Below are 55,605 nucleotides of genomic sequence, written 5' to 3'. Positions count from 1 at the left end.
GAGGAACGCGAGCCCGAACCCCTCTGGGAAGTCACGGGACTGCGGTTCGCCGCGGTGTCGGGGATATTGCTGCTGGCCGCGCTGATCGCCGGCTGGGCCGGGGCCACGCGCCCGGTGGAGCTCACGCTGGAGGCGCTGGCCTTGGCGGTCGGCGCCTACACCTTCGTTCCCTGCACCCTCAAGCGCCTGGCCAAGGGCCAGATCGGCGTGGGCACGCTGATGACGATCGCCGCCGTGGGCGCGGTGATCCTCGGTGAGGTCGGCGATGCGGCGATGCTGGCCTTCCTGTTCTCCATCAGCGAGGGCCTCGAGGAGTACTCGCTGGCCCGCACCCGCCACGGCCTGCGCGCCCTGCTCTCACTGGTCCCCGATCAAGCCACCGTGCTGCGCGACGGCATCGAAACAGTCATCGCCCCAAGGGAATTGCGGGTCGGGGACCGGATGCTGGTGAAGCCCGGTGAGCGCATCGCCACCGACGGTCTGATCACCGACGGCCGCACCGCCCTGGATGTCTCGGCGATCACCGGCGAATCGGTGCCGGTCGAAGCCGGACCCCGTGACGAGGTGTTCGCCGGGTCGATCAACGGCGCCGGCGTGCTGACCGTGCAGGTCACCACCACCGCCGAGGACAACAGCCTGGCCCGCATCGTCAAGATCGTCGAGGCCGAACAGTCCCGCAAGGGCGCCAGCCAGCGCCTCGCCGACCGCATCGCCAAGCCCCTGGTGCCCGGCATCATGATCGCCGCCACCGCGATCGCGGTGATCGGCAGTTTGGTTGGCGACCCGCTGGTCTGGATCCAACGCGCCCTGGTGGTGTTGGTGGCGGCCTCCCCGTGCGCCCTGGCCATCGCCGTGCCGGTTACCGTGGTGGCCGCGGTCGGCGCGGCCAGCAAGCTCGGCGCGCTGGTCAAGGGCGGCGCCGCCCTGGAGGCCCTCGGCAAGGTGCGCGGGGTCGCTCTGGACAAGACCGGCACGCTGACGGCCAACCGGCCCGCCGTCATCGAGGTCGCCACCACCAACGGCGCCAGCCGCGAACAAGTGCTGGACGTAGCCGCCGCCCTGGAGGCGCGCAGCGAGCACCCGCTGGCCCGCGCAATCTTGGCCGCCGTCGACGGGGTAACGCCGGCCTCGGAGGTGCAGGCGGTGACCGGCGCCGGTCTGACCGGCCACCGCGACGGTCGCATTCTTCGGCTTGGGCGTCCCGGCTGGCTGCAGCCCGGGGCGCTGGCCACCGACGTCGACCGCATGCAGGCCGCCGGCGCCACCGCCGTGCTGGTCGAGGACGACGGGCGGATCACCGGGGCCATTGCGGTGCGCGACCAACTGCGCCCCGAGGCCGCCGAAGTGGTGGCCCTGCTGCGCCGCGACGGCTACCACGTGGCGATGCTCACCGGCGACAACCACGCCACCGCCGCCGCACTGGCCGCCGACGTCGGCATCGACGCAGTGCACGCCGAGCTGCGCCCCGAAGACAAGGCGCGACTGGTCGAGCAGCTGCGCGCACAGCGCCCGACCGCGATGGTCGGCGACGGGGTCAACGACGCCCCCGCCCTGGCCACCGCCGACCTCGGCATCGCCATGGGCGCGATGGGCACCGACGTCGCCATCGAAACCGCCGACGTTGCCCTGATGGGCGAAGACCTACGCCACCTACCTCAGACGTTCACCCACGCCCGCCACGCCCGCCGCATCATGGTGCAAAACGTCGGCCTCTCACTAGCCATCATCACCGTGCTCATGCCGCTCGCCCTGCTGGGCATTCTGGGCCTCGCGGCCGTCGTCTTCGTCCACGAGGTAGCCGAGATCGTCGTGATTGCCAACGGCGTCCGCGCCGGCCGCGCTAGAGGACTCGCCACCGCGTCGACACCAATCAGTGAGCGGAAGCCTGCAGCCATCGCTGCCCCCACATGAGACATGGCGGGCCAACCATCGGACACCACAGCACTGTGGGGTCGTGCTGCCCCCGCCCGACTGTGCTGGTATTCCACATCAACCGCGCAGGAGGGTTCGACATGAACAACCATGGCCGATCACATCCGATCCGACTACATCGCGGAAATGACCGCCGCGCGCGACGCGTCAGACGATAGCCAACGGTGGGCGCATCTCGAACGTGCGCACATCATTTCCCAGTCCTATCCGTGGCCGCACACCTGCAACCATGTGCGATGCTCAGATTGGCTCTGCGCGAACACGACCGCCGTGAAGCCTCAGGCAGATGGTTCGGATCATTGTCGCCGCACCCGGCTCGCTAACGGGTCGCTACCCCGAAGGCAACACCGGCCGCACCGGCGCCGGCCTGATGACCCCAATGCCGATTCCAACCGGCCTCGCCGCCCTCATCGGGCCCGGCCAAATCTGATCCGATGAACGACGAGGCAACCCAGCCCCAGACCCACGTGGGCAACAGTCCTACACCCCTGAACTCGTTACAGCTAAGGTCGGCGCCCCGATCCACCCGTATTCATAGTTATATTGCAATGTATCTATGCTATGGTGGGAGGTGGAACCGATGAAAGCTGTGCCCACCGCGGGCCAACAGGAGGAGGAGATCGATGTTTCCGCACGCACTAGCGGCAAAGGCAGGCGCCACGGTGTTCACCGGACTGGTGGGCGTGAGCGCCTATGAGCTTTTGCGGAAGGCGGCCGGCGCGGCGCCTGTCCATCGGGCCGCGGTCGCCGCCGCGGAATTAAGTTTGCGGGGAACGCGGCGTGCTGAGGTGGTAGCAGAGTCGGCCCGGCTGAAGATGGCCGACGTGGTCGCCGAGGCGCGTGAACGCATCGGCGAAGAGGCCGCCCCGCCGGCTGACGCCGCGGTCCATGACCACGACCACTGATGGCTCAACGATGACTGTTGTCGACGCGACCGCGGTAGAGATTGTTTCCGATGCGGCGGGGCGGATGCGGGTGTATGTGCCGTGGGTTCGTGCGGATTCCCGCCGCGCGGTGGCGGTCGAAGATGCGGTGGATAAGGCGACCGGGGTGCGGGCCGTACACGCTTATCCCCATACCGGATCGGTCGTGGTGTGGTATTCCCCGAAGCGCTGTGACCGCTCGGCGATCATGGCGGCCATCTCGGCAGCCAAACACGTCGCAGCTGAGCTGATTCCCGCGCGTACGCCGCGTTCGGCCGACGTGCGTAACACTGAGGTGCTGCGCATCGCGATCGGTGGGGCTGCGCTGGTGTTGCTCGGTGTGCGCCGCTATGGCTTTAGGCGCCCGCCGCTGCTGGGCACCAAAGGTCAGCTGGTGGCCACCGGTGCGACGGTGTTCATGGGGTATCCGTTCTTCCGCGGGGCGCTGCGTTCGCTTCGTTCTGGGCGCGCCGGCACCGACACGCTGGTGACGGTGGCCACGGTGGCCAGCATGGTGTTGCGGGAAAACGTGGTCGCGCTCACCGTGTTGTGGCTGCTCAACATCGGCGAGTATCTGCAGGACCTGACGCTGCGGCGGACCCGGCGCGCCATCGCCGACCTGTTGCGCGGCACCGCGGACACCGCCTGGATCCGGGCAGCCGACGGCAGCGAAGTCCAGGTGCCCATCGACACCCTGCAAATCGGTGACGAGGTTGTGGTCCACGACCACGTGGCGATCCCGGTGGACGGCGAGGTGCTCGACGGGGAAGGAGTCGTCGACCAGTCCGCGATCACCGGGGAAACGCTGCCCGTCAGCATGGTCGTCGGCTCGCCTGTGCACGCCGGATCGGTGGTGGTGCGCGGACGTTTGGTGGTGCGCGCCAGCGCGGTGGGCAGCGAAACCACGGTCGGGCGCATCATTTCCCGTGTCGAAGAGGCCCAGCACGATCGGGCGCCGATTCAAACGGTCGGTGAGAACTTTTCGCGCCGGTTCGTTCCGATCTCGTTCATCGTGTCCGCGGCCACGTTGGCTTTCACCGGGGATGTCCGGCGCGCGATGACCATGCTGTTGATCGCGTGCCCCTGCGCGGTGGGGTTGTCGACCCCGACCGCGATCAGCGCCGCGATCGGCAACGGGGCGCGCCGCGGCATTTTGATCAAGGGCGGATCGCACCTCGAACAAGCCGGCCGGGTGAACGCGGTCGTGTTCGACAAGACCGGGACGCTAACCGTTGGGCGCCCCGTTGTGACGAATATTGTCGCCTTCCATAAGGACTGGCAGCCCGAAGAGGTCCTGGCCTACGCGGCGAGCTCCGAAATCCACTCTCGTCATCCGCTGGCCGAAGCGGTGATCCGCTCCACCACCGAACGCCACATCACCATCCCGCCGCACGAGCAGTGCGAAGTGTTGGTAGGCCTGGGCATGCGAACCTGGGCTGACGGCCGCATTCTGCTGTTGGGCAGCCCGTCACTGCTGCGTGCCGAAAAGGTCCGCGTGTCCAAGAAGGCAACCGAGTGGGTGACCAAACTGCGCCGCCAGGCCGAGACCCCGCTGCTGCTGGCCGTGGATGGCACGCTGGTCGGGTTGATCAGCCTGCGCGACGAAATCCGTCCGGAGGCAGCCGACGTGCTGAACAAGTTGCGCAGCAACGGCATTCGGCGCATCGTGATGCTCACTGGTGATCATCCCGACACCGCCGAGGTCGTCGCCGGCGAACTCGATATCGACGAATGGCGCGCCGAGGTGCTACCCGAAGACAAGCTGCAGGCGATACGCCAACTCCAAGACGAAGGCCACGTCGTCGCGATGGTCGGTGACGGCGTCAACGACGCGCCCGCGCTGGCAACCGCCGACATCGGGATCGCCATGGGCCTGGCCGGCACCGACGTCGCCGTGGAAACCGCCGATATCGCGCTGGCCAACGACAATCTGCAGCGCCTGCTTGACGTACCCGATCTGGGGTCGCGAGCCGTCGAGGTGATCCGGCAGAACTATGGGATGTCGATCGCTGTCAACTCTGTTGGCCTGCTCATGGGCGCCGGGGGTGCGCTGTCGCCGGTGCTGGCCGCGATCCTGCACAACGCGTCCTCGGTCGCGGTAGTCACCAACAGCTCTCGACTGATCCGCTACCGCCTAATCAACGGTCAATCAGCGAGCGTCAACGGGCACTCGACCACAGCACCTGCCGACACCGCTGATCCTCAGGCCGCAGTAGCGCCCCCGCCCGGCCAGTGAGTGCCCATGCGCCGCCGCGTCTCACAGGCGAAGGGCTTCCATGATGGCGGTGACCGCGCTGGCGCTCTACCTGGTCTTCGCTGCGCTTGGGTTCGGCTGGCGCAGCTGGACCCAGCACCGGCGCACCGGGTCGACCGGATTTCGCGGCGTCAGTGGACGTCCCGGCTCGCTGCACTGGTGGGCCGGCGTCGGATTCGTCGGCGCCATCCTCGCTGGTGTGGCTGCCCCGCTGCTGCAACTGAGGGGAATCCTCACCCCGATCCCGGTCCTGCACACACCCGCCGTCCAAGTCATCGGGTTGGTAGCGGCGATCGCAGGAGTCGCGGGCACCGTTTACGCCCAACACGGCATGGGGGAATCCTGGCGGATCGGGGTCGACGCCGGCGAGACCACCGCCTTGGTGTGCACGGGTGTGTTCGGCTGGGTGCGCAACCCCATCTTCACTGCCATGCTCGTCTTCGCCGCCGGCATCGCTCTCATGACGCCCAACTCGCTGGCCCTGGCCGCATTCGTGGTCCTGCTGGCGGCCATCGAGTTGCAGGTCCGTGTCGTCGAAGAGCCCTACCTGGCCCGCATCCACGGCCACGCCTACACCCACTACCGCGCCGAGGTTGGCCGGTTTGTGCCCGGCATCGGACGCAACCAGACACCGACACCGAAGACGGGGGACTGTCATGACACCGACCGATGACCACACTGCCCGGTGGAACCGATACTGGGACAAGAAATCCCGCACATACGACCGGGAATTGGGGTTCTTTGACCGCCACCTGTTCGGCGACTCCCGGCGACTGGGCGTGCGGGCAGGCCACCGGCGCGGTGCTGGAGGTTGCCGTGGGAACCGGACTCAACCTCGTCGCTTATCCCGACGATATCGCCCTGACCGGGATCGACTGGAGTCAGGCAATGCGCGACATCGCCGGCCGCCGTGCTGACGAGCTCGGTCGTACCGTCACCCTGCGCCAGGCCGACGCGCACTACCTGCCGCCCTTCGACGACAACACCTTCGATACCGTCGTCTGCACCTTCGGGCTCTGCGCCATTCCCCAACCACACCCAAGCTCTCACCGAGATGACCCGAGTCCTGCGTCCCGGCGGGCGACTCATCCTTGTCGATCACATCGAAACCAGCTCCGCCCCAATACGACTCGTTCAGCGCCTCCTCGAGGTGTTCACTGTTCCGCTCGGCGGCGAACACTTCCTGCGCCGCCCGTTCAACCACATCCGCGGCACCGGCGATCTCACCATCGAACACACCGAACGCTTCAAACTCGGCCTCGTCGAACGCCTCACCGCCCGCAAACCAGACACCAATTAACCTCCAGCGGGGGATGCCAATCGCAAATTGCGTCAAGTCCAGCAACACAGCCTGAACCGCGCTGGGGTGGCCGAAGACTCCACTTACTGGGAAAGGTTGGCGTCATGTCAGGTGGTTCGTCGAGGAGGTACCCGCCGGAACTGCGTGAGCGGACGCGGTGCGGATGGTCGCCGAGATCAGCGATCAGCACGAGTCGGAATGGGCAGCGATCAGCGAGGTGGCCCGGCTGCTCAAAGTCGGCACCGCGGAGACGGTGCGCATGAAGATTCAGCTGAGCTGAAACGGCTCTCACCCCACACCGTTGTTTATTCACGGTGGTTGTCTCGCCGCCTAAGTGGGTTCGCCAGGCCCAGGTTGATGCCGGCGCACGGCCCGGTATCACGACTCGGTGTTGGGATGAACCTTTCTTGGATTTCTTCGCAGGTCACTGTGACGCGATAGACCTTTGGTGGCGCTGGTCACCACCACATCAGTACCCAACGACAGCGGTTGCTGGCTCAGCGGCGTGGCGGTCGTATTGTCCACAATCAGGCGTGTGCGGCCACCATGGCAGACGGTGGTCAGTGATGGCTGATTTCGAGCAGTTCTTCGACCCGGCAGCGGGTCAGATGAAGGATTTCGACGGCAGCCCAGGCCCAGAACGCATGGTCTTTATCGTGGCCGAGGTCGCGACGCTTGCCGGTCGCCAGGTCGTGGGCCCAGACCTTCTCGGCGGCGTTGCCGATCGAGCGGGTCAGCGTTTGACCTGCGGCGGTGACTGATTGGCCGGGACGGGCATCGCGGGCGGCCTTCAGGAGCGCCGAAGCGTTCTTGCGCCGATCGTCGACGGTGCGCACCAGGACCGGCAGTACCGGGAGTCGTTCCTGGGTCCGGGCGTCCATGCGCGCCTTGCGGTGGCGGTGGAATTTGCCCTGGCTGATCTCTTCCTGGCCGACCGGGCAGGGAGCCGCCCACTGTACCCAACGGCTGGGGTTGAGTTTGTCATTTGATCTGGGGCAAAACGTGTTTCGCGTTGTGGCTTAGCCCGGCGCGGTCAGTGGTCATCCGTCCAATGGTTTTGTGTCATCGCGTAGTAGTTCGGTGATCCTTGAACATGGTCGGGGTGTCTAGCGTCGGGCGGGTAAGGGTTTGATCCGTCCGGCGCGCACGCCGTTGGCGATGACGATGACCTCGGTGAGCTCGTGCACGAGCACGACTGCGGCCAGTCCGAGGGTTCCGAACACCGCCAGCGGCATCAGCACGGTGATGATGCTCAGGGAAAGTCCGACGTTTTGCAGCATGATCCGCCGCGAGCGGCGGGCGTGGTCTAGTGCTTGGGGCAGGTGACGCAGGTCTTGGCCCATCAGGGCGACGTCGGCGGTTTCGATGGCGACGTCGGTTCCCATGGCGCCCATGGCGATTCCCAGGTCGGCGGCGGCTAGGGCCGGGGCGTCGTTGACGCCGTCGCCGACCATCGCGGTGGGTCGCCGGGCACGTAGCCCTGCGACCAGGCGTGCCTTGTCCTCGGGGCGCAGTTCGGCATAGACGTGCTCGATTCCAGCGTGGGCGGCCAAGGCGGCGGCGGTGGCGTGGTTGTCGCCGGTGAGCATCGCCACCTGGAAGCCGCCGGCGCGCAGTTCGGCAACGACCTGCGCGGCTTCCGGCCGTAGTTCGTCGCGCGAGCACGGCCCCGGCCTGGACCTACGGGTCGGCGGCGGGCTATCGACCAACCCGATGCTGGCCCAGCGGGTCGGTGCCTGGGTTCCGCTGGAGCAGGTGCCCGACGTCTGGGCGGGGGTGACCTCGGTGTTCCGCGACTACGGCTATCGCCGACTGCGCTCAAAGGCGCGGATGAAGTTTCTGATCAAGGACTGGGGGCCTGAAAAATTCCGCCAGGTTCTGGAGACCGAATATCTCAAGCGGCCGATGATCGATGGTCCCCCGCCACCGCCGATGATTCACCCAGTCGACCATGTCGGCGTCCAACATCAAAAGAACGGGCTCAACGCTGTCGGGGTGGCACCAATCGCCGGCCGGCTCTCCGGCACGATCCTGTCTGCAGTCGCCGACCTGGTCGAACACGTTGGCTCGAACCGGATCCGCTTCACCCCATACCAAAAGTTGATCGTTCTCGACGTGCCAGATCAGTATCTGGACAGTCTGGTCGCCGATCTGGACGCGTTGGGGCTGCCGTCGCGGCCGTCACCGTGGCGGCGAAACCTCATGGCCTGCACCGGCATCGAGTTCAGCAAGCTGTCATTCGTCGAAACCCGCGGTCGTGCACAGGTTTTGGTGCCCGACCTAGAGCGTCGCCTCGAGGACATCAACGCCCAGCTGGATGTGCCGATCACAATCAACATCAACGGCTGCCCCAACTCGTGTGCGCGCATCCAGGTCGCCGACATGGGGTTCAAGGGCCAGATGATCGACGACGACCACGGTGGTTCGGTCGAGGGATTCCAGGTGCACCTGGGCGGCAGCCTCGGCGTCGACAGTGGGTTCGGCCGCAAGCTGCGCCAGCACAAGGTGGTCGGCACTGAGCTGGGCAATTACATCGAGCGGGTGGTCCACAACTTCATCAAGCACCGACATCACGGCGAACGCTTCGCGCAGTGGGCGATGCGAGCCGACGAGGACGACCTGCGATGAGCGATCAGGTGAACGGCTGGACTGAGGCGCAACTTCGGCAGCTGGCGGCGCACGGGGCAGCGGAACTGGACGGCGCCAGCGCCGGTGACGTGTTGCGTTGGGCCGACGAGCATCTCGACGGTGTCAACGGTCCCCGCGGGTGGGCGACCTGCGGCTGGGTGGTGGCCTCCAGCATGCGAGACGCGGTCCTGGTGGACCTGGCAGCGAAAGTACGCCCCGGCGTGCCGGTGCTGTTTTTGGACACCGGATATCACTTCGTGGAAACCATCAGCGCACGCGACGCGGTCGAAGCCGCCTACGACGTCCAGGTGCTCAACATCACCCCCGAGCACACGGTAACCCAGCAGAACGATCTGCTAGGCAAGGATCTGTTCGCCCGCAACCCCAACCAGTGCTGCTGGCTGCGGAAGGTCGCCCCGCTGGCCAAAGCGCTGCGCGGCTACGCCGCTTGGGTCACCGGCCTACGGCGGGTCGAGGCACCCACCCGCGCAAACGCGCCGCTGATCAGCTTCGACGAACAGTTCAAGCTGGTGAAAATCAACCCTTTAGCCGCCTGGTCGGATCAGGACATGGCCGACTACATCGCCGAGCATGATGTGCTAGTCAATCCACTTGTCTACGACGGTTATCCGTCGATCGGCTGCGCCCCCTGCACGGTTAAGCCCGCCAGCGACGGCGACCCCCGCAGCGGACGCTGGCAGGGCCTGGCCAAGTCCGAATGCGGGTTGCACGTCTGAGTGACCAAACTCGTGCTGACCGCGCACGGCAGCGCGGACCGGCGGCGTTGGCGTGCAATGGCGTAGCCGGGCGGTCGTGGCCCTCGACTCCATGCCCCATGCGCAGACAGTCTAACCAAGCCAGCTGACATGAAGGTGTTCATGTCTTCCGTTATGGTCGAGCATTACTGTGTTGTCGTCCGGAAGGTGAACTGTGGCCGCACCCCCACCGTGATACCGGCTCGCCCAACCCGGCATTTTGTGGTGGTGCCGGGGCGTCGTACCACGTTGTTCGCGTTGCCAGAAAGGCGTTGAGCCGCAGTGGCGTTGGGCTCGTTTTTGGCCGGACCGATCGCGCAGTTAGCCGGGAGGCCGCCCTGGTAGGCATCGCATCTGGGGTGCTATGTCGTCGGCTGGGAGCCGGGTCTTGCCGCGTTGCGGGCGCTGCGACACAAGAGCCTCGACGTGGATGCCGGCCGCCCCGACCGCCGCGGCGACCATCACGGATGGTGTGCTGTTGATCGTCGCCACCTCCTGGGATCACCGATGCTGACCTGATCGAGATGATCGAATGGGCTGCCGCCCTTGATGAGTCGAGCTACGACGACATGACCGCTCTGACGCGCGTGTTGCCATGGTGTAGACGGCCACACTGAAGTACTTGTGGAGCAACCACCGCGCAACCTTCCGACGGGTGTACCAGCGGTTTGCAGATCATGTTCGACAGGCACCGTTTTCTTTCGAGTATTGCGATCTACTCGCCGATTTCGCTCAGCGCACGGTGGTCGAGACCAAGGACGCGAGCATTCTGCGCATGATCGTCGCCGCACTGATCCGGCTCGGGTACTACCACAACCGCTGGCATGTGCGTGACGTGCTTGTGGAGATTCTGCAGGGAGTGAAATCCGAGGAGATGGCTCTGGCGGCCGTCGAGGCGCTAAGGGCTGCAGAGCCCGATGCCGTCGACTGGTCGATCAGCGACTTCGCCGTGCGGACGCTCTCGCCGGCCGTCCGGGCCGGGGTCGAGACCTTGCGGGCCGCCGAATGACTCTAGGCCACTAACGCGACACGAAAAACATTACAAGCCAATTACTTCCACAGACTGGAGCCCTTTCGTTGAAACCCGACCAGTACATTAATCTGAAGCCCCTTGTCAGCGACAACGAAAATCTGCGTGAACCCCAAATCGATGCGTTCGGCGCGCTCGCTGGGCACGACTTCAGCCGAACCGACAGTCGCGAGGTGTCCATCGTGTTGCCGGTCGGCTGCGGCAAGTCTGGCTTGCTGGCGCTTGCGTCGTTCGCAACACAGTCGCGTCGCGCCCTACTGGTAGCGCCAAGTCTCAAGATCGCCGAGCAGCTGCTGCGCGACCTAACGCCCGGTGATCCGAAGTACTTCTACGCCAAGCGCGGAGTGCTCAGCGAACCGCCGTTTCCAGAACCCGCCGAGATTCGCGGCACAAGCACGAACATCGGCGATCTTGAAGAGGCCGACATCGTCGTGACCAACATTCACCAGTTGCAGCGCGACGACAACACCTGGCTGGGCGCCCTTGCCGGCGATTTCTTCGACTTGATCATGTTCGACGAAGGGCACCACAACGTCGCCGAGAGCTGGGATACGCTGCGTCAACACTTCCCGGGCGCCCGGATCCTCAATGTCAGTGCGACACCGGCCCGTGCGGACGGGCGCGTCATGACCGGCGAGATCATCTACAGCTACCCGATCTCGCGGGCGGTCGCGAAGGGCTACGTCAAGCGCATCAACGATTATCGGCTCAACCCCAGCACGCCACACTACGTTCGCTCGGAGGTCGAGGTGACGCTTAACGAGGTACGCCGCCTCGGTGACGAAGACGCCGGTTTCCGGCGCAGCATCGTCAGCTCGGAGGCCAGCCTGACCACCATCGCCGAGGCCTCCCGACAGAAATTGTTCGAGCTGCGCGACAAGACGGGCGAGACCCGGCTGAAGATCATCGCCTCGGCGCTAAACATGGAGCACTGCAAGCAGGTCGTCGCCAAGTACCGCGAACTCGGTCTGCGGGCCGATTTTGTGCACAGCAAGGAAGACGGCCAGGCCAACGAGCGCGTCCATCAGAAGCTGGAAAACCACGAGCTGGACGTTATCGTGCAGGTGCGCAAGCTCGGTGAAGGGTTCGACCACCCCTATCTGAGCGTGGCTGCAGTGTTCAGCATCTTCGGCAATCTGGGGCCGTTCATACAGTTCGTCGGCCGCATCATGCGCGTCATTCCTGGGGTTGGTCCGTTCGACGCAGGCAACGAGGGTGTGGTCGTTTTCCACGTGGGCAGCAACATCACCGGGTCTGGAATGACTTCCAGGAGTTCGCTGAAGCTGATCAGGAGTTCTTCGCCCAACTCATCGACGAGAGCGTCATCGAACCCACACCGACCCGCGAGCCCAGCGGCCCGCGCGACACGACCACCGCGCAGCCTGTGATCACCGCCCAGGAGAACGTACAGCTGGAGACCCTCACGTTGATCAGCATGAGTGCCGACCCCGAGGTAGTGCAGGCCCTGGCGGTGCTGCGCGAGCGAGGGATTACCGGCGGCGCCCAGTTCGACCGCTGCAGCGTATCCAGCCCACGAAACAGGAGGCGCGCCAAGCCAAACGGAGCCTGCTCGATGAGTTGGTCAAAACCGAAGTCGGCAAGTTCCTGGCCAAACACGGCCTCAAACATGCCGGCCGAGACCTCGACCGCACCCGAGAGAAAATCAAGGCGGTGAAATCAGCGATCGACCGCCGGATCAAAGAGGTAGTGCCCAGCGGTGCCACATCCCGCAAGGACTACACCTCCGACGACTGCGACTACCTGATTGAGCAACTGCCGAATCTCGTTGAGACCGCTGAGGAGAGGCTGAAGAAATGAGTGGCCAACGATCACTATTGCGATCGATTTCGGCGGCCAGCCCCGGGAAGCGTCACGCCTGCCGTGCGAACTCGAAACACGTTCTGTTCAAGGATGATCCGATACTTGTCGTCAAGATCGACCGCGACAACTTCCACTACTGCACAGATTCCGCACGAAAGTTCATCGCCACCGCACGAGAGAAGCTAGATAGCCTGGAGGCCGATCTACTGCAGGCATCCCCCGCTGAAGCCCGGGGCCAGCAGATACCCAATTAGATGGAGGACGAGGCGATGGCTGAACTTGGGCCGACACATCATTTGACGTTGCATGTTGCTAGAAATGATGAGAAAGATCGCCAACGACGCTGGATTGGGTCATTCAGACGATTGCCGACCTGGACTACATGTACAACATCCTTGCTATCCCCAACCTGGCCGAGTATGGCGCGATTGATGTTTCGGACCTCGTAAGGTTTAACAACTCGTTACTACAAGCAGGCTATGCCGTTCCGCCGCAAGTTATTAATTCGAATATCCGCGAGCTAATTCCCTCGACCGAGCAGGCTCAGCTTGAAACGCTGCACGCCGGTAAATCGTTCGGTTTCAAGTTTAGTGGGTGGGGGAAGGTTATCGATGCGCTTGCAAGAGTCTTCGACCCCGCACGTCGACACGCTCAGCGCGAAGAAGACCGCCATCGAGAAAGAATGAATCGTCTGGAGGAAGACGATAAAGCGACGGACGTCGTGGCACGTTGCAAGACAACCTGATTCTTGCTGCCCGCCCATCGATCTCTAACCTCAATGAAAAGAGCCGTGTAGATGTTGTCGACGTGGAGGTGGAGGAAAGTGCCTGACAGGCCCTAGAAGTTAACAGCTAGGCCAGCTATTTACCGAACTGCCGGGGATAACTTGTCATGTGGCAAATACGGCTACATAGACATTCCCCTGACCATGTCGTATAGTCTGCCGGCACAGACGGATAACGGACTCTTTTTTTCGCATCGCGGTGGTCGGGACACCGAGGGAATGAGGTAGTTCGTGACTCCGACAGTTCTATAGACATCGGCGATCGACCTTCCATCCAGCGGGCCGCTCCGAGCCCACTGAGTTGACGGCAGTTAGGCCTCGGCGGACCGGGCCAGATGGGCGGTGCGGGATCGCGGGTTTTGGGAGTCAGGTGGACCACTGCGACGATTTATCGATCGATGAAAGGTCCTGCCGCGAATCGTTGATCGTCGCGGCGCTGGATCTTTGTGTCAGCCAGGGGTATGACGGCACCACCATCCAGCAGATGGCCGCTGCCGCCGGCGTATCGGCCGCTGACTTCACTTGCTACTTCGCATCCAAGGATGTGGTGATCATGTCTCTCGTCGAGGACGTGCTGCAGGCCACCGTAGCCGCACTTGCCGGTGTAGAGACAGACATCGACCCGACCGAAGCGCTAATGCTCGCGACCAAGGAATCGCTAACTGCAATCACCAATGGGCGCGGCGTCATGACGAGTGATCGAATGGTCGCGATGGTCGACATCATTCTGTCAAGCCGAGATTTGCAACAGCGGGCCTCTGCAGCCCGCAAACAAGTACTGGCATATGGGCTCGCCGACTGGATGCACGTCGATCCGCAGAATCAGCGGGTGCAACGGGCTGTCACAATGTGGTCGGCGATCGCAGCCGGTCTTTACATCGCCCGCCAATATGTGCCTGATGACTACGATCCGCGACATGATGATCGCCTGCCCGAGCAAATAACCGCGCACCTAACCGAGACCTTTGAACACGTCATAGGCCGGACCCCCTCGCAGGAAAGGCTGACACGTCCCGGACACGAACGTTTGCGGGCCGACGCCTAACAGCTGCCGATTAGTGTCTCCAACGGCGGCTGGAATTATCGATTCTTATCCATCAACTAGACGCAGGTCGGTGCCCGGCAGCGGCCGACACAAGCACGGTAGACGTCACCGTGACGAACGGTGTGCTTGAGTTGCTCGCCGATTCTGTCGAATTGAAATGATCTGGTGGCGCGTGCCTGATGCCGACGGCTTTCGGCTTTCCCTCACCTGACCAGCCCGCCACCCTGGCGTACCTGCTGATGCTGGAGCGTCGTCATCGAAGGTAGGCGGGTGCGCCGCGGCGCAACATGCTGGCCAGGCGCATGCGTGAGGCTGCCGGCTATTACGGACGGAACACGCAACATGAACAACCGCTTGCTGATGTAAACCTTGCAGCCCAATGTATTTCGCCGATAATCAGATACTATGTCAGGTAAAGCTGAACTAGCCTGCACCGCAACGTCTCTGGCGCAGCACGCACGCAATAACAACGACCGCCGTCGTTCTTCTTCCGTATCCTAGCCATATGGGCGGATAGACCAACCCCTGCCTGGATCGCCGCTCCTTAACGGGGAATGTGACCGATTCTAAACACCGGACAGCATCACCCGATCACTCGATCACAATGGGAGTCGGGGCGGTTTCGTCACCGTGACGGTTCTACGGATGCAACGGATGGTCTGGCATCAAAAGAAGTCGGGCGATTCGCTCACGGCCAGAGGTCCCAAGGAAGATGTGGGCTGTATGGGATCTTTTGCGGCGTTGCTACGCGGTGAGGGTTTCTTCCGGCGGCCGGTGCCGCGCTTGCCGTCGGTTGGTTTAGCACAAACGACTCCGGCCGATGGCAGGCGCAATCCCGTGTCAGCGTTTGACTGCGGCAATATGGCTGCCGGTTCGCTGCCAGCAGGCGAGCCGTCGCTGGGTGCCCGAGCGGATGTGGCGATGATCGCCAGGGCGGCAACGACTATCGCGTTACCGATGGCCTGCAATTCGCTCAGCGGCTCCCCCAAGACCAGCACTCCCAATAACAGCCCGATAACGGGCACAAGCAGCGTCCAGGCCGTCACGGCGCTGATCGAAGCCCTGCGCAGCTCGGTAAACCATAAAACGTAGGGCAGCGCGCTGCCCGGCAATGCCAGCACCAGCACAGCGACCATAAAATTGAGCGTGACTGTGTGCTGAGGTGCTCCGTCGACGATCGCCGCAATGAGCGCGAGGATCACGCCGCCGATCAGGAACTGGCCTGCGCCCAAAGCGAATACATCCACAGCGGTCAACCGGCGGGCAAGCAACGCCCCAGCCGCGATGGCCGCGGCCGCCAGCAGCGCCAGCCATGCCCCACGGGCACCGCCAGTAGGACCCGCGACCAGCAGCAGGCCGCCGAGACCCGCCGCGACACCGGCGATTTCAAGTGGTTTTGGTCGTTCTCCGAACAGCCACCACGCCGGCAGCACCACAAGCAAGGCTTGAGTATTGCCGAGTACTGAAGCGACTCCGGTGGTCATAGAGCCGACGCTTGTAGCCATCGCCGCGAAGGCCACCGCCACATTGAGGATGCCTAACGCCGTGATCAACCCCCACTGGCCAAGCAACGTGGGCATGGCATCCGGGCGGCGCCGACGCAGGAACACGACAAAACACAGCAATGCCAGCCCGGCGATGACCGCACGCCAGGCCACAAACCACAGCGCCGAGCCCCCGCGCGCGCCCCACTGCAGCAGCGGGAAACACGATCCCCATGCTGCGACGATCACAAGCATGCGCCATGGGCGCACCCGGCTATGCACGGCGCCCACCTTTCCAGCACCACCTGCCGGACCGACAAGCGGATGGACCTTCATACCCGTTGGCCCCGCGTGCAAAGACCTAATCCCCTACCCGGTAGGGGTGTCCGCGTGCGACTATGAGGACACGCGGACGACAGGATGAAGAATGCAGAGTTTAATGAAATCTGGAGTTAGGACAGCAAGGGCATCCTGGCATTGCCAAATCAGCTGCTCTACGCCGAACGGTGTCGCGGAGGTATGGTCGTTTGGCCAGCGATGAAAGCGGCTTGGGTCAACCTGGGCTGTTAGGCAGGATGCACGAGCAGCTCGACGAATTGCTCACGGCGCACAATCAGTTGGAGCAACTGCTGCGCGTGATCGTCGAGATCGGTTCAAATCTCGACCTCGACGCAACTTTGCGTCGGATCATCCTCGCAGCCAGGGAATTGACGTCAGCCCCCTACGGAGCCCTGGCTGTCCGTGATCCCGAGGGCACGTTGCTCTCATTCGTCCACGCGGGGATGGAAGCTGACACCGTCAGCAGAATCGGGCATTTGCCGGTTGGCAAGGGAGTCTTGAGTGTATCGCTTGATACACCAGCTTTGCGTCTGGATGACCTGAGCATGCATCCCGCTGCCTGCGGATTCCCGGAGCACCACCCCCACATGCGGGCTTTTCTTGGGGTGCCGATCACGATTCGGGGAACGGTATTCGGCAACCTTATCTGACCCACGATGATCCGGGGCGGGTGTTTTCTGCATCCGATGAGTTCTGCACCCGCGCGTTGGCTTTTGCTGCAGCGGCCGCCATCGATAATGCGCAACTATTCGAGCGCGAGCGCACGTCGGTGAAGTGGATAGAGGCCAGCCGCGAGATCACTACCGCGCTGCTGTCCGGCGCAGAGCTGCACCGGCGGCCACTGCAGTTGATCGCTGAACGCGCATGCACGCTCACCAATGCCGAGCAGGCGATCGTGCTTGTTCCAGCCGACGCCGACGTCCCGGTCGAGGAAGTCGACATGCTGGTTGTATCTGCCGCGGTGGGTCTGTATGCGCTTGACGTGATCGGCCAGCAGATTCCAGTCGACGGCTCGACCAGCGGTGCGGTTTTTTGCTCCGGCGAACCGCTGATCACCGAGGCGTTGAGTTACCCGATTCAGGCGTTCACCGACGTCGGACAGCGGCCCGCGATCGTTATGCCGCTGCGCGCCCACGATGAGGTTGCCGGAGTGATCGCGATCGCCCGCGGCACAGACGAGCCACCATTTGACAGTGGTGATCTCGAGCTGGCGAGCGATTTCGCCACGCACGCTGCGATAGCCCTCGCGCTCGCGACTGGCCGCGAGCATGCGCGCCAGTTGACCATCCTGGCTGAACGCGAGCGCATCGCGCATGACTTGCATGACCACGTCATCCAGAGGCTATTTGCCGCAGGCATGAATTTGCAGGGGACGCTTGCTCGGGTCCGATCGCCGGAGGTCGTCGACCGGCTCAACGGCACGCTCGATGATCTGCAAACCATCATCGAGGAGATCCGCACCACCATCTTCCAGCTGAAATCTCCACTAGCGCGCGAAGGCGGCTTCCGGCGTCGGATTCAGCGAGTGGTTGCCGACCTGACCGAGAATCGTGACATTATCACCACCGTGCGTATGCATGGACCGATGACGGCAGTCGGCGACGAACTTGCCGAGCACGCCGAAGCGGTCACCACCGAGGCCATCAGCAACGCGGTTCGTCACTCTGGCGCCTCACGGCTGACCGTCGAGGTCAGTGTCGCTGACATGTTCACCGTCGACATCATTGACAACGGTTGTGGCGTGCCCCTCGACAATAAGCGTCGCAGCGGACTAGTCAATATGGCGCGGCGCGCAGAACAACTTGGCGGCAGCTGCGAGATCACAACGCCATCCGAGGGTGGCACTCGAGTCCACTGGACCGCTCCATTTACTGACAGCTAACCCGACCGCGCGATAGACCCGTGGTGGTCTTCGACATCATCTACTGTCCACCGACAAGCCGGCATTCACTGTGGCCGCGGCGTATACTATCGCGGCTGGCATCACTTGCCGGCTGATTGCCGCGACGTTCGGGTGGATCGACTGGTTGAATATCTTCTCCGACACGCGGGCCAGGCGTATCGGCCTGGTGCCCGGGCTGGGCGCTGCTCAAGTGGGTGCACGTTTCAACGTGGTGATACTGGGTTGAATCCGTGATGCTTGAAGGATCTCGGTCGAGTTGTGACTCAGGGTCCGCGTATTTCTCATCGGCAGGGATGAGCGCATACAAACCGTTTCGGGCTGCAGCGCTCCGAGTCTCGGTGCCCACGGCAGTGACATAGCGTTGTGAAGTTGTCATCGATTCGTGCCCGAGCAGCTTCATCAGGGCCTACACGCTGACGTCGGAGCCGGCGAGTTCCCGCAACGTGCGTTGACGTGTCAAATTCCGCGAATAGCTTGAAGGCAAATGGCCCCCTTTGATCAACCCCTCACTCAATCACTGAATCACGATGGTCACGAACTGCTTTCGTCGCTGTGACCGTTGGTTGCGTCCCGCTACAGCGTGTCTCCGACTCTTATCGTGATGCCGATTTCGGAGGGCGCGGGCTGCCAGCTTCTGGTCAAACGTGGCGATCGACGCGCCATGGCGCTAAGCCGTGGAGAGAACACAACAGTCAGGCATCTTCAGGTTTGTCGCCGCACGGAGCTCGCCCAGACGCAGCGCTTCGGGAAGCTCCAATTCCTCGATGCGTAATTGCTCGAGGAGCTCGTTGAGGCGCTGCGGCATACCCAAACGAGCTGCGCCGGTAGGAAACTCGACCAAAGTGATCACGCTGGCCGCGAACGAGTCCGCCAAATGAGCGGTCAGCAGTGCGGTCGCCTGAACGTGGCGCACGTCAGCGGGCTCGAAGTGCCCGAGCAACACGCTGGCATCCAACAGAATCACTCTGGCCAATCTTCTCGTAAATCAGCCAGATAGCCGGCCCGAAGACTCCGGCCAACGCGCCGCTGGTGACCTCAATCGCTTGGCGGCGGGCCTTCTCCGTGGTGCCGATATCGTGAACGAGACTATTGCGGTCGGTCAGAATCAGCCGGCGCAGCAACGCGCCCGGCTTGTCAGCAAGGTGCGGCCATATCCGTCGCGCCACCGAAAGCGCGGTGCTGGTCTCATCGGTCTCGGTGATGGCAGAGCGCCGGTGCGTCGTCGGCATACCCGAAGAGTGCCACTCATCTCTTACGGTGTGACACCTTCGCGGGTGGAGGGTCGCCGAGCAGTTGCCGGTGCGACCCCGATTCCGCGAACTCCACACAGCGCTCAGAATCGGGTGCCGAAATTGCGACGCCCATTTTAGGACTTTAGTCCCTACCTCGCCCGGGTTATTGTGGACTTTAGTCCTCTACCCCCGTAGGGTATAGGCGGTGTAACATTCCAGGATGACGCAAACACCAGAATCCGCCGAACCGCCCACGGCGGCAAGGCAGCCCGAGTATTCGGATCGATCTGAGCGGGCGGGTCGGCTCGATCAACTGCTGGCCGTGGTGGGCATCACCGCCGGTGCCGTATTCGTTGTGGCCGTGATCTTTTTCTCGGGGTTCTGGTTGGGCCGGGCCTCAGAGGGCGGCTACCGGATTCCCGGCGGCGAGCGTGTCGGTATTTGCCCGATGATGGGATCCGGCGCAGACATGGGACCCGGCACCATGGGCCCGGGAGGATCCATCGGCCCCCGACCAACGCCTAGCCCAACACCGCAGCCGACGCCGCACCCGTAGCCCCGGTGCACCTTGCAGGACGCGCCAAAACCGGCGGCGCCTGGTCAATTTGCCTTCGGTGCAATCAAATTCGGACGCCATATCAGACTCAGAGCGCTGCGTTTACAGGCCTTAGAAAGGGGTTAGGAAGATGATGAAAAAACGCTGGCATCGAATCGCGCTGGCAGGCGCGAGCCTAGGCGGTACGGCGGGAATGATGATCCTGTCGCTGCCACTGATTCCGCAGGTAGGCGCCCACATGCCTCCTGAGATGGGACCGGTAATCCCTCATTACACGTACTTCGCCGCGATCGCCTACTCCCCTACCGGCGCGTCCGGTACATCGGAAGGAGGTTACGCGACGCAGACACTGGCCAACCAAGTCGCGTTGGAACGATGCGGCCAACAGGACTGCAGAGTGATCATTAGCTTCAAGAAGTGCGGTGCGGTCGCTTATAACGGCTCGACTTACCAGGGAGGAAGCGGCTTCACACGTGCAGAGGCAGAAGCTGACGCCTTGAACAGGCTGGGCGGCGGGAAGATCGTGAAGTTGCTGTGCATTGTAGGTTCGTAAGGCTTGGTCGTGCTTGCTTGGTCGTGCTTGGTGCAAGCTGACGGCGTCGTCGCCGACGATTGATGCGCTGTCGTCAACAGCGCACGGGGGCACCTCCCGCAATGCTGGCGACGACATCCACGGTTGATAGTCGCCTCGTTAAGTTCAACCATCACGCTCACGACGAGCCGTCGCATGTGAGTGAACTGCTCCGGCATTGCTGAAGACCCCATCGCGTTTTGCGGATGTGGCGGTGATGCGGGCGGCGATCGAAAACAGGCGTAGCTGTAAACGTTCGGGTTCCCAGCGCCGTGCGGGGACATCGTGCAGGACGATCATTTGCAGCCAGGAGGTCAGTTCCATCGGCCACTGGATAGGGGCGCATCAGATCCGTTCTGGTCGAACTTGTGCAGGGGAGATTGGCCAGTCCGGATGTCTCTGGCGGCGTGGAGAGTCTTCGCAGCGGCCCGTGGTCGGTGTCGTAGTTCCAGGTCAGGCAACTGGCCGAGGGTGGCGTTGGTGACCAGGGCGGTCAGCCGGAACCCGTTGTGATTGGTGAACCGCAGCTTTGCACCGGTGTGGTCGGGTCGGGCGGGCATGGTCCGGATCCCGGGCGGCCAGCTCGACCGATCGCACAGGCCGCTGACCTCGGCGACCCATGCCACCTCACGGATCTGCTTGTCGGCGTCGTAGGTCGGGTCCAGGCCGTCGCGGGGATCAGATCCATTCGCGGTGGCCGTGGTTTCGGTCAGACGGAATCCCAGCGAGGACGAGATCGGCGGGCATGCAGGTAGTCGAGGAATTCGTGAGTGGCCCGGCGCCGTCGGTGTGTACCAGGACTTTCTTTTCCGCTCGATACCGTGCTGGCCTGACCGAGGACCGTGGTGGGTAGGCAGCGGTGTTGGCCCCAGCATTACCGGGGAGTAACTGGTAGAAGGTTGTTAAAACTGCAAGCTTCCTCGTTAACAAGCCGTAAACGTCTGTCACCCTAGCCCTTTCGATCGGGAATGTGGAGTCAGGGGTCGTTAGCCTTACGCCAACGCACAGGGGCCGTTACGCGAACACACAGGGCCGATTCACCGCCTGGGATAGACACTTTCGAACAACGAGGAGTAATAGATGTCGTTTCTGACAGCACTTCCTGAAGAGTTGCTCGCCGCACAGGCGCTGTTGGAGGGAATTACCAGTAACCTGACCGCGCAGAATTTGGGTGCTGCGGCCCCGACGACGACCATCCTGCCTGCAGCTGCCGACCCGGTATCAGCCCAGCAGGCGGCGATCTTCGCGGCTTACGGGACCCAATACCAGACGATTGCCGCCGAAGCTCAGACCCTTCAAGAGCAGTACGTGAGCACCCTGGGCACCAGCTCGACCACCTACAGCACCACCGAAGCCGCCAACGCGGCGCAAGCGGCGGCTACCCCTAGCGGGAATATCATTGACATAATTTCCGGGCTCCTGGGCGGTCCCTCCGGAAGCCTCAATGGCAACCCGTTCAGTCTGTCCAGCAACCTGGCGAACTACTTCAATATCGGTGGCGGCAACTGGGCGTCCGCGGGGTCAGACCTGCTGGGTCTTGGCGGTCTGCTGAATGCACCTGCTGAGGCCGACGCTGCCGCAGCAGCGGACCTGGCCGGTGCGACCGCGCCCGCGAGTGGGGCCGCGCCCGCCGGTGGCATGGGCGGCATGGGCGCGATGCCGGTGGCGGCGGTGGGTCAGGCCACCATGGTGGGCAACAGGTTGTCGGTTCCGCCCAGTTGGGCCGGGACGGTCACGTCGGCGACCAGTCCTGCGACCGCTCTGCAGACTGTCGGCTGGACCGCCGCTGCGCCACAGGCCGGCGCCGGGGCGATCGTTCCGGGCATGCCCGGAATGGTGACCGGCGCGCGTAGCAGCGCCGGGTTCGGTGCCCCGCGTTACGGCGTCAAGCCCATCGTCATGCCCAAGCCGACAGCCGTTTGAGAATCGGCGTCAACCGTCTGCAGATAGTCGACAACTAGCCAGTCAATAGAAACGGGATACAGAACAATGGTGTTGGATTTCGCAGCTATACCGCCTGAAATCACCTCAGCGCTCATGTACGCCGGTGCGGGTGCAGGACCGCTCATGGCCGCCGCGACGGCTTGGCACAACCTGGCCGCCGAGCTGACCACCACTGCGACCCAGTGGGAATCGATCATCACGGCACTGACGACCGAGCAGTGGACGGGAGCCGGGTCGGCAGCGGCGGGCGCCGCCGCGCAGCCCATCGTGAGTTGGCTGACTACCACGGCGGCGGCCGCCGAGCAGGCGGGCGTCCAGGCCACCGCATCGGCGGCGGCGTACGAAGCGGGGTTCGCGGCTACGGTGCCCCCGCCGGTGATCGCCGCAAACCGGACTTTGCTCGCAACCCTGGTCGCGACGAACTTCCTGGGGATCAATACGCCGGCGATCATGGCAACCGAGGCCCACTACGCCGAAATGTGGGTCCAAGACGCCACGATGATGTACACCTACCAGGCCGCCTCACTGGCGGCGGGGGTTCTTCAACCGGTGACGCCGATGGCACCGGCCACGAACCCGGCCGGCCCGGGCCTGCAAGCGGCATCGGTCGCCCAGGCCAGCGCGTCTACGCCTGCGCAGGCGTTGACGAACGCGGTGTCGGCGGTTTCCCCGGCGGCGAGTCTTGCTAGCCCTACCGATCTCATCACGTCGCTTGACGGCTTAATCGGAACCCCGTTCATCTTCAACGGCGTCAACGGCGTCGTGAACACCGGGGCTTGGTTCACTATGAACGCCATCCCGAACGCGGCGTTGATGGGTAAAACTCTTGGCGTCGTGCCGGGTTTCACGCCCGCCGCGCTCACGGACTCTGTTGCACCCGCCGTGGGTGCGGCTGAGGTGGAAGGGGCCATGGTGAGCTCGGTGATGCCGACCGGCGGCTTGGGCGCAGCGGCCTCGGCCAGCCTGGGCCAGGCGGGTTCGGTCGGTGGATTGTCGGTGCCGGCCGGCTGGTCGAGCGCCGCGCCGGCCACCACCGTCGGCGCGACGGTTGCCGAAGGCAGCGGCTGGACCGCGGCCGCCGAGGAGGCCGCACCGATTGCCGCAATGCCCGGCGGGCCGGGAATGGTGGCCGGCGCCAAGGGTGCCGGTGCCTACGCCGGGCCGCGATATGGCTTCAAGCCGATCGTCATGCCCAAACAGGTCGTCGTCTGATTCGGAAAGCTGCCATCCGTTTGAGACCGCCGGGACAACATTCCGCAATTTCGAGATAAGGAGAAATTCATATGGCAACGCGTTTTATGACCGACCCGCACGCGATGCGGGCGATGGCGGGGCGTTTCGAGACCCACGCCCAGACAGTTGAGGACGAGGCCCGCCGGATGTGGGCGTCCTCGCAGAACATCTCGGGTGCGGGCTGGAGCGGTGCCGCCGAGGCCACCTCCTACGACACCATGGGTCAGATGAACACCGCCTTCCGCAACATCGTGAACATGCTGCACGGTGTGCGCGACGGTTTGATCCGCGACGCCAACAACTACGAGCAGCAAGAGCAGGCGTCGCAGCAGATCCTCAGCAGCTAGCGGTAAAAGCCGAAGCTGCCTACCTTTTCCGACGTTAGGAGAACACCGAGATGACGATTAACTACCAGTTCGGCGATGTGGATGCCCACGGCGCCTTGATCCGTGCCCAGGCTGCCTCGCTGGAAGCCGAGCACCAGGCCATCGTCCGCGATGTGCTGGCTGCCGGTGACTTCTGGGGCGGTGCCGGTTCGGTGGCCTGCCAGGAGTTCATCACCCAGTTGGGACGCAACTTCCAGGTGATTTACGAGCAGGCCAACGCCCACGGCCAAAAGGTCCAGGCGGCCGGTAGCAACATGGCCAGCACGGACAGCGCCGTCGGGTCCAGCTGGGCCTAGCCTCGTGTTTTCACCGTGATTCGGGTTGATTGAGCGGCGTTCACGAAGAATGGTGCTCTGAACTGTGAGGACTGAAGTCAATGTCGCCGCGGTTCAAGGAGCACCAATGTGTGAGGAGGCCTGTGTCGCCCTACCGGCTCCGGGTGAGCTGAGGCCACGGGATCGGTGTCGTGTCGCAGCTGGGCACGTTCGCGGTGGCACGTACCGCCCAGGCCACTGGCCTCATCGGTGCCCGGTCGGCAGCGTTGGCGCCGCGGCGCAAACAGTGGACCATCCATGATCCGGGCAAGAATTCATGTGCCGATCACGACCCATCTGCGGTGGGCATGACTGCGCTGATGCAGTCGGCAGTTCGGTGGGCTTGCAGTGATGGTCGGGGCGGTGGCTGCCGGGTTAGCAACGGTAGCACCTTGTGGGCGGTAGTCGCTTGATGGCCTAGATGTGGCGGCACTCAACGTGAGGGTCCCGCCCCGCTGCGAGCTCAGATCCGAAATAGCGTGCTGAGGAACAGCAAAGTCATACCAATAGCCATCCCCGCCTGACTTAGGTTACCCAGCGACCTAAAGCGCGACGGTTCATGGTGGCGTTTGATGAAGTACCAGTATGTCCAGAAAACCGCTGCAACGGCGAAGCCGACGGTCCCGAGCCAGCTCACCGCGCTGAACCATACGGGCGACCCGCTGCTTGCCGGCATGTCCATGTCCGGCATGTCCATGCCCGGCATAGACATAGCCGGCTGAGCGGCGCCGTGGCTGCTCGATCGGAACGCAAACAACTGAGCGTTCATGATGGCATACATCCAGCCCGTTGCCAGCATCATCACAGCGTGGTACCCGTACCGTACTCGTAGGGCGGTTGTTCGGGCCACCACGACGGCCATCGTCACGAACGTCAAGGCCGCCAGCAGGAAAAACGCTGCGGGTCCAGTCGTTGGCACCTGTGCACCCCAGGGCCATGCCATCACCACCATCGCCACCGCCATGACGAAGTGCAGCCCGTGGCTGACGACCCAGGTCCACGGTCGGCGCTTGGCGACGATTGCTGCGACACATTCCGCGGCGGTCAGTGAGAACAGTCCGGTGACCACCCAACGAAGCACCAGGTCATGAATCATCCAGGCTCAACCGCTTCGATCGGGGCGAGTCGTGAAGTTGCTATGCGCTTCGCCACCGGTGTTTTCGGGCCCAGTCATGCGTCGCGGCCGAAGCGGCGTAGCCGCAGCGAATTGGTCACCACGCTGACCGAGGAGAATCCCATCGCCGCACCCGCCACGACCGGGTTCAGTAATCCGAAGGCGGCCAAAGGGATGGCGGCTGTGTTGTAGCCGAAGGCCCAGCCGAGATTTTGGTAGATCGTGCGCAGGGTCTTTCGCGAGAGCCCGATCGCACGCACGACACCGTCGAGTTGGTCAGACATCAGTGTGATGTCGGAGGCCTCGATGGCCACGTCGGTGCCGGTGCCGATGGCAATGCCCAGATCGGCTTGTACTAGGGCGGGGGCGTCGTTGACGCCATCGCCAACCATGGCGACCACCCGGCCCTCGTTTTGGAGTCGTCGAACCTCGGTGACCTTGTCTTGCGGCAACACCTCGGCCAGCACGCGGTCGATGCCAACCTGGTTGGCGATGGCGTTGGCCGTGCGGGCGTTGTCGCCGGTGATCATGGCGACCTGCAGCCCCATGGCGTGCAGCTGACGGACCACATCAACCGCGTCGTCTTTGATCGTGTCGGCCACCGCGACGACACCCACTACGTGGTCTTCGCGGCCGACGAACACCGCGGTGCGGCCCTGCTGCTCGAGTTCCGCGGCGGCAGTAGCGAGGTGCTCAGACAGTCGCAAATCGTGCTCGTCTACCAGCTCGCGCCGCCCGACCAGCACCGGCAGGCCGTCGATCCTGGCCCGCACCCCATGCCCCGCGACGTTGGCGAACGCCGTAGCGGGTGGAATCGGCAACCCGTGCTCGCGCGCAGCGGCGACGATCGCCGCACCGATGGGGTGTTCGGAGCCCGACTCGACCGCAGCGGCGATCCGCAGCACCACATTAGGCTGGCGGCGCTTGCCAGCAACCACATCGGTCACCCGCATCTGGGCGCGCGTGAGGGTGCCGGTCTTGTCGAACACCACCGTGTCGATCTTCTTCGAGGCTTCCAGCACCTCGCCGCCCTTGACCAGGATCCCCAGGTCCGCACCGCGGCCGGTGCCGACCATGATCGCCGTCGGGGTGGCCAATCCCAGCGCACACGGGCAGGCAATGATCAGCACCGCGACCGCCGCGGTCATCCCGCCAATCGGGTCGCCGGCGATCAACGTCCATCCCGCAAACGTTGCGACGGCAACGCCAATGACGGCCGGGACAAACACCGCCGAGACCCGGTCGGCCAGCCGCTGCACCGGGGCCTTGCCGCCCTGTGCCTGTTCGACCAGTCGCACAATCTGGGCTAGCGCGGTATCGGCCCCGACGGCGGTGGCTCGCACGGTCAACATGCCATCGGTGTTGACCGTTGCCCCCGCAACGTGGTCACCCACCGATTTCTCGACCGGGACCGACTCGCCGGTGAGCATCGACTCGTCGACGGCGGCGCGCCCGTCGACGACCTCACCGTCGACCGGGATCTTCTCCCCCGGCCGCACCCGCACAAGGTCTCCGACTTGGACCTGATCGACCGGAACGAGCAGCTCCGCGCCGTCCACTAGCAGTGTGGCTTCCTTGGCGCCCATTTCCAGCAGCTTGCTGATCGCCTCACGCGCCTTGCCGTGGGCTCGGGCCTCGAAATAGCGGCCCAGCACCACGAACGCGATGATCAGCGCCGAGGTGTCGAAGAACAGCACCCCACCGGCAAACAACTGATAGGTGGAGTAGACAAACGCGGTCAAGGTGCCCAGCGCGATCAGCGTGTCCATGTTGGAAGTCAATGCTCGCGCCTGCTGCAGTGCCCCCTTCAGGAATGGCCACCCGGCCACGAATTGCACGGGCACCGTCGCGGCGAAAGCTAGCCACCCCGCCCACGGGTAGGCGCCGAACAACATCGTCGACCCCATGGCCAGCAGCCCCAGCGGAAAGGCCAACCACACCCTGCGGAGCCATTTGCGCCGCTCGCGCCTACTATGCTGGTCCGGCGATAACTCGCTCCCGGTGACCGGCCCAGACCCGCGGCCCCCGCAATTCGCGGCGTCCGGTGGACCGTCTTCCTGACGACGGCGCAAGCCCAGAAACGCAAGCCCGATCCCGCTGGCGATCCTTCGCACCACTCCGATGTCAGCCGAGTGCGGGGCACGCGCGGGCACCGATTCGGCAGGGATGTGCTCGGCTTCGGCGATTGCTGAGAGCACCGTAGCGGTGTCACAGTTGTCGGGCGAATACCAGATCACCACTGATGCGGTTCGCGGATACGCTTGCACGGCTTGCACGCCGGTCACTTGGGAGACGGTCTCCTCGATCGCGACCGCCCGAACCGCGTCCACACCAAACCCGCTGACGTGCACGCGCATCCGCCCCGACGCGTCGGATACAACTTTCAGCGCGACGTCGCCGTCCAGGACACCGGTGGTCATTTGTCGTCGCCCGAGTCCACCACCGTCAGCGGTGCAGCGTCCTGCCCGGCGCGCTCTTTCGCCTCGGCCACCACGTCGGCAACCGTCAGCCGAGCCTGCTCAGCACTCGCCCCGGCTTTACGCCCGGCCTCGCGGCCCACGCGGATTCCCCAGGCGGTAGTAATGACCGCGGCTTTCCGCAAGGGAGCCTTCCCCACCGCCTTGCGCAGTCCTTCGTACGCCGCAACCCCCACCACGCCGGTCATCACGGTGGGCGCCGCCTTCGCCATCAATCCATGCAAAACCATCTCGAACCACTCCCTTTCATATCGTTGCCCCGCCGAGCGGTAGCCGTACCTTCGGTGACGCTGCTCTCTCCCACGCCCTTAAGCCGTTACCGGCTCGCTTCTAGCGGCGGCGAAGTTCATATGAGCTTCTGCCACACACCACGCATGACCCGCACTCCATGCCTGCACCGCGAAGACGAGATCTGGTGATCGTCATGCCCGGCCACCTGCGGTCGCTGGTTCCTTACCGGTGGGTTCGCCGACCACGGCACCGCCCAGCTGTGCCTGCGGGCCGGTCAATGCGGGCGTGAACTTGACGGCATCAATGAGCTCGTCAATGGCCGCTTGCCCGCGGCCATCCAGGACTGCCGTGGAAAAGCAGGTCTCCAAGTGGTTGTGCAGCATCACCCGGTTGGCTCGCTCCAGCGAGGACTGAACTGCCGAGATCTGCTTCATCACGTCCACGCAGTAGGCGTCGGACTCCAGCATCCGAATGATCCCGTCGAGATGGCCCCGAACCGTTTTCAGCCGGTTCAGGGACGCTTGCTTCTTCGCCGTCAATTCCATGTCCTTGCTCACAATTCGCACCCCCACCGGGCCTATTCATCATATCCCACCCCACCTGGGGTGGGTCCCACATTTCACTACGCACGCCACAACCGCGTATGAGCGTTCGGCCTAGTAAAGCTCGACCCCTCACTGGTAGCACCACATGGCACCGGCCACAGTCAGGGCTACCGAGATCAGCGGCCCCCCCATGATGAAAAGCGTTGTGGCGGTGAGCAACAGCCCTACGGACCACTGATCTCGGGCCGCACCCGGCGCGGCCAAATGTTCGGCGCGGTCGAGCACATCGACGCCGGCTGCCCCGACAGCGCCAACCGGTGTCATCGCACCCGTGGACAGCGCGAGCAACGCGTCCAGCAGTGTCTGTGAGCCATAGCGGCGTGCCGCCGCATCATCGGCGGACATCTCTAACAACCGAGCAATCTCTCGGGCGCCCGTGCCGAACAGCGCCACCTGGGGAACGGCCGCCGCCAACGCGCGCGCGAACGCGAGGACATGGTGATGGCGCCCGGTCAAATGGGCGCGCTCATGCGCCAGCACCGCATGAAGGTGGCGATCGGTGAGCGCGTCAAGCGCCGCGCTGGTCACGACGATGGTGTCCGGGCGCCCGGCCACGCAGTAAGCGGCCCGCTCGGGAGCATCCACCACGACCGCGTCCACGCCATCGATTCGGCGGCCGATTACGCGGGCTCTCTCGGCATGCCCAAGGCTGCGCTGGCGTGCGCGCCACAGCGAGCTACCCAACCGCCAACCCAGGACACCCAGTGCGCTGGCTGCGAGGCCGGCCAGCGCCACAATCCCGGCCTGCACCACTGACCCGAACCCGCTATCCAAGAGCTGGCGCAGTTCCGCGAAACACGCGGTGGCGAGCTGGCCCGGCCGATGCCGATGCCGGGCCAGTGCCCCGATCAGGAAGCCCGCCGCGACCAACCATGACCCGACAACGCTGATCATCGCCGCCAGCCACGCAACCACTCCCAGCCGCGGCCAGGTGCCCGCGCGGGTCAACCGCCGCAGTACCCCCGGTGAGAACACCACCACCGCCAAGCTGTACACCAGCAGACACAACGCGACACTCATCACGCCGTCCTTTCCTGGCGCTCGAAGCGCAATAGGCCCAGAGAATTGGTGACTACGCTGACTGAGGAAAAGCCGGCCGCCACGCCGGCATCCCGCGGTGTCACCCGATAGCCGACTTGCTCGGCCGCGGCGCGCAGCGCATCGGGTTCGGCGGCCTGCCCGACAAGCACGACGGGGGTGGTCTCCGTCGCGTAGTTGACCGTCGCGGATTCGACACCGGGCTGCATGCTCAGGATCCGCTGAACGCGCGTCGCGCACGACCCGCAGACCATCCCGGCCACCGCAAAATCGAGGGTCACCGGTGAGGGGGTGGTTCGCGTCATGGTGTCAGCCATTTACAGCGACCGCGTAACCCTGGTTCTCGATCGCGGCCACTGACGCGTCGTGACCGATTAGGGCCTCATCGACGTCCACGCTGACGCGCCTGCCCGGTATGTCGACAACCGCAGAGCGCACACCACAGGGGTGAGAACGCGCTCGATCGTCCTTGCTTCCCGCGCAAGAGATTTCGGGTTCCGACGACCGCGATGCTCACCGCGGTTAGCTCCGATGCCGGTCCCCTTGGCTCAGCGCTACGGCCACCACCTGACACCAATCCAGTGTTATCCTTCCAGTGCACCGGAAGGTCAAGGAGGACCGCATGCAAATCGGCGAGCTGGCGAAACTCGCCAACACCAGCGCCAAAACCATCCGCTTCTACGAGGATTCGGGGCTGCTCCCGCCCCCTGCACGCACTCCGTCCGGGTATCGCGACTATGGACCGGAGATAGTGGAACGGCTGCGGTTCATCCATCGGGGCCAAGCGGCCGGGCTGACCTTGCAGAAGGTACGCCAAGTCCTCGCAATCCATGATCGCGGCGAGGTGCCATGCGAACATGTCCGGCAGGTCCTGAACACCCGCCTTGCCCAGGTCCGCGCGCAGATCGCCGAACTCGTTGCCCTCGAAGGCCACCTACAGACCCTGCTTGACCGCGCGTCGCGCGGCGCACCCACCGAACACGACCATTCGACGGTCTGCTGGATTTTGGAAGGCGACCTCGATGCGCCGGCGGATGTCGAACTCACCCAATCCCGCGGCTAACACTGCAGCGAAAGCAGTTGACTTCGACGGCTATTCGACTACGGTCGCGGCGTGCGTGACGTGCTAGGAGCCGATGTCGACGGTGGTTGACCGGGCACCTTCTTACCCGTACCGGGTATGTCCCTCCCAGGACTCATCCCACCGTACTGGACCCGCCCATCTCGCAGCGCCTCATGTTCGGTCCGCTGGACTCATGCGTCGACCAGGCCATGAATCCCGCCAAAAGACCGCCGCCACGATGAAGACAACCCCGCCAAGCAATGCCAACCGTTGCCGCAACTTGATTACGGCGGCCGGGCCGCTTTGAGCCCACCCTTCCAAGACTGGGGTCGGTAGCCGTAGCGGTAGATTCACTTGAAGCTCCAGGTGGTTGAGTGATGCGCATCCGGGAACTCGGTGCGCTACCAAACCCCAATTGCCCGATAAGGTATCGTCTAGGTACCTACGTAGTAGGTCAATAGCTAAGTGGCGCTGGCCGTGATCATCGGCCACGCAAGTCTGTAGCGTTTGACAAGTCGATGAGGCATTGCTATGCGAGCCAGTGGCCGACGTCCTCGCCGCCGTGCCCAATGGTCGCCCCATGAAGCGACGACCGCGGCTGCTCGGGCGATTGCAGGCGCATGAGTTTCCCTGCTCCCACGGTCAAACCGGCATTGTCAGTATGCGATTTCGCGTCTACTATCTACGTACACACACAGTAGTTAGGTAGGTTCTCGGCAAACGTGATTGCAACTGCGCGAGCCATCCGGGCGGCAGAATGTTCAGTACCACGACGGGTTTGGCCGAATACGCCTCCGTGATGGGGTCCAGATTTGAGTTGGGAAGGCGATTATGGCTGCACTGAGGAGATGGATCACTCTGCCCGCCGGTGTTGACATCGAGAAGGAGACGGTGATCAGAGGCCGGGTCCTCGACGAAGCCGGAGAGCCGGTAGGCGGCGCGTTCGTGCGGCTGCTGGACGCGTCGGACGAGTTCACCGGCGAGGTCGTCTCATCGGCCACCGGTGACTTCCGGTTCTTTGCTGCGCCGGGATCGTGGACGCTGCGTGCGTTCTCCCCCGTCGGACGCGGTGACGCCGTGATCACCCCGGCGCGGCCAGGCATTCACGAGGTGGACGTCAAAATCGTCGCCTGATGCGGCTCCCCGGAAGCGGTGGATGGCTGAGATGACAGGGGGTCGTGGTCGTTGGAAAATAACGGTGTGCGCCGAAGACGGCGATCGTTTACTCCCCAGTTCAGGTTCGACGCCGCACATCGCGTCATCGATGCCAAGGAGCGAGTCGCCGATGTCGCCCGCGAGCTGAATCTGCATCAAAGCGTGCTACAGACTTGGGTGCGTGATGAGCGGTGGCGGATGGCCGAGGCCGGAGCTGGCGGTCGGCCGGACCTTGTTGGCGGCCAACCGCTTTCGGCTAATGAGCGTGCGGAGTTGAGCCGACTCCGCGCGCAAGTGGCTGAGCAGGCGCAAACCATCGCAGTGCTGAAAAACGCCTCGGCGTATATTGCGGCGCAGCTGCACTGTCCGGAGTTTCGTGCGCACTATCTTTCGTGGGAAAAATGCCACGATGCCCGGCAAGTACGATCAGAACATCAGGGGCAAGCCGGTCCAGCTGGTCGGTGATAGGGCCGATGACTATGCCCCGCAGTACGCGATGATCGCGCACGATAAGACGTAGACGCTGCCCAGCTCGGTGCGCCACTTCAGCAGTGAAGCTGTCGAGGTCCGCCAAGCGGACTCTGACCATTCGCCACTTGTGTCGGGCCTGAGCGTCTTCGACCAGGCAGGGACGGAAGCCCAGTCGTTTCATCAGCAATTTGTGAGTTGACGAACAGCGTCAATCTGGCTTGGCGTGCACGGCCCGCGCCCGAGACCTGCAGCGGATCGGCCCGGTCCAATTGGGCGTGGCGCAGGGCGGGCACGAACTGCTGGCAGCGGTGCAGCGTGGCGCGCACCGGCGGTGAGTTCAGATCCACGTGGGTGGTGGATCACTGTCCGGGTTCGACCAGCCCACCGTGCAGTTCGCTGTCTCACGGTGCGAGCCTGACAAAGCCCGGCGGCATGCGGGGCGCCGGCGGTGACTCCACCGGACCGCCACCTCCGTTGCCACCACTTCCGCCACCGCCGCCGATCCCCCCACCGCCGGTGCCACCACTGCCACCACCACCGCCGGCAGCGCCCCCTGGTTGAGGAGCAGTAGCACGAGGCTCCAGCTGTTGCGGTGGCGGTGGCTCTTGCGGTGGCGGCGGCTCTCGCGGCGGCGGCGGGGATTGTTTTGGTGGCGGCGGTGCCGCGATTGGCTGCGGTGGCGTCAGGATGTGCGCCGTCGGTGGCGGTGGTGCCGAAGTCTGCGGGGGGTTGGGCAAGTCGGGATCTCCCTTGGGAAACGCTCCGAATAGGGAAGCGGGCACTGTGCCAGGCGCGTCACGGGTCGACCGGTCGTCCCGGTAGCGGCCCGCCACGAAAACGTCGCCGTCCATCAAGTGTGGCAACAGCACCACACCGTTGCCCGGCAGTTCCTGCCGACCCGCCGGCATGTTGATCATGTCCAACCACGGTGGCGGCTCACCAAGATCGCTTCCTGAGAAGACCGTGTTGTGTGTGTACGCGGCGACCCGGTGCGTCGGTTCATTCGATCCCGGCACGGGATTAGCCATAGTGATGATGGAAGCTATCTTTGGTTGATCGTACGGGCAGTAGGCCTCCACTGCCGCAGTGATGAATCGGGTGAGGGTGCGCGTGAGGCGCTCGGGGGCGTACTGGCGCTCGGGCGGGTCGACGTTGAACGCATTGTTCCTCATCGAGTCCAGTAGGTCGTCCACCGGCATGCCGCCATCGAGTTTGCGACAAACTTTATGGGCTGTGGCGATGAGGCTTGGCACGTTGCGGCGGGCGGGGATCTGTTTTTTAACGAGCAGCGCCAGAAACTGGTCGTCCTGGTCCGGGTCGGCCGCTGCTGGGCCGAGGCCCAGAATTTCGGTGCCGGTTAGCATCACAATTGCGGTAACCAGGGCGCCGGCGTGGCGCGTGATGCCGGCGAACATGGCAGGGGTTCCATTCTATTGGGCCATCTGCTGACGGCTTTTGGATGCTGATCTACGCCACTCCTCCCAACAGGAAATATGTACTGCCTACTATAGTACTTAGTAGGTACGGACGTAGCAAGTGTTGCTAGAGGCCAAGCGTGGTTGCAGGCATCGCGACCGAGATCTCCCACTGCGAACCGCGCAGCATTGGCGGGTGTTGATCCGGCTGACCGAACCGCCGGGGGTGAGTCCGTGGCCGGGTTACCCACGACCTTGTTGCGGGGCAGCCTTTGCCGGCATGCCGTTATGTGAGCGCAGGGTGCTAAAGACGGTGTCATCGTCTGCCGACGCCATCTCGGCAATCACGTTTGTCGGTGATCGGGCCGATGGTGTCCCTAGACACACGGCCCGGTGGGGTTGCGGCGGGTGGTTGTCAGCTAGACCTTGGTTTGGCTGGGCGGGATCAGCGTCGTGAATCTCGATACCTCCCTGGCGATGCTGCCATCGACCCAGTGGCGGTGATCGTCATGGTGTCGGCGCGGCCGTAGCCTAAAGCGACCGCAGGCTTCCACGTCGCATTGTCGGGCGTCATGATGCCCGCGATGCGGGTGCCCTATTTGTTGAACATCGCAGCGCGGCGTTAGTGGGCGGACAGGACCGCACGCGTCCGCAGCCGAGCTCACCACGGCTGCTCCCGACGCTCCGATCAACACGAGCACCGCACCCAGTAGGGTTGCGGCCACACGTCGGCGCGTGTGCAAAGGTCCCCACATCCTCGAAAATCACTAACTGCCTTTCGATTTCGCGCATTGATACAGCGAAAGCTGTGCGGTGACATGTACGACTAGGCCGACGGCCGTATTGGATGTTCCTGCCGTCCTATATCGGCTTCGCGACCTTGACCTGGATGCTGTATATACGCCGGCGCGTCGCGGTCGGAAGCGCGCCACAGTCCGTGCCTCAAACCGAGCCCGCCACCGTCGAGCAAGGGCAATGCATCAGCAATTGTGTGGTAACGCGGCCGAAACGCCCCGGGCATACACAGGTCATATGGCCCAAGGAGAATACGCGCCGCTGTCCGGCTACCGGGTAGCTGTCACCTCATTTCGGCGTGCCGAGGAATTGTGCGCGCTGCTGAGCCGACAGGGCGCCGAGGTCTGCAGCGCGCCCGCGATGAACATGATCGCGCTGCCCGACGACGACGAACTGTACAGCCGCACTGAGGCTTTGATCGCCGAGCCGCCCGACATTCTGGTCGTGCACACGGGCATCGGTTTCCGCGGCTGGCTGGCCGCGGCCGAGGGTTGGGGGCTGGCCACTCAACTGATCGCGGCGTTGTCGAAGGCGCGGATCGTGTCACGTGGGCCCAAGAGCACGAATGCGGTGCGCGTCGCCGGCCTGGGCGAGGAGTGGTGTCCTGAGTCCGAATCCTCACGGGAAATGCTGAAATATTTGCTCGAGGCGGGCGTGTCCGGGCTGCGCGTCGCCATCCAGCTGCACGGCGCCGCCGACTCCTGGGACCCGTTCCCGGAATTTGTCAGCGGTCTGCGTTTCGCGGGCGCCGAAGTGGTGCCCATCCGGGTGTACCGATGGAAGCCGACACCATTGGGCGGTGATTTGGATCAGCTGATCACCAGGATCGCACGACGGCAATTCGATGCAGTCACCTTCACGTCGGCGCCCGCGGCGGCGGCGGTGCTGGAACGTAGTCGCGAGTTGAGCATCGAGGACCAGGTGGTGGAGGCCCTCCGCACCGACGTGCACGCGATGTGCGTCGGGCCGGTGACTTCCAAACCGCTGATCCGCAAAGGCATCCCGACGTCAGCGCCCGAACGAATGCGGTTGGGCGCCTTGGCCCGGCACATCGCCGAGGAGCTACCGCTGCTGGGATCGCGCACCGTGAAGGTCGCTGGTCACACGGTCGAAATCCGCGGCAGCTGCGTGGTGTTGGACGGTTCGATCAAGCTGCTATCGCCGTCTGGCATGTCGGCGCTACGCGCGCTGGCGCAACGACCGGGCGATGTCGTCGCGCGTAACGACATCTTACGGGTGCTGCCCGGCAACAGCAACGACCCGCACGCCGTCGACACGGCCATGCTTCGACTGCGAACGGCCTTGGGCGACAAGAAGATAATCGCAACGGTGGTCAAGCGCGGTTACCGGCTCGCCATCGACGACCCGCCGAGCACCTCATGGACCTGATCCTGGCCGCACATGGCACCCGCAGGCCCGGCGGTGCCGCCATGATCGGATACCTTGCCGCGTAGGTGAGCGCGCTTCTCGACCGCCGGGTCCAGGTCGCGTTCGTCGACGTGTTGGGCCCCACACCCAGCGAGATGCTCGCGCAGGCGGCGCCCGGCGGCCGCCCCGCCGTCGTGGTCCCGGCGTTCCTGTCGCGCGGATATCACGTGCGCACCGACCTGTCCGTCCACGTCGCGGACAGCGGGCACCCGAATGTCATCGTCGCCCCCGCCCTGGGACCGAGCGGGGAGATCGCGCGCGTGGTCGCCGACCAGCTGGCGAAATCCGATTGGCGGCTGGGCAATTCCGTGATTCTCGCGGCGGCGGGCACCACTGACCCCAGAGCGCGCGCCGATTTGCACATAACCGCGACGACGCTGTCCGCGCTGGTTGGCTCGCGGGTGCGGCTGGGATTCGCGGCCAGCGGCGACCCGTCCGTGGATGAGGCAGTCGGCTACGCGCGCCGCGACTGCGCACGCCGCGTTGCGGTCGCCTCGTATTTACTAGCCGACGGACTGTTTCAAGAACGACTGGGCGCCTGCGGCGCCGACCTGACAAGCCAACGCTGGGAAACCATCCCGGACTGGCTCTGCTGATCGCGAACCGATTCCGCAGGGCCGCACCGGGGCTCGTGCCCCCGACAACGCGACACGCATCGCGCCGGCCCAGCCTGCGGCGAGCACAGGGACCCCACGCACTGCCCAACTCCCAGGCGGACATTGCCCAGCTGCCCAGGCCACAAGGCTTGTCCTCGCCGGGGGCCGCTGATCCCGCCGTCTCACTGCAGTCGGCATCATGTGGCACTGCCCGGGAGCCGTCTAAAGGCGAACGGCGGCCGAGCACGCGTATCTGCGTAACACGAAGTTGCAACACCGGATCGGGGACAACCGCACCCATCCCGAACGCCGCCGATCGCCGCCCTCACGCGACAGGGTCCGCCTCAGGGCACCATTTTCGGAAAACTGATTCTCGACAAGCAGATGGCCCCAGAGCCAAATCGTTTGCGCTGCAACGCCGCCTGGCTTTCACCATCTGGTTCAAGCGGTGCGGCCATTACCCAGCCGCGACGATGTCGTTGGTCGTGACATTTGTAGCCCGCTGGAATGACGGGATGATCCAACGCAGGTCGAGCTGGCGCTCCCGATCGGCAAGAGGCCGTTGATCGACCCGAATGATTGTTGACTTACCTATGTAAGTTACATACCATTTTAGTTGTGACTGCCCGCCAGCCGCGATGCCGGTGTCGCGTCGGCCCTGCCAGCTTCGAGGTACGCGCGAAAGTCGAGCGTTTCGCTGAACCCGCCGTGCTGTTGTTGTTGGCGGAACGGCCGAGCCACGGCTACGAAGTCGCGGAATCGCTGGAAGGCCTGCTCAAGGAAGGCAGGGTCGACTTCGGCAACCTATACCGGCTCTTGCGTTCGCTTGAGGCCGAAGGCCTCGTCAGCTCATCGTGGAACGACGACGTCGCAGGGCCGCTCAAGCGCACATATGAGCTCACGGGCGAGGGCGCTGGCTTGCTCGGCGCCTGGGCTGCGTCGCTGCGGGATCGAGTGGAGCGGATCGATGCAGTGCTGCAGCGTTACGACGCGATCGCCAAGCGGATCGAGGAGATCCAGAAAGGAGAGCAACAACCATGACAACAATCCAGCGAGGCGATGCCCAGCACTGGCTGGGTGATCGCAGGTCCGGCTGCTGCGGAGGATCGAAACGCCAGGGCGGCATTGATTGCGGCGTCGAGGACACGGCGGCGGTCAGACGCCAGGCACTCGAAGCGCATCAGCGCGACCTGGAGCAGGAACTCGCGGACGTCGCCGAGCAACTTCGTGATCTATCCGCCGACGAGCCCAGCGAGTGATGCCAGGTTGCAGAAGACCAGCGCGCCTACATCACTTTGAATGACGGACGATGAGAAGTGTCACCACCTCGGTGAAAGGGGTGAGCCGCTCTCCTGCGGTCGGCTCTTGGAACGCAGGCTGCGGCCCCGCACTACGCACCTGCGTCGCGTTGAGAGCGTGAGGATTACGGCACAGGTCATGAGTCAGGGTTGCGGGCTCGGCTGCTCGTCGGCGGCGGCCCCCAATGCAGCGACTCCTCCCCACAGTTTCCGCAACTCCTCGCGCAGGTCGGCGATCTGGCGATCCAACTGGGCGTCCCGCTGAGAGGTGCCCATCACGCGGCAGCCACCATGCCGCATCCTCCGGATGCCGAAAAGCAAACCGCCGTCGCCGCACAAAATCGCGACGAGCGCGGCGTCGAAACGTGGATAACCGCCGACCTACTAAGCTACTAAGTAGTAGCGTATGTTGCTGTCGATCCCTCGAACCGCCCTGCGAGAAAAAGGTAAGCACCTATGACAGACTCCGCCTCCTCTACCCCGAGCACTAGCAGCCCGACTTGGACTCGCTGGCTCTACCCAGCCCTTGCCGCCACCGGCATCTTGACCGGCCTGTTCATCATCGCCGCCGGCCTCTATCTCCTCATCGCACAGCCAGGTTGTTGGGGCTCCATGAAGGGCGATTGTTGCGCCTCCATGAAGGCAGACATGGAAAGAATGACGAACGACATGAAGAAGGGTATGTCCAACATGCCCATGCCCTCTATGACGAACATGCCCTCCATGTCGCCAATGCCGTCGATGCCGGGCATGCCCTTGCCCACCCCCGGCCGGTGAATGTTCGGAGGTGCAATCGCGGGGGACAACCCACGGGCCGACGACCGACCGGCGTCGTTGCCAGGGCCACCATCTGCCGATCAAACGGCAGTGCCTGGTTTCTCAAACGAGAACTACTTTTACAACCAGCGTCGAATCGTGAACTCGCAGTTCGTGCTGTCTCATTTTTTGTCTAGCAACGCGTGTCTTGAATCCTCTCCGTGGTTCGGACCGCCACCACTCGGACGCTAGCGGGTAGCCAGGCTGAGGCAGCGAGGCAAGATGTCGATCGGCTGCTCGCAAGGGGATCCGCTGACGCACCAAACACGGCGACCGCCCCAACGAACCCACGGTCGCTTCGCCTTTCCTGAAACGTGTCTTCTCGGGTCGTGATGGACGCTGCCTTGATGACGAGTTGCGCTCGCTGACGGTCTACGAAATGCGGGTGACCGATGGAATCCTTGAAACCGCCCGCAACTAAACCATCGGCAGGATTTACCATCGGGGTGACGGCGGCACGCCGGTCCGAAGAACTTATTGCCCTGTTGGAGCCCGCGGCGCTACCGTTGTGCACGGCCCGGCGATCCGGATCCTCCCGCTCACCGACGACATCGAATTACGGCTAACCTAGACTGAGCGCTCCAGCATCACCTGGTCGTTGTCGGCCAAAACGACCCGCACTGCCGCGATCTGGTTGACCGGCATCGAGATGCTCCCGGTTGGCGTGGCGTTATGGCCCGGGATGGCCACCCAGGTCGCCAGTCGCGTTTGGCTACCGTCGCGACCGACCACAACCATCGCCACTGTGTCGTGGGGGGCATCCGGTGGAGCCAGGCACACGAAGTTGAGCGCGATGTATGTTCCCCACTGCTGGCTGCTCAGGGACACCGTCGAGGCCAGCAGTGTCGTGCCGACCTGGGCCATCGGCTGCGCGGACACGCTCGTCTGCGGCGGCGACGTCGGGGAATGTCCCTGAAAGCCAACCAACCCACCAAACCCCAGCACCGCGGCCGCGGCGGCCGTGGCCGCCCAGACCGTCAGGCGGGTACGACGACGGCGCCAGCGTACCCGTGTCAGCAACGACCGCAGCAACTCCGGCGCCATCTCCGCGGACCCGTGGTCGAACTTGTTGATCGCGTAGACGTCAGTGCGGTCGAGTTGCGACAACAGCCCCGGCATGCCGCTGAGTTCAGCGACGCCATCGCGGCACACCGGGCAATCGGCCATGTGGGACTCGAATTCGCGGCGATCCGTTGCGGATAGCGATCCCAAAACGTAAGCGGCATCCCACATCGCGTAGCGGTGGCTGTCATCTCTGGGCACACGCCGGTCACCTGGGATGCCGAATCCGCGTTGCGCTGACGTCATGACGGGCCCCCATCTGTTAACACCACACATATTCGGCGCCGACGACCGCACGAACGGGCCGTAGCGCGATCTGGGGAGCACGCCAATCGCCGAGGACCATCTGACATTCGGGCCCGATCGGCCACCGGGTGCGCCGTGTCACCGTCGTCGTGCCGTTCCCCCGGTGATCGAAAATTCATACTCCTTCGGTGATTTGGAGATCGGCGGCGATATGTGCCCCGATCCGACCCCGGTAGTCGCAGCGTTCGAGCACCACCGGATGTTTGACGCCGCGCCTCAAACAGCGTCTCCTTGACGACGTTTTCGGCACGGCCCGCATGACACGTCAACCGCACGCATCGCTCCGCACTACCGACGTGCTCGTTGGAGGGCGCCAACTGGCCCGTGGCTTTCAGTTCCGCCTGTCCGCCAATCTGAGACACTTCGATCACCTCACCCAATACACGAGTCGAACGGCTACTAAGGTTCACAATTTCGTCCTGACGGTCACGTCGTCCCGAGAACCGCAAAGGCGGCTGACGTGAACATGGGCTGACCCGGCATCGCCCTCTATTACTATCTGTGTACATAGACAGTAGGACGGTCGATCGTCGCATGGGATGTATTGCGCGATTGCCGTTTCGAGGCAGGGTAAGGAGGATCAGAGCGTGACGGATCTAACGCGGTTTCAGCATCCTCGTTTTGCGCGGATGTATGAGCGGATTAGCGCCGAGTCCGAACCCCGGGGGAGTGCTGAGCACCGCGATCGCGTGCTGGCGGGGTTGACGGGGCGGGTGATCGAAATCGGAGCCGGTAACGGGCTGAACTTCGGACATTACCCGGACACGGTTGACCAGGTGGTCGCGGTCGAGCCCGACCTTACCTTGCGCGCGCTGGCCGAGGCCGCCGCCGAGCGGGCCGCTGTGGCCGTTGAGGTGGTGGCCGGGCATGCGACGGCGCTCCCTGTCGAAGACGCCGGCTTCGACGCGGCGGTCACGTCACTGGTGCTGTGTTCGGTGCCGGATGTTGGCGGCGCGTTGGCCGAGATAGCGCGCGTGTTGAGGCCCGGCGGCGAGCTGCGGTTCTTTGAGCACGTGCGCTCGAACCGCCCGGTGTTCGGCCTGCTGCAGGACGCCATCACCCCGGTGTGGTCGCGCGTGGGTGGCGGCTGTCATCCCAATCGGGACACCACCGCGGCGATCGAGGCCGCCGGTTTCGTGATCGAGGAGATCGCCCGGTTCTCCTACGCTCCGTTGCGGTTCTTTCCGAAACATACCCATATCCTCGGGCGTGCCCGGGTCGCCGGCTGAGTTTGGTCGGCCCGCTTGGGGGGCGGTGAGATGGCGGGTGATCTGAGGTGTTGGGTCTCATCCGGCGGCCTGGTCCCACCCTGGAATTTGATGTGTGCGGCTCAGTGGTGTTGAGCCCGCGTGAAATTGTGTGCGCTGGGACCTTCATCTACTGTATGGGTACGTAGGCAGTACACGGTCGGCGCCATCGGATGCGGCGTGCGGCAGTGTGGCGTTGATCGGAGGCTTGGCAAGTGCGAGTACGCGGGTTCGGGGAGTTGGAAGCGGTGGTGATGGACCGCATTTGGAGCCGGGACGACACTACGACCGTCCGCGAGATCTTTGACGAGCTCGCCGCCCAACGGGAGATCGCGTACACCACGGTGATGTCCACCATGGACAACCTGCACACCAAGGGGTGGCTGGCGCGTGAACGCGACGGCAAGGCCTACCGGTACTGGCCGACGCTGACCCGGGAGCAGCACAGCGCCCAACTCATGTGTGAGGCGCTGGACGGCGGAGGGCGCTCCGAACTGGTGCTTAGCCACTTCGTTGAACAGATCAGCTCTGAAGAATCCGCTCGATTGCGGGCTGAGTTGCAGCGGCTGGCTAGGCGTGCCCGACGCAAGTAAGCATCGCTGGGTAGGTGGAAGGTATCCCGGCGCTGCGATCCCCAAAGTTTGATTGCCTCGCGAACCCCGGCGGGGCGGCCGTGAAGATGCCGCCGGGTTAGCTTAATACCACGACGCTTGCCGCCCACGTCATCTCTAATCTCATCCATCGAATAGGGAAGCCGTTGCCGGGCAGTGGGTTTACGGCAACCACGCGATGTCCCTGCCCAGTCAATATGATGAGTCTCGTCAAGTGTTTCGGCCCCAGCGATCTTCACGAATTTCGGCCCCGGCGGTTAGACCGCACTGTCAACTTTGAAGTAACTCTTGACGTGAGGATGGGAAATGGCCGGCTGCACGCTGGCCAAAAGGTGGCCTTGCTTGCGGCGAGCGGTAGATCGGTAATGGCCTTAGCCTTGCGCTGTCAGCCAATTGTCGCGAGGAACCGCTCGATGACGGCGGCGCAGCTGTCGGGCGTTTCGGTGAACGGCACATGACCGATGTCGAAGTAGACCTGCAAGCCGCATCGGGGGATCGCCTGCTGTGTCGCCAGGTGGTTACGCAGCGGTACATGGCGGTCACGGTCGCCACAGATCAGGATCGATGGGATATCGAGGTCGGCGAGCTCCGGTTGGCGTGTAAATGTACGCATCGCCCGGGCCGCGCCCTCGATGTGCTCGCGCGAAGCTAATTCGATCACCGCCATCAGTGTGTGGAAATCTTCCTCGGACACGTGGCGGAAAGCGGCGCGAGCCAAAGTCAGTTGCTGTTCACGTGTTGGGTGAGCAAGCGCGTCGAAGCTCGCCTCGTCGGGCAAGAAGTCAAGTCCCGTCGTTGATGCGGGCGCGATGAGTACAATCCCGGCGAACCGGTCGGGCCTGGTCAGTGCGGCACTGAGGATGGCCGCAGCGCCGAGACTATGACCGATGACGACTGGTCGGTCTATGTTGAGCACATCGCACAGGGCGATGAGGTCGGCGCCGTACTCATCGATCGTGCAGCGCTTCCAGCTATCCGCACTGCTACTCGCGCCGCAACCCAACAGGTCGAACGACGTGAATCGATACCGGTTTTCATCGAGCCGCTCGATCAGCGGACGCCAAGTCGTGTGGTCGTTCTGAAAGCCGTGGATGAAAACGAGGTCGCGGTCACCTTCTCCTGTCTGGCAGATGGCGAGGTCCGCGCCCCTAATCACATGCCGTTGCATTGACCGGACTCTGGTTCAGGTGCTTCGCCGGTCACCCAGTCATAGCCGAGCAGCATACGAGCGAAACGGTCGACGTCAGCGCGCAGTTCGTCGACCCCGTGCACCGAGCCGACATAGTGCGGTGCCCCGAGGAAGTCGTGCAGCGACGCGTCGAGCCGGTTGGGGTCGAGGCCGAGAGAAGGGCCGATTGGCTCCGCCACGGAAGCTGAGCCTACCGAAGGGGACCGACGTTTCCGACGAACGGCGTGAACGGGCCTCGTTCAGCCTGCCCGTCTGCGTCGGGAAGCGGTCTTGGATGTGCGCAACCGATAAGAGACGGTGCCCGTTTCGAGGATGCGCGCGTTGAACGTGATTCTGTCAACAATTGCGGCGACCAGCCGGGGAAAGACGCCCGCGCCACCGAAAGCCTCATGAACGGCCGAGGTGCGGCTAGCCAAGATCGGGGAACACCGATCCCCACTGTCAGCAGGTCAGGTAAATTGGTGTCTGGGCGCCCTAGTTGCACGCCCAAGTGAGTATCCACCCGCCGCCGAGCCGGGTTATGGCGTCGTCTTCCGCCATGCTGCGCGTAAAGCCGATTCCGCCCGCGGAAGTCGAGCCGTCGTAGGCGAGCGCGCCGCATTGGGTGAAACTACTGAGCACTTCGCAACTGGTAATGCCGCACATGTTCATTGCGGCGTTCTCTGCTTGCGCTTTAGTTCGCTGATCCCATGATTTACCGAATGCGCCGTTGGGGGCATAGGCGATCGCACCATAGCGAATGCCTAGAGGGAGGAGAGGCAAATGGGTCATGGAACCGTTGTCCGCGTGGGCGCTTGCGGGTGAATGCAGCGTCACGGTCATCGCGGCGGCGATCGCCACGGTCGCGACTGTAACCACCGTTCGACGTTGTCGTTTTGTTGTCATTCCGAAACCCCTTTCCTTGGGCTGCAATCCAGTGGGTTGAGTAGGTCGAGACGAATCGCTGCGGTGCGGTGCACCGCAGGGCGAATGGCTTGGAGGGGAAGCCAATAAACCCGACCTCGGAATGGGCGGTTTGGTGTGCCGTTGAATCGGTGCAGGGCAAGTACGGCGACGATGCTGACGAGAGCTAGTGCTGCCCACGGGAGTTCGCTGATTTGGAGCGGTGTGTGGACACCGAATATCGATCCGGTGGCGAGACTGCCGAGGAGGATCCCGGCGCCGACGATGGTGCAAAACCCGTAATGAGTGGCTACAACTCGGCCGCCGCCGAGTTCGATGACGGTGTCCATCTCGAAGGGGAACACCGCAGCCGAGCCGATCCGAGCAGGCCCGCCGATAGCAGTAGGGCGCCCACTGCCGCCGGCGCGCCCAGGCGCTGAATGCCGGACACTATGAGTAGCGGCACGAGCGACGCCGCCAGAATCGTCGTGCCGATGAGCAGACTGCGCCCCGAGTTGCGGCGAGTGGCCAACCAGCGGGTGATGCGCAGCTGTCCGGCGACCGGCGGCCGGTACGGTGGAAAGTGCTGCCGCGAACCAGGTTTGGGCGCGTGGCGCGGGTCGTAAGTCCAGGATGCCGCCGGTGGATTCGACGCCCCGAGCGCCGGGATGCAGCTCACCGTCGGCCTGGCCGAGCTCCGCCATCTGGGTGGCGAGGGGGTATTTCATGCTGGCGCCGGGGTTGAAGCCTTCTACCTTGGCCCGAAATTCCCGGTTGGGCGGGCTCAGCGGTTCCGAGATCCGCAGCACAAAGCCGTGACTTAGTGTGGCGCCGGGACCGGAATAGGCGCCGGCGCCGGGTCCGCAGCGGGGCGGCTTGGGAGTCTTTAGGGCGTTGATCGGGTGGACCCGATTAACAAGGGACGCAACGCCGGTCATAGGCATGGTCGCTTCGGTGCCGGGGCCGCGAACCAGGGCAGCGGCCGTTGACAAGGGTCGGCGATCACCGGCCGTCGTGGCAGGGCAACAACGACCTGGCGCTGACCAGTCAGCGACGAGACAAGCAGAACCGCGTCAACAGATCTTGACCGGTAAGCACACTGGCCGGCGTGACCGGCGGGCCGCGTCCGCCCGAAATGATAAGCGGCGCACGCCATCCCGTAAGGATGACCGCCGCCACGACTGCACCCAGCACGGCCAACTCGGTCACTGACCGCGGCGGGCCCGCGGTCGCGAACTGCCCCGGACAACCGTGTGACGAACCGTCGCCAAGGGAGGCGTCTTCAGCGTGGGCAGCCAACCGTTGACCCACCGACGCCAACACCGACTGCGGCGCATGAGCCCCATGTGACTCAGCCTGGTGCAATCCACACAGGCCAGCTGTGAGCACCCACACCACCGCCGCGGCGATCCCCGTGCCGACGATCAAACCTCGCCATGATGATCCCCTGGCGCCCATCGGCCTCACCGTGCCTAGACTGCGACTTCACTGCTAGGCGCAAGGGACTGCACGACCGCTACAGCACAAGCAGCTTTCGACCCGCGACCAGACGCCCCATCGACCGACCTACCCAGATCGATGCGAGCGCCGCAAACGAGCGGGAAACACTTCACGATCCGAGAATAGACCCTAAGCCGTATACCCTCAAGGGGTATGGTGACAAGTATTCGATAAGTTCGGATCCTTCGACGGTCACCGGGCAGGAATATCGCATGGATTATTGTGTTACCGCTATCCGCTGACATTGCCGCGCCGGCAGCTCTGACGCCGCTTAGGCGGTGATGGCATCGGAGTGCGTGGGTTGCAGGCGATGCGCACGGTCCAGAAGGTTTAATGCCACAGCGGCGATGATTCCGATGAGAATCAGTCCTGCCCATAGCAGTTCGCCGACGCCGATCCGTCGTGCGGCGTCTATCACGGCGCCAGTGGCCAGATTGCCGACGAGGATTCCGGCTCCGATGATGGTGTTATACAAACCGTACTGGGTGGCCACCAGTCGTTCGGCCAGCGAGACCACGGTGTCCATCTCGAACGGGAAGACCGCGGCCGAGCCGACGGCCAGCAGTGCCGCTGTGATTAAGAGCGCGGCGACTGCCGGAATGGCGCCCAAGCGCTGGCGGTCCGGGATGGCGATCAGGGGCAGGAACGACACCGCCAGGATGGTTAGGCCGACGGCCAGACTGCGTCTAGACCCCCAGCTCCCGGCGAACCAGTGGGTGATGCGCAGCTGCCCACCGACCGCGATCAGGCCTGACACCGCGAAAAGCGCTGCGACCAATAATGAATGGGCGCCTGGCGCCAGCATCGATGCCTGCAGGGGCAGCGCGAGGTAGATCTGGAACGACAGCACGTAGGAGCCAATCATCGCCGCGGCGAACAACAGGAAAGACCGGTTGCCGACGACGACCCGCCAATCCTGCAAGATCGAGGTTTTCTTCGGCGCAGGGACGGCACCGTGCTGAGGCAACGCGAGCAACTGCGTCACGGTGAGCACAGCGAACAGCACCGCCGCCCCTGCCGCGGTGACCCGAAAGTCAATGGCCATCAGCGCCAGTCCAACCAGCGGGCCAAGCAAGATCCCGGCCTGATTGCAGATGTTGAACATCGCGAACGCCTCAACACGGCGCTCGCCGACATCGGCGGCCAGATAGGCACGGATCGCCGGGTTGAACAAAGCACCGGCGAAACCGATGGTCGCTGCGGCGATTAACACCGCGGGTATTGACTGGGCGGCCACCAGTAGCGCGCACCCGCCGGCGCGTAGCAGGCACCCAGCCACGATCAGCCACTTGTAGTTCAGCCGGTCAGCTAGCGTGCCGCCCACGAGGAACATGCCCAATTCGGAGAAATCGCGGGTACCCAGCACCAGACCGACAACCCACGCCGCCAGCCCGAGCGGCCCGGCCAGGTAGCCGGCCAGATACGGCATCAGCATGTAGAAACCGACGTTGATGCCGAACTGATTGATCAGCAGCATCCGGCTGGGCTTGTCGAAACCGCGGAACCGCGTCAATAAACTCATCACTTCCGCACCTTCATGCTTCAACTCCGGCTGCTCGGTGACGATGCTGTCAGGTCGTTTGTGGCAGGTCTTTGCGGAACCGGCGCAGTAGCAACGCTGCTGTCATTGCGAAACCGGCGCTGAGCCCGATCCACACTCCTGGGCCCTGCAAGTGCGCGGGGAATGCTAGCAGCAGCATGACGGGCAGGCCCACCAGCCAGTACCCGATCGATGTTGCGCGCAACCCGGCCGCGGTGTTTTCGATTCCGCGTAACAACCCCACGGCGATATTTTGCGTGAAGTCCACGATCTGCTGAACTATCGCAAAGAACAGGAAGAGCTCGGCCAACACAATAGTTGACGAGTCGGCGGGGTCGAGAAATGGCCGCAACACCACCTGTGGGGCCGCCGCGTACAGCACGCCGATAGCCGCGGTGGTGAGCCATCCCAGGACGAGCGCTGCGGTGGCTATCTGCTGAGCAGCTTCTTCGTCCCCCCTGCCCACGGCACGGCTGACGAGAATTGATGCGCCGTGCGATAGGCCGATACTGACTTGGAAGGCGATGCGCGTCAGTTGATTCACCACGTTGTAGGCGGCCAGCGCAATCGGGCCGAAGGCCCCCATTACCACGGCGGCCAGCGAGGTGATGCCGGCCTCGGATCCGTATGTCAATGAGATGGGGATGCCCAGACGTACGATGCGCCGCGCTGTGTGGGCGTCGGCTTTCCAGCCGTGTATCGATAGCAGCGGGGCAAGGTGCTTGTCGCGCCGCAGCATCCAGTAGAACGCGATAACGGTAGCCGCCTGTACCAGCGTTGTGGCCAATCCGATACCGGCCAGACCGAGCTTGGGGATTCCCAGCAGCCCGTAGACGAACATTAGGTCTAACGCCGCGTTGAGTGCGATGGACGCGATGCTGACAGCTAACAGGGGGCCAGGTCGACGCATGCCGACAGAGAACTGGCGCAACACGTTGAGCCAGACCATCGGGATCAGTCCCGGGGCCAGGGTGATCATCATGGGCCGCGCGAGTCTTACCACTTCCTCGTCTAGCCCGAACAGTGGCAAAACGTACCCTAAGCCGATCAGGGCGACGGCGAGGAGCACCGCGGCCCCGGTGGCGACCAAGAAAGCTGACCGGGTGATCTGGCGTATTTCGGTCTGCGCCTGGTCATCCGGGTGGTCGGTGCCCGAGCGTGTTTCGCCGCGCCCGGCCGCACCGGCGACCATGTTTCCCACCGCCGTCACGACACCTACGCACATGGTGCGCATCAGGTTGTACAAGGTGGCGGCCAGCCCGCCGGCGGCGATCGCCTGGACCCCGATGAGACCCATAACGGCCAAGTCGGTAGTGGTCAAGGCCACTTGGGCGAATTGGACGCCGGCGATCGGTGCCGCCAAGGTGGTGAGTTGCCGGCTGGTACGCATCAGGTAAGCAAGGCGCGCTTTGCGGGTCTCAGCCACGGGCGGGACGCTCACCGTTGATAGCCGTTTTCGTCGAGCTGCCAGCGGAACCGGCCGTGGCCGGGGGCCACTACAACCTTGGGGGGCAAACGGAGTAGGTGAAATTCGGATTCGTTCTTGTCCATTTGGTAGCCCGCAGTGTTGGGGTAGACCAGCAGGTCGCCGTTCCGCGGTTCGCGCGGCAGTATGACTTTGCGCCAGGTGAGCATGTCATATTCCAGGCAGCTCGCTCCACCAACGCACGCTCTGACGGGGCGTGTCGGGTGGAGTTCGTCGGGGATCTGTTGTGGCCACAGCATCGGGTCTGGAAGGAACTCGCTGGACTTCCATTGCTCGGACAAGCTCATGCTCAATCCGTTGACTGTGACGATCCCGTAGTCGCCTCGCCGCTTGAATCCCTGCACGGGGAAAACGGTGAACCCAGCCCCATCCAGCAACGCCCGGCCCGGCTCAATGAGCAGTTTGGTTCCTGTCTTGATCAGTTTTTCGGCGACTGTGCTTGTGCCGCGGCCTGTTTCGCTGGACAGGATCGCGGCCAGCATTTCCGCGCCGGTTGGGGACTGGTGGTATGGGTAGAAGTGGGTGAACGCTTTTCTAGCGTGAAAATCCGTTTGCTGACTGTCACGCAAGAATCGGGCCCATGTGTCGGAATCGAGATAGCTCACGGCGAACCCGCCGCCGATAGAAATGGAGGTCGCTGCCAGCCCCTGCGTACGTGCCTCGACCAGGCGGTCCACCAAGTGGGCCGCTAACTCCGCGCGTGGCTTGACCTCGTATCCGTTGAGGTGAAACGAGAACCCTTCCATCGATAGCCGCGACCGCTGCAGAGCACACCGCTTTAGGGCGATATCCAGTTCAGTCGGATGGAAGCCAAATCGGCTGTCGGGGTTAGCCTTTGGGAGCACCCGCAACAGCATGCGGACGATCTCGCCTCGACGGGCCAACGCGATCACCCGGTCGAGCTCGTCATGGGCGTCGACAGCGATCAAACAGCCGTGCCGCGACGCCAGCCAGAGCAAATGCTCGCTTTTAGCTGGACCCGTCACCACGATGTCGGAGCCGCGCACCCCGCGGCTCAGCGCGTGAACCAGCTCGGGGGCACTGGAGACATCAACTCCGGCACCAGTGTTAGCGCACACCTGTAGCCAACAGCCCGCCTTGTTCGCCTTTTTGGCGAAAAACACTTGCCCACCTACGCCGGACGAGGCGAGGACGTCGCTGAATTCCTTGAGGTTACCGGCGAATCGCGGCGGAAACAGCACATGGAACGGCCCTCCGATCGCGTGTGCGAGATCATCTAATAGTGAGCGGTCGGCTAGGGCCTGCCGAAACCAGGCCGGCATGATCGCCGGCACCGACAGGGACTCTGGCGCTAACTCCACAGCCGGATGTCCTGGCCGCGCCCCAGCGCGATCGCCTGGGTAGCCAGCCCATGGGCCACAGGTATATCGGTGATGGCCATGCCGCTGTTGAAGACGAACACCCGATCAGCCGCAGCTCCTCGGCCCGGCGCTCGTCCGGCAAGGATGTCGGGCAGTTCCGCGTCCAGTGGCAACGAGCCGTCCTCGTTGGCGAAACGGGTACCGGTTACTGCGAGCTGACCCGCGGTGGTTGCGACAGCGTAGTCGGCGTCGCGCAGCGACGATGGGTGCACCCCGGTCCCGTTGACAGAGATGAACAGCGCCCCAGGTTTGAGCCAGCTGGTGCGCAGCTTGACGTCGGTGGCGGGGCCGGCCGACGTTGCGACCATGACATCCGTATCGCCGGCGGCTTTCTCTGGATCGGTAACTATCTCGATGTCTCGATCCGGATACTGTTGGCGCAAATAGGTTCGTACCGAGGAGATTCCGTCCGGATGTGTGGCGAACAGCAGCAGCCGGTCCAGGTCCGGAAGCGCGGTCAGCAGGAACGGGAACGTTTCGCGGCCTTGGGCACCCGAACCGGACACCAGCGCGCTGCGCGCCCCGGCGGGGGCACATGCGCCGGCGATCAGCGCGGTGCTGGCCGCGGTTCGTAATGTGGTGACGCGGGTGCAGTCCATAAAGGCGATCGGCACACCAGCCTTATCGTCGTAAAGCAGAATGGTGATGTATTCCTTTTTCCCTGCGTCATTTTGCATGTAATAGTCTTTGAAGGCTAATATTTGCAACCCGCCGTCATAGCCGGGCATCGCATACGAAGCCGAATCCCTATACGGTGAACGCATCATGATCTTCGCCGGCGCTACCGAAGATCCTTGCGCCACACGTAAATATGCGCCCCGCACCGCCTCGATCACGTCGCTGGGAGCAATGGGAAGATCGGCGAGGTCGCTGCGGGTAAGCACAGGCAGCGCCACATTCTCACGGGAAAGGATCTGCTGCACCGGTTGGCTTGTTGTCGCAGAATTCATGGCATTTTGCTCCGTCCTGGGTATAAGTCACGATCAAAACCAGTAGATGACTGTGGTTGCGTGTTGTTTTCGTTCGCTGTGATGGGCTTGTGGTTAGGCGGGGATTTTCTGGGGGTCGTCGGGGGTGGCTGGGACGGCGTGTGGGTGTGGTGGTGTGGTGAGCGGGGTCGGTGTCGTGGTGGTGGGGTCGATGATGGTGGTGCAGCGTGTCCAGCGCGTCACGATGGTTTCGGTGGGCGTGCTGATGTGCTCGGGTCGGTTGGGCGCTCCGGCGCCCAAAAGCCCGTGGTCATGGCAGTAGTCGTCGTTGTAGATGGTGTCGAAATAGCGCTGGGGGCCATCGGGGAAGACGGCGGCGATGGTGGTGTGGCGAGGGTAGGTGCGCGCGGCCCACCCGGCCACCAGCGCCACCGCCCCCACACTCCACCCGCCGCTGGTATAGGCGGTGGCGGCCAGGGTGCGCGCGGCCCACACCGCCTCGGCCGGGGCCACCCAGTGCACTTCGGTGAAGGCGCCGTAGTCGACGTTGCGGGGATAGATGCTTGAGCCCAATCCCCGCATCAGCCGGGAGGTGGCGGCCTGGCCAAAGATCGTCGAGCCGATGGTGTCCACGCCGATCAACACCAGATCGGGGTTGTATTGACGCAGCACCCGGGCCACCCCGGCCGAATGCCCGCCGGTGCCCACCGAGCACACCAGCACATCGATGTCACCCAATTGGTCGAGCAACTCCAGAGCCAGCGGCCGGTACGCGTCGATGTTGTCGGGGTTGTTGTATTGGTTGGGGCACCACGCGTCGGGCTCGGCGTCCAGCAATTGTTGGACCCGGTCGTTGCGGGCCTGCTGCCAGCCGCCGACCGGGTGGGCGTGGGCGACCACATCCACCCGGGCGCCGTAGGCGCCCAGCATGTGCTGGATGATCGGTTCCATGCCGGGGTCGGTGACCAGGGTGACCGGATGCCGGTAGGCCATGCCGGCCAACGCCAGCCCCAATCCCAAGGTGCCGCTGGTGGATTCGACGATGCGCGCGCCGGGCAGCAGATCGCCGCGCAGGCGCGCGCGCTCAACCATATGCATGGCCGGGCGGTCTTTCATGCCACCGGGGTTGGCGCCTTCGAGCTTGGCCCAAAAACCGCGCTCGCCGGCGCCGAAGGGTTCTGAAATCCACAGCACCGGAGTGTTACCGACCATCGCACCCACCCGGCGATACCGATCCGGGGCATGGCGGCATGGCTGCGGGGCAGGCCGAAACCCCTCACCGGGCAGGCAATGGCCGCGGCGGGCCAGCCGGCGCGCGCCGTGCGCCACCGCGGTATCCAAAGACAAGACGTGGTTCATGTGCTCCTCGCTTGAGCATCACGGGCCGCCACACCGGGCGCGCCCAATTGACGTCGGTCAACGATCACCGGCCATCGATGCCCACAGCACCACGGCCTGACGCTGACCAGTCAGCGACGAGAAAGGCAGAACCGAGTCAACAGATCCTGACCACCAACACCACGAGCCAACCCCCACGGCGGCCCCCGCGAGGCGGGCACCACCACCGCGCCCAACACACCGAACACGGCCACAACCGCCGCCACCACACCCAGGGCGGCCAACCCACTCACCGCCCGCTGCGGCAACACCGCGGTCGCGAACTGCTCCGGATGATGCGAATGCGCCGACCCGTCCACCAGCTGCGCGTGATCGACCCCGACCGCAAACTGCGCCCCCCACGACGACACCAACCCATGCCCCGCAGGAAAACCGTGGCGCTCCCCCAACACCAGCGCGCCATGCGCACCCACAGCAACCAGCGCCCACACCACAGCGGCCACCACCACCACCGACACCCACCACGACCCCCCACGCGACTCGGGGGACTTCACATGGGCGATACCGCTCGCTCCCCCGACTTCACGGCCAGCCGGCGCCGACCCTGGCACACGCTGGCTTGCCGGCGAGCCGAACACCACCTTGGCGACCTCCACGCGGCCGAGTTTATACCCCCCACCCGTACCAAGTAAAGGACCCAGCTCTCGTCTATGATACCCCCAGAGGGTACTTGCGCAATGGGTGTGCCGCCGCTACTCTCACTGCCATAGGTACCCCCGGGTGGTATGCAGAGGAGAAGCTGTGGCGGCACTAACAACAACGGATTGGCACCTACGCGGTGAGTGGTTCGACGTGTGCAGTTGCAAGCTGCCCTGTCCCTGCAGCTTTGCGCAGGAGCCCACGCACGGAGACTGCCTGTTCACTCTGGTATGGCAGATCCATGAAGGTCATTACGCCGACACGGACCTTAGCGGCCTCGGGATGGTCGCACTGGGCGAGTTCACCGGCAACATGTGGCTCAACGACCCCAACGCCATGATGGAGCTGATGTTCTACATCGACGATAAGGCGTCCACCGCGCAGCGTGGTGCGCTGCAAGAGATTTTCACCGGCAAGGTAGGCGGATGGCCGGCAGAGTTCGCACGCTTGATCGGGGAACTTCGGGCAATCGAGTATGCACCGATCACCTTTGCTGCGGCCCGGGACCTCGCCTACTGGCGCGCGGAAATCCCCGGCAAGGTGGACGTGCGGGTCGATGCGCTGACCGGTCCGACGTCGGACCCCGACCGCCGGGTCACCACCGTGAACGCCCCGGGCGCCGAAGTGGGACCGGGGCAAGTCGCGACCTGGGGCGTGGTCAAGCGGGATGACGCATGCGGATTTGACTTTTCCCACGAGTATCGCGGGCAGTCGAGCAAGCACTTTCCGTTCGACTGGCGCCCCTAGCCCCCAGTGTGCCGGCAACCACAGCAGGTCGTGTGCGCTGCGTTGCCGATCGCGCAGAAGACTTGACCCGCAGGAGATTTCAGCGCAGCAGCCCGTTCCATTCGAACAAACCGCGTGGGATAGCCCTTCAGGAGCATCGCCATGGCGGAAAAGTTTTTGCCGACAATCACAAAGGAAGGAACGATGATGACCCCGCCCACAAAGTCGGTAGCACCGGACTCCGCGTCAGAGCCGCACGGCTACATCACCAACAAAGACCGCTACCTCGACCGGCTACGGCGCCTAGAAGGTCAGACTCGTGGAATCCAGCGGATGGTCGAGGATGAGCAGTACTGCATCGACATCCTGACGCAGGTGAGCGCACTGACTGGCGCTCTGCAAGCCGTGGCCCTCGGCCTGCTCAACGACCACCTCAAGCATTGCGTCGTCGACGCCGCCGAGCTCGGCGGCGAAGAGGCAGACGTAAAACTCAAAGAAGCCACCGACGCCATTGCGCGACTCGTACGCTCCTGATGCTTGACCGGCCCGGCTGAGCAGGCGAGAAACGCTGGACTTGCCGATTCGGCACTCCGCGCGGCAGCCCTAGCCCTGCGTCGAGGCCACCTTCGCTGCACAGCGAACAGGCGCAATCGCAAGATCGCGTTCTCGCCGACACCGGTACATTGATCGGTTTGCGCACGGCGCTTCGGCGAGCCGGCCATCGCCGCGGTCAGGAAACGCCCGGCGCTACCCGTGGTGTCGCCCGGACCTTCCGCCTTGCGCGACAAACACATCTGCACGCCAGACCAAGGGCGGGGGCGATCCATGAGAGTGATCGCGATCGCCGTAGCCACCGGCCTGCTTACAGCTAGGCCAAGAGGCTCTGCATGGTGTTGATCTCCTGTTGCTGGTTGGTGACGATGGACTGCGCCAGCGCGGTGGCCGGGGGGTAGCGACCGGACTTGATTTCGTCTTGGGCCATGGTGATGGCACTTTGATGGTGCTGGATCATCTGGGTGAGGAAAAGCTTGCTGGCCTCGACGCCTTGGGCGTTCTGCAAGGCCTGCATGTCTTGTTCGGACATCGTCGCGCTCATTCCGGGCATCCCGGGCATACCGCTGTGGCTCGGCATTCCGGGCATCGGGCTCCCCGACGGCATGCTGCCAGGGGTCATCGGCGTCGTCGACTGCCCCCACTGGCTCAGCCAGGACTGCATCGTTTGGATTTCAGGCCCCTGTGCCGCCTTGATCTGGTTGGCCAGCTGAATCACGCGAGTATCGATGCCCTGTTTGCCAATGATGATGTCGCTCATCTGGATAGCTTGCTGGTGGTGGGGAATCATCTGCTGGGCGAACATGGTGTCCGCGTCGTTATGCGGCTGCTGGCCCGGCGGCGCATTCGAGGCAGCCGCAGAGCCGGCCGAGGTTGTGCTGGAGCCGGCCTGATTGGCCGAACTGCTACATGCGGTAAAGGTCAGCAGAGCCGCGAACGCGGCCACAACCTTGGTTGCTAACTGTCGCCTCATCAGTGAATTGTCTCCTCTCTGGGCCGGAACAGGGGCATGCTTCACGACACCCGCATACCCAGTACGGGTATGCCGTAATAGTAGTAGACCACACATTGCACGGGGGCCCAGCAGTGGGATCAGCGCGAATGCAACCCGTCGTCAACGTTCAATGCGATGCGTTCGCGGTTTTGCGTGGTTCATGGTTCGGCTTGTGGTTAGGCGGGGATTTTCTGGGGGTCGTCGGGGGTGGCTGGGACGGCGTGTG

Annotated in this window: 53 protein-coding genes and 12 pseudogenes (1 of these 65 only partly in view); 35 read left to right on the top strand and 30 right to left on the bottom strand. The window is 63.9% G+C overall.

Annotation, left to right across the window (positions count from 1 at the left end; translation table 11 throughout):
- From AC5Y2L_RS24915 to AC5Y2L_RS24880, 8 genes and pseudogenes are all read left to right on the top strand, one after another.
- Positions 1-1,911, top strand: the 3' portion of a protein-coding gene (locus AC5Y2L_RS24915) for a heavy metal translocating P-type ATPase (protein WP_499944959.1). 54 nt of this gene lie to the left of the window's left edge; only the last 1,911 of its 1,965 coding nucleotides appear in the window; its start codon lies beyond the left edge, outside the window; its stop codon occupies positions 1,909-1,911.
- Between the two features lie 111 nt (positions 1,912-2,022).
- A pseudogene (locus AC5Y2L_RS24910) lies at positions 2,023-2,362 on the top strand (DUF3703 domain-containing protein).
- A 193-nt stretch (positions 2,363-2,555) separates the two neighbouring features.
- Positions 2,556-2,837: a DUF1490 family protein gene (locus tag AC5Y2L_RS24905; RefSeq protein ID WP_499944957.1), complete on the top strand. Its 282-nt coding sequence runs from the start codon at positions 2,556-2,558 to the stop codon at positions 2,835-2,837.
- Positions 2,838-2,847: 10 nt separating this feature from the next.
- Complete coding sequence (gene ctpC, locus AC5Y2L_RS24900) at positions 2,848-5,091, top strand: manganese-exporting P-type ATPase CtpC (protein ID WP_499944955.1); 2,244 nt, start codon at positions 2,848-2,850, stop codon at positions 5,089-5,091.
- Between the two features lie 43 nt (positions 5,092-5,134).
- Complete coding sequence (locus AC5Y2L_RS24895; protein ID WP_499944953.1) at positions 5,135-5,782, top strand: methyltransferase family protein; 648 nt, start codon at positions 5,135-5,137, stop codon at positions 5,780-5,782.
- A pseudogene (locus tag AC5Y2L_RS24890) lies at positions 5,779-6,087 on the top strand (class I SAM-dependent methyltransferase); the annotation flags it as partial. The gene AC5Y2L_RS24895 and the pseudogene AC5Y2L_RS24890, both read left to right, overlap by 4 nt.
- A 76-nt stretch (positions 6,088-6,163) precedes the next feature.
- Positions 6,164-6,409, top strand: coding sequence for a hypothetical protein (locus AC5Y2L_RS24885; protein WP_499945140.1), 246 nt, complete (start codon positions 6,164-6,166; stop codon positions 6,407-6,409).
- A 104-nt stretch (positions 6,410-6,513) separates the two neighbouring features.
- Positions 6,514-6,668, top strand: a pseudogene (locus AC5Y2L_RS24880) (IS3-like element IS987 family transposase); the annotation flags it as partial.
- 161 nt (positions 6,669-6,829) lie between these two features.
- Here AC5Y2L_RS24880 and AC5Y2L_RS24875 read toward each other — a convergent pair.
- The 3 genes and pseudogenes from AC5Y2L_RS24875 to AC5Y2L_RS24865 all read right to left on the bottom strand — a co-directional run.
- Positions 6,830-6,973: pseudogene (locus AC5Y2L_RS24875) on the bottom strand (PLP-dependent transferase); the annotation flags it as partial.
- Positions 6,970-7,290, bottom strand: a complete 321-nt coding sequence (locus AC5Y2L_RS24870; RefSeq protein WP_499944951.1) for a hypothetical protein — start codon at positions 7,288-7,290, stop codon at positions 6,970-6,972. The pseudogene AC5Y2L_RS24875 and the gene AC5Y2L_RS24870, both read right to left, overlap by 4 nt.
- A gap of 225 nt (positions 7,291-7,515) precedes the next feature.
- Positions 7,516-8,067 (bottom strand): annotated as a pseudogene (locus AC5Y2L_RS24865) (HAD-IC family P-type ATPase); the annotation flags it as partial.
- Position 8,068: 1 nt separating this feature from the next.
- On the opposite strand from AC5Y2L_RS24865, the pseudogene AC5Y2L_RS24860 reads away from it, so the two are divergent.
- The 7 genes and pseudogenes from AC5Y2L_RS24860 to AC5Y2L_RS24830 form a co-directional block, all read left to right on the top strand.
- A pseudogene (locus AC5Y2L_RS24860) lies at positions 8,069-9,037 on the top strand (nitrite/sulfite reductase); the annotation flags it as partial.
- Entirely contained in the window at positions 9,034-9,774 is a 741-nt protein-coding gene (locus AC5Y2L_RS24855; RefSeq protein ID WP_499944949.1) for a phosphoadenylyl-sulfate reductase, read from the top strand. The pseudogene AC5Y2L_RS24860 and the gene AC5Y2L_RS24855, both read left to right, overlap by 4 nt.
- Positions 9,775-10,447: 673 nt before the next feature.
- The gene (locus AC5Y2L_RS24850) at positions 10,448-10,801 is read left to right on the top strand and encodes a hypothetical protein (RefSeq protein WP_499944947.1); all 354 of its coding nucleotides are present in this window, start codon (positions 10,448-10,450) and stop codon (positions 10,799-10,801) included.
- Positions 10,802-10,869: 68 nt separating this feature from the next.
- Positions 10,870-12,210 (top strand): DEAD/DEAH box helicase, encoded by a 1,341-nt coding sequence (locus AC5Y2L_RS24845; RefSeq protein WP_499944945.1) that lies wholly within the window; start codon positions 10,870-10,872, stop codon positions 12,208-12,210.
- Between the two features lie 190 nt (positions 12,211-12,400).
- Positions 12,401-12,640, top strand: a complete 240-nt coding sequence (locus AC5Y2L_RS24840; RefSeq protein ID WP_499944943.1) for a hypothetical protein — start codon at positions 12,401-12,403, stop codon at positions 12,638-12,640.
- 385 nt (positions 12,641-13,025) lie between these two features.
- Positions 13,026-13,388, top strand: coding sequence for a hypothetical protein (locus tag AC5Y2L_RS24835; RefSeq protein WP_499944940.1), 363 nt, complete (start codon positions 13,026-13,028; stop codon positions 13,386-13,388).
- Between the two features lie 409 nt (positions 13,389-13,797).
- Positions 13,798-14,472, top strand: coding sequence for a TetR/AcrR family transcriptional regulator (locus AC5Y2L_RS24830; protein ID WP_499944938.1), 675 nt, complete (start codon positions 13,798-13,800; stop codon positions 14,470-14,472).
- Between the two features lie 665 nt (positions 14,473-15,137).
- Here AC5Y2L_RS24830 and AC5Y2L_RS24825 read toward each other — a convergent pair.
- Positions 15,138-16,211, bottom strand: coding sequence for a DMT family transporter (locus AC5Y2L_RS24825; protein WP_499945130.1), 1,074 nt, complete (start codon positions 16,209-16,211; stop codon positions 15,138-15,140).
- A gap of 320 nt (positions 16,212-16,531) precedes the next feature.
- On the opposite strand from AC5Y2L_RS24825, the pseudogene AC5Y2L_RS24820 reads away from it, so the two are divergent.
- Positions 16,532-18,177 (top strand): annotated as a pseudogene (locus AC5Y2L_RS24820) (sensor histidine kinase).
- Positions 18,178-18,865: 688 nt separating this feature from the next.
- On the opposite strand, the gene AC5Y2L_RS24815 reads toward AC5Y2L_RS24820, so the two are convergent.
- Entirely contained in the window at positions 18,866-19,141 is a 276-nt protein-coding gene (locus AC5Y2L_RS24815) for a PIN domain-containing protein (protein ID WP_499944937.1), read from the bottom strand.
- On the bottom strand, positions 19,113-19,427 hold the full coding sequence (locus AC5Y2L_RS24810) for a hypothetical protein (protein ID WP_499944935.1): 315 nt from the start codon (positions 19,425-19,427) through the stop codon (positions 19,113-19,115). Before AC5Y2L_RS24810 ends, AC5Y2L_RS24815 begins: the two co-directional genes overlap by 29 nt.
- A gap of 223 nt (positions 19,428-19,650) precedes the next feature.
- On the opposite strand from AC5Y2L_RS24810, the gene AC5Y2L_RS24805 reads away from it, so the two are divergent.
- Both AC5Y2L_RS24805 and AC5Y2L_RS24800 read left to right on the top strand, forming a co-directional pair.
- Entirely contained in the window at positions 19,651-19,986 is a 336-nt protein-coding gene (locus AC5Y2L_RS24805; protein WP_499944934.1) for a hypothetical protein, read from the top strand.
- Between the two features lie 130 nt (positions 19,987-20,116).
- Positions 20,117-20,539 carry a DUF4189 domain-containing protein gene (locus AC5Y2L_RS24800; protein ID WP_499944929.1) on the top strand — a complete coding sequence of 141 codons (423 nt, stop codon included), beginning with the start codon at positions 20,117-20,119 and terminating at the stop codon, positions 20,537-20,539.
- A gap of 144 nt (positions 20,540-20,683) precedes the next feature.
- Here the strand turns inward: AC5Y2L_RS24800 and AC5Y2L_RS24795 are convergent, their stop codons facing one another.
- Entirely contained in the window at positions 20,684-20,881 is a 198-nt protein-coding gene (locus AC5Y2L_RS24795; RefSeq protein ID WP_499944927.1) for a hypothetical protein, read from the bottom strand.
- Positions 20,872-21,432, bottom strand: a complete 561-nt coding sequence (locus AC5Y2L_RS24790; protein ID WP_499944923.1) for a hypothetical protein — start codon at positions 21,430-21,432, stop codon at positions 20,872-20,874. The genes AC5Y2L_RS24795 and AC5Y2L_RS24790 overlap by 10 nt, the downstream gene beginning before the upstream one ends.
- 205 nt (positions 21,433-21,637) lie before the next feature.
- Here AC5Y2L_RS24790 and AC5Y2L_RS24785 point away from each other — a divergent pair, with 205 nt between their 5' ends.
- The 4 genes from AC5Y2L_RS24785 to AC5Y2L_RS24770 all read left to right on the top strand — a co-directional run bounded on the left by AC5Y2L_RS24785 (position 21,638) and on the right by AC5Y2L_RS24770 (position 24,416).
- The gene (locus AC5Y2L_RS24785; RefSeq protein ID WP_499944921.1) at positions 21,638-22,480 is read left to right on the top strand and encodes a PPE family protein, SVP subgroup; all 843 of its coding nucleotides are present in this window, start codon (positions 21,638-21,640) and stop codon (positions 22,478-22,480) included.
- 66 nt (positions 22,481-22,546) lie between these two features.
- On the top strand, positions 22,547-23,713 hold the full coding sequence (locus AC5Y2L_RS24780) for a PPE family protein (RefSeq protein WP_499944919.1): 1,167 nt from the start codon (positions 22,547-22,549) through the stop codon (positions 23,711-23,713).
- A 71-nt stretch (positions 23,714-23,784) separates the two neighbouring features.
- Positions 23,785-24,081, top strand: coding sequence for a WXG100 family type VII secretion target (locus tag AC5Y2L_RS24775; protein ID WP_067375057.1), 297 nt, complete (start codon positions 23,785-23,787; stop codon positions 24,079-24,081).
- Positions 24,082-24,131: 50 nt separating this feature from the next.
- Complete coding sequence (locus AC5Y2L_RS24770; protein WP_067375055.1) at positions 24,132-24,416, top strand: WXG100 family type VII secretion target; 285 nt, start codon at positions 24,132-24,134, stop codon at positions 24,414-24,416.
- Positions 24,417-24,897: 481 nt separating this feature from the next.
- Here AC5Y2L_RS24770 and AC5Y2L_RS24765 read toward each other — a convergent pair whose 3' ends face one another.
- From AC5Y2L_RS24765 to AC5Y2L_RS24740, 6 genes are all read right to left on the bottom strand, one after another.
- Complete coding sequence (locus tag AC5Y2L_RS24765) at positions 24,898-25,530, bottom strand: DUF5134 domain-containing protein (protein WP_499944916.1); 633 nt, start codon at positions 25,528-25,530, stop codon at positions 24,898-24,900.
- A gap of 74 nt (positions 25,531-25,604) precedes the next feature.
- Positions 25,605-27,905 carry a copper-translocating P-type ATPase gene (locus tag AC5Y2L_RS24760; RefSeq protein ID WP_499945128.1) on the bottom strand — a complete coding sequence of 767 codons (2,301 nt, stop codon included), beginning with the start codon at positions 27,903-27,905 and terminating at the stop codon, positions 25,605-25,607.
- A 59-nt stretch (positions 27,906-27,964) separates the two neighbouring features.
- Positions 27,965-28,255, bottom strand: a complete 291-nt coding sequence (locus AC5Y2L_RS24755) for a DUF1490 family protein (protein WP_499944914.1) — start codon at positions 28,253-28,255, stop codon at positions 27,965-27,967.
- 192 nt (positions 28,256-28,447) lie between these two features.
- Positions 28,448-28,801, bottom strand: coding sequence for a copper-sensing transcriptional repressor CsoR (gene csoR / locus AC5Y2L_RS24750; RefSeq protein ID WP_499945127.1), 354 nt, complete (start codon positions 28,799-28,801; stop codon positions 28,448-28,450).
- Between the two features lie 129 nt (positions 28,802-28,930).
- Positions 28,931-29,881, bottom strand: a complete 951-nt coding sequence (locus AC5Y2L_RS24745; protein ID WP_499944913.1) for a M56 family metallopeptidase — start codon at positions 29,879-29,881, stop codon at positions 28,931-28,933.
- Positions 29,881-30,204: a cation transporter gene (locus tag AC5Y2L_RS24740; RefSeq protein WP_499944911.1), complete on the bottom strand. Its 324-nt coding sequence runs from the start codon at positions 30,202-30,204 to the stop codon at positions 29,881-29,883. Before AC5Y2L_RS24740 ends, AC5Y2L_RS24745 begins: the two co-directional genes overlap by 1 nt.
- A 317-nt stretch (positions 30,205-30,521) precedes the next feature.
- On the opposite strand from AC5Y2L_RS24740, the gene AC5Y2L_RS24735 reads away from it, so the two are divergent.
- The 3 genes and pseudogenes from AC5Y2L_RS24735 to AC5Y2L_RS24725 all read left to right on the top strand — a co-directional run.
- Positions 30,522-30,962: a heavy metal-responsive transcriptional regulator gene (locus AC5Y2L_RS24735; protein ID WP_499944909.1), complete on the top strand. Its 441-nt coding sequence runs from the start codon at positions 30,522-30,524 to the stop codon at positions 30,960-30,962.
- Positions 30,963-31,793: 831 nt separating this feature from the next.
- Positions 31,794-32,096 carry a DUF1416 domain-containing protein gene (locus tag AC5Y2L_RS24730; protein WP_499944907.1) on the top strand — a complete coding sequence of 101 codons (303 nt, stop codon included), beginning with the start codon at positions 31,794-31,796 and terminating at the stop codon, positions 32,094-32,096.
- Positions 32,097-32,162: 66 nt separating this feature from the next.
- Positions 32,163-32,405: pseudogene (locus AC5Y2L_RS24725) on the top strand (transposase); the annotation flags it as partial.
- Between the two features lie 584 nt (positions 32,406-32,989).
- Here AC5Y2L_RS24725 and AC5Y2L_RS24720 read toward each other — a convergent pair.
- The gene (locus AC5Y2L_RS24720) at positions 32,990-34,003 is read right to left on the bottom strand and encodes a DUF732 domain-containing protein (protein ID WP_499944906.1); all 1,014 of its coding nucleotides are present in this window, start codon (positions 34,001-34,003) and stop codon (positions 32,990-32,992) included.
- A gap of 1,032 nt (positions 34,004-35,035) precedes the next feature.
- Here AC5Y2L_RS24720 and AC5Y2L_RS24715 point away from each other — a divergent pair.
- From AC5Y2L_RS24715 to AC5Y2L_RS24700, 4 genes and pseudogenes are all read left to right on the top strand, one after another.
- A complete protein-coding gene (locus AC5Y2L_RS24715; RefSeq protein WP_499944904.1) occupies positions 35,036-36,187 on the top strand; it encodes a uroporphyrinogen-III synthase in 1,152 nt (383 codons plus the stop codon).
- A pseudogene (locus AC5Y2L_RS24710) lies at positions 36,178-36,845 on the top strand (sirohydrochlorin chelatase); the annotation flags it as partial. The gene AC5Y2L_RS24715 and the pseudogene AC5Y2L_RS24710, both read left to right, overlap by 10 nt.
- Positions 36,846-37,440: 595 nt before the next feature.
- Positions 37,441-37,863, top strand: a complete 423-nt coding sequence (locus AC5Y2L_RS24705; protein WP_499944902.1) for a PadR family transcriptional regulator — start codon at positions 37,441-37,443, stop codon at positions 37,861-37,863.
- Positions 37,860-38,081 carry a hypothetical protein gene (locus AC5Y2L_RS24700; RefSeq protein ID WP_499944900.1) on the top strand — a complete coding sequence of 74 codons (222 nt, stop codon included), beginning with the start codon at positions 37,860-37,862 and terminating at the stop codon, positions 38,079-38,081. The genes AC5Y2L_RS24705 and AC5Y2L_RS24700 overlap by 4 nt, the downstream gene beginning before the upstream one ends.
- A 183-nt stretch (positions 38,082-38,264) precedes the next feature.
- Here AC5Y2L_RS24700 and AC5Y2L_RS24695 read toward each other — a convergent pair whose 3' ends face one another.
- Together AC5Y2L_RS24695 and AC5Y2L_RS24690 are read right to left on the bottom strand one after the other, a co-directional pair.
- A complete protein-coding gene (locus AC5Y2L_RS24695; protein ID WP_499944897.1) occupies positions 38,265-38,396 on the bottom strand; it encodes a hypothetical protein in 132 nt (43 codons plus the stop codon).
- Between the two features lie 299 nt (positions 38,397-38,695).
- Positions 38,696-38,872, bottom strand: a complete 177-nt coding sequence (locus AC5Y2L_RS24690; RefSeq protein WP_499944893.1) for a hypothetical protein — start codon at positions 38,870-38,872, stop codon at positions 38,696-38,698.
- 344 nt (positions 38,873-39,216) lie between these two features.
- Between AC5Y2L_RS24690 and AC5Y2L_RS24685 the strand changes: the two are divergent.
- Positions 39,217-39,357 (top strand): annotated as a pseudogene (locus tag AC5Y2L_RS24685) (nitrite reductase (NAD(P)H) small subunit); the annotation flags it as partial.
- Positions 39,329-39,498: pseudogene (locus AC5Y2L_RS24680) on the top strand (uroporphyrinogen-III synthase); the annotation flags it as partial. The pseudogenes AC5Y2L_RS24685 and AC5Y2L_RS24680, both read left to right, overlap by 29 nt.
- Before the next feature lie 5 nt (positions 39,499-39,503).
- Here AC5Y2L_RS24680 and AC5Y2L_RS24675 read toward each other — a convergent pair.
- A complete protein-coding gene (locus AC5Y2L_RS24675) occupies positions 39,504-40,244 on the bottom strand; it encodes an anti-sigma factor family protein (protein ID WP_499944889.1) in 741 nt (246 codons plus the stop codon).
- A 647-nt stretch (positions 40,245-40,891) separates the two neighbouring features.
- Between AC5Y2L_RS24675 and AC5Y2L_RS24670 the strand changes: the two genes are divergently transcribed.
- On the top strand, positions 40,892-41,533 hold the full coding sequence (locus AC5Y2L_RS24670) for a class I SAM-dependent methyltransferase (RefSeq protein WP_499944887.1): 642 nt from the start codon (positions 40,892-40,894) through the stop codon (positions 41,531-41,533).
- A gap of 233 nt (positions 41,534-41,766) precedes the next feature.
- Complete coding sequence (locus AC5Y2L_RS24665; RefSeq protein ID WP_499944882.1) at positions 41,767-42,144, top strand: BlaI/MecI/CopY family transcriptional regulator; 378 nt, start codon at positions 41,767-41,769, stop codon at positions 42,142-42,144.
- 403 nt (positions 42,145-42,547) lie between these two features.
- On the opposite strand, the gene AC5Y2L_RS24660 is transcribed toward AC5Y2L_RS24665, so the two are convergent.
- The 11 genes from AC5Y2L_RS24660 to lpqS (AC5Y2L_RS24610) all read right to left on the bottom strand — a co-directional run bounded on the left by AC5Y2L_RS24660 (position 42,548) and on the right by lpqS (AC5Y2L_RS24610) (position 53,064).
- The gene (locus AC5Y2L_RS24660) at positions 42,548-43,330 is read right to left on the bottom strand and encodes an alpha/beta fold hydrolase (RefSeq protein ID WP_499944878.1); all 783 of its coding nucleotides are present in this window, start codon (positions 43,328-43,330) and stop codon (positions 42,548-42,550) included.
- Positions 43,315-43,530, bottom strand: a complete 216-nt coding sequence (locus tag AC5Y2L_RS24655; protein WP_499944874.1) for a hypothetical protein — start codon at positions 43,528-43,530, stop codon at positions 43,315-43,317. Before AC5Y2L_RS24655 ends, AC5Y2L_RS24660 begins: the two co-directional genes overlap by 16 nt.
- A gap of 295 nt (positions 43,531-43,825) precedes the next feature.
- On the bottom strand, positions 43,826-44,191 hold the full coding sequence (locus AC5Y2L_RS24650) for a DUF4189 domain-containing protein (RefSeq protein ID WP_499944871.1): 366 nt from the start codon (positions 44,189-44,191) through the stop codon (positions 43,826-43,828).
- A gap of 41 nt (positions 44,192-44,232) precedes the next feature.
- Positions 44,233-45,177, bottom strand: a complete 945-nt coding sequence (locus tag AC5Y2L_RS24645; RefSeq protein WP_499944869.1) for a hypothetical protein — start codon at positions 45,175-45,177, stop codon at positions 44,233-44,235.
- 103 nt (positions 45,178-45,280) lie between these two features.
- Positions 45,281-45,661: a putative copper homeostasis (lipo)protein LpqS gene (lpqS, locus tag AC5Y2L_RS24640; RefSeq protein WP_499944867.1), complete on the bottom strand. Its 381-nt coding sequence runs from the start codon at positions 45,659-45,661 to the stop codon at positions 45,281-45,283.
- Between the two features lie 343 nt (positions 45,662-46,004).
- Positions 46,005-47,255, bottom strand: coding sequence for an MFS transporter (locus AC5Y2L_RS24635; protein WP_499944865.1), 1,251 nt, complete (start codon positions 47,253-47,255; stop codon positions 46,005-46,007).
- Between the two features lie 49 nt (positions 47,256-47,304).
- Positions 47,305-48,699 carry an MATE family efflux transporter gene (locus AC5Y2L_RS24630; RefSeq protein ID WP_499944864.1) on the bottom strand — a complete coding sequence of 465 codons (1,395 nt, stop codon included), beginning with the start codon at positions 48,697-48,699 and terminating at the stop codon, positions 47,305-47,307.
- A gap of 11 nt (positions 48,700-48,710) precedes the next feature.
- Positions 48,711-50,081, bottom strand: coding sequence for a type III PLP-dependent enzyme domain-containing protein (locus AC5Y2L_RS24625; protein ID WP_499944863.1), 1,371 nt, complete (start codon positions 50,079-50,081; stop codon positions 48,711-48,713).
- A complete protein-coding gene (locus AC5Y2L_RS24620; protein ID WP_499944861.1) occupies positions 50,072-51,091 on the bottom strand; it encodes an ornithine cyclodeaminase in 1,020 nt (339 codons plus the stop codon). The genes AC5Y2L_RS24625 and AC5Y2L_RS24620 overlap by 10 nt, the downstream gene beginning before the upstream one ends.
- A gap of 93 nt (positions 51,092-51,184) precedes the next feature.
- Positions 51,185-52,282, bottom strand: a complete 1,098-nt coding sequence (locus AC5Y2L_RS24615; protein ID WP_499945126.1) for a PLP-dependent cysteine synthase family protein — start codon at positions 52,280-52,282, stop codon at positions 51,185-51,187.
- Between the two features lie 257 nt (positions 52,283-52,539).
- Positions 52,540-53,064: a putative copper homeostasis (lipo)protein LpqS gene (gene lpqS, locus AC5Y2L_RS24610; protein ID WP_499944859.1), complete on the bottom strand. Its 525-nt coding sequence runs from the start codon at positions 53,062-53,064 to the stop codon at positions 52,540-52,542.
- 145 nt (positions 53,065-53,209) lie between these two features.
- Between lpqS (AC5Y2L_RS24610) and AC5Y2L_RS24605 the strand changes: the two are divergent.
- Together AC5Y2L_RS24605 and AC5Y2L_RS24600 are read left to right on the top strand one after the other, a co-directional pair.
- A pseudogene (locus AC5Y2L_RS24605) lies at positions 53,210-53,851 on the top strand (DUF1326 domain-containing protein); the annotation flags it as partial.
- Positions 53,852-54,040: 189 nt separating this feature from the next.
- Positions 54,041-54,367, top strand: coding sequence for a metal-sensitive transcriptional regulator (locus tag AC5Y2L_RS24600; protein WP_499944856.1), 327 nt, complete (start codon positions 54,041-54,043; stop codon positions 54,365-54,367).
- A 334-nt stretch (positions 54,368-54,701) separates the two neighbouring features.
- Here the strand turns inward: AC5Y2L_RS24600 and AC5Y2L_RS24595 are convergent, their stop codons facing one another.
- Positions 54,702-55,358 carry a DUF305 domain-containing protein gene (locus tag AC5Y2L_RS24595; protein WP_499945124.1) on the bottom strand — a complete coding sequence of 219 codons (657 nt, stop codon included), beginning with the start codon at positions 55,356-55,358 and terminating at the stop codon, positions 54,702-54,704.
- Between the last annotated feature and the right edge of the window lie 247 nt (positions 55,359-55,605).

The sequence above is a fragment of the Mycobacterium sp. NGS66 genome (assembly GCF_059812225.1).
This window is presented reverse-complemented; position numbering and strand designations above follow the sequence as displayed.

Coding starts and splice junctions, on each gene's coding strand:
- AC5Y2L_RS24905 (WP_499944957.1), top strand. CDS start 2,556: ATGTTTCCGCACGCACTAGCGGCAAAGGCAGGCGCCACGGTGTTCACC.
- ctpC (WP_499944955.1), top strand. CDS start 2,848: ATGACTGTTGTCGACGCGACCGCGGTAGAGATTGTTTCCGATGCGGCG.
- AC5Y2L_RS24895 (WP_499944953.1), top strand. CDS start 5,135: ATGGCGGTGACCGCGCTGGCGCTCTACCTGGTCTTCGCTGCGCTTGGG.
- AC5Y2L_RS24885 (WP_499945140.1), top strand. CDS start 6,164: ATGACCCGAGTCCTGCGTCCCGGCGGGCGACTCATCCTTGTCGATCAC.
- AC5Y2L_RS24870 (WP_499944951.1), bottom strand. CDS start 7,290: ATGGACGCCCGGACCCAGGAACGACTCCCGGTACTGCCGGTCCTGGTG.
- AC5Y2L_RS24855 (WP_499944949.1), top strand. CDS start 9,034: ATGAGCGATCAGGTGAACGGCTGGACTGAGGCGCAACTTCGGCAGCTG.
- AC5Y2L_RS24835 (WP_499944940.1), top strand. CDS start 13,026: ATGTACAACATCCTTGCTATCCCCAACCTGGCCGAGTATGGCGCGATT.
- AC5Y2L_RS24825 (WP_499945130.1), bottom strand. CDS start 16,211: ATGCTTGTGATCGTCGCAGCATGGGGATCGTGTTTCCCGCTGCTGCAG.
- AC5Y2L_RS24810 (WP_499944935.1), bottom strand. CDS start 19,427: ATGCCGACGACGCACCGGCGCTCTGCCATCACCGAGACCGATGAGACC.
- AC5Y2L_RS24805 (WP_499944934.1), top strand. CDS start 19,651: ATGACGCAAACACCAGAATCCGCCGAACCGCCCACGGCGGCAAGGCAG.
- AC5Y2L_RS24800 (WP_499944929.1), top strand. CDS start 20,117: ATGATGAAAAAACGCTGGCATCGAATCGCGCTGGCAGGCGCGAGCCTA.
- AC5Y2L_RS24795 (WP_499944927.1), bottom strand. CDS start 20,881: ATGGAACTGACCTCCTGGCTGCAAATGATCGTCCTGCACGATGTCCCC.
- AC5Y2L_RS24790 (WP_499944923.1), bottom strand. CDS start 21,432: ATGCTGGGGCCAACACCGCTGCCTACCCACCACGGTCCTCGGTCAGGC.
- AC5Y2L_RS24785 (WP_499944921.1), top strand. CDS start 21,638: ATGTCGTTTCTGACAGCACTTCCTGAAGAGTTGCTCGCCGCACAGGCG.
- AC5Y2L_RS24780 (WP_499944919.1), top strand. CDS start 22,547: ATGGTGTTGGATTTCGCAGCTATACCGCCTGAAATCACCTCAGCGCTC.
- AC5Y2L_RS24775 (WP_067375057.1), top strand. CDS start 23,785: ATGGCAACGCGTTTTATGACCGACCCGCACGCGATGCGGGCGATGGCG.
- AC5Y2L_RS24770 (WP_067375055.1), top strand. CDS start 24,132: ATGACGATTAACTACCAGTTCGGCGATGTGGATGCCCACGGCGCCTTG.
- AC5Y2L_RS24765 (WP_499944916.1), bottom strand. CDS start 25,530: ATGATTCATGACCTGGTGCTTCGTTGGGTGGTCACCGGACTGTTCTCA.
- AC5Y2L_RS24760 (WP_499945128.1), bottom strand. CDS start 27,905: ATGCGCGTGCACGTCAGCGGGTTTGGTGTGGACGCGGTTCGGGCGGTC.
- AC5Y2L_RS24755 (WP_499944914.1), bottom strand. CDS start 28,255: ATGGTTTTGCATGGATTGATGGCGAAGGCGGCGCCCACCGTGATGACC.
- csoR (WP_499945127.1), bottom strand. CDS start 28,801: ATGGAATTGACGGCGAAGAAGCAAGCGTCCCTGAACCGGCTGAAAACG.
- AC5Y2L_RS24745 (WP_499944913.1), bottom strand. CDS start 29,881: ATGAGTGTCGCGTTGTGTCTGCTGGTGTACAGCTTGGCGGTGGTGGTG.
- AC5Y2L_RS24740 (WP_499944911.1), bottom strand. CDS start 30,204: ATGACGCGAACCACCCCCTCACCGGTGACCCTCGATTTTGCGGTGGCC.
- AC5Y2L_RS24735 (WP_499944909.1), top strand. CDS start 30,522: ATGCAAATCGGCGAGCTGGCGAAACTCGCCAACACCAGCGCCAAAACC.
- AC5Y2L_RS24730 (WP_499944907.1), top strand. CDS start 31,794: ATGGCTGCACTGAGGAGATGGATCACTCTGCCCGCCGGTGTTGACATC.
- AC5Y2L_RS24720 (WP_499944906.1), bottom strand. CDS start 34,003: ATGTTCGCCGGCATCACGCGCCACGCCGGCGCCCTGGTTACCGCAATT.
- AC5Y2L_RS24715 (WP_499944904.1), top strand. CDS start 35,036: ATGGCCCAAGGAGAATACGCGCCGCTGTCCGGCTACCGGGTAGCTGTC.
- AC5Y2L_RS24700 (WP_499944900.1), top strand. CDS start 37,860: ATGACAACAATCCAGCGAGGCGATGCCCAGCACTGGCTGGGTGATCGC.
- AC5Y2L_RS24695 (WP_499944897.1), bottom strand. CDS start 38,396: ATGGGCACCTCTCAGCGGGACGCCCAGTTGGATCGCCAGATCGCCGAC.
- AC5Y2L_RS24690 (WP_499944893.1), bottom strand. CDS start 38,872: ATGCCCGGCATCGACGGCATTGGCGACATGGAGGGCATGTTCGTCATA.
- AC5Y2L_RS24675 (WP_499944889.1), bottom strand. CDS start 40,244: ATGACGTCAGCGCAACGCGGATTCGGCATCCCAGGTGACCGGCGTGTG.
- AC5Y2L_RS24660 (WP_499944878.1), bottom strand. CDS start 43,330: ATGCAACGGCATGTGATTAGGGGCGCGGACCTCGCCATCTGCCAGACA.
- AC5Y2L_RS24645 (WP_499944869.1), bottom strand. CDS start 45,177: ATGCCTATGACCGGCGTTGCGTCCCTTGTTAATCGGGTCCACCCGATC.
- AC5Y2L_RS24635 (WP_499944865.1), bottom strand. CDS start 47,255: ATGAGTTTATTGACGCGGTTCCGCGGTTTCGACAAGCCCAGCCGGATG.
- AC5Y2L_RS24620 (WP_499944861.1), bottom strand. CDS start 51,091: ATGAATTCTGCGACAACAAGCCAACCGGTGCAGCAGATCCTTTCCCGT.
- AC5Y2L_RS24615 (WP_499945126.1), bottom strand. CDS start 52,282: ATGGTCGGTAACACTCCGGTGCTGTGGATTTCAGAACCCTTCGGCGCC.
- AC5Y2L_RS24600 (WP_499944856.1), top strand. CDS start 54,041: ATGACCCCGCCCACAAAGTCGGTAGCACCGGACTCCGCGTCAGAGCCG.
- AC5Y2L_RS24595 (WP_499945124.1), bottom strand. CDS start 55,358: ATGAGGCGACAGTTAGCAACCAAGGTTGTGGCCGCGTTCGCGGCTCTG.